Origin of the sequence: Microcoleus sp. T3_D1, assembly GCF_036700405.1 — a bacterium.
Classification (GTDB): Bacteria; Cyanobacteriota; Cyanobacteriia; order Cyanobacteriales; family Microcoleaceae; genus Microcoleus.
In genome coordinates this window covers 1-42,110 of sequence record NZ_JAUBOV010000069.1, presented here as the reverse complement: position 1 = coordinate 42,110, position 42,110 = coordinate 1, and the positions used below count along the sequence as shown (strand labels likewise).

Genomic DNA, 42,110 nt, shown 5'->3' with positions numbered 1-42,110 from the left:
TTCGTTGAATCCCTCTGTCAAATGTCAAGCCAATCTTCTTGACAATGACATCGAAATTAAGATGCGATTACCCTGCCCAGTGCATTACCTTCACCTGAGCGGTATCCGATTATGTGTAGTATTTCCCGACTACGGTTTTGATACTTAATTGCTTTGCGGTACTTACCTTGTGTAGAATAAAGAAGTCCTAAGTTATTCAGAGCAGCACCTTCTCCCTGATAATCGTTGTTTTCCCATGCAATAACCAAACGCTGCAGAAAGCAATTTATGGCTTTATCATAGCCTCCCAGCCGGAAGTGAGAAAGCCCCAGACTGTTCAAAGCAGCACCCACTGTTTGAAAGTCTTTAATTCCTTGAGATTCCTTCAAACACTTATCATAAAAGTCAATCGCTTGTCGATAGTCCCCCTTAGCATAATGTAAATTGCCCAAACCATATAAGAAAGTAGTATTTAATTCTGGACTAGGAGTGTTTAACAGCTTGTTGTACAGTTCAGCTAATTCTGGATAGTATCCCCAGCTAAATAGTTGATTGTGTAATTCTTCATTAAAAAAAATGCGAATCGAGCTGATTGCGATGGCTCGTTTCCAGTCTTCTACTTCGCAAATATGGTGAAATGCTTCCAAATATTTCTGCACCTTCTTTAAATTGTCAGCATCACGAGGTAGTTCTTCCTCATCAGTAAGGAAATTTTCTACAGCTATGTAATGGTCTAGTTGCTCAATTGGTACTTCATCTAAATTAATTTCCAATCGAGAAAGTAGCAATTGACTGGGCGTATTTGAGTTCATTATTTTTGAATTTATTAATAAAATATCTGATTAATTTAAACCTTAATTGTTGATAACTTTAATGCCTCCATACGAAACTGATAAGCTAATTCATCAAGACATTGTATTTGACAAACATCTACTAAATTATTAAGAGCTACAATCTCATCGTAACGAGCGCCAATTTCTCTAAAAATATTTAGTGCTTCCTTCAAGTTTTCCATTGCTTCTGAATATTTTTCTAATGCAATTTGCGTACTACCCAAATTACATAGTGCTCCTCCTTCACCAAAGCGATCGCTAGTATTTCTTGAAATATTTAACCATTTAAGATAGCAACTCATTGCTTTTTGCTTTTTGTTTAATGAAGAATAGGCATTACCTAAACCACCTAATGCTCTACCTTCTGTTAAAGGATCTCCTATCTCTCTGGCAATCTTCAAACATTTTTTGTGAGACTCAATTGATTGACAATAGTCGCCTATAGAACAGTAGGCAATGCCGATATTGCCTAGCGCCATAGCAATAGTTGAGCGATCGCCAATTTGTTGTGCTATTTTCAAACCCTTTTGATGATATTCAATAGCTAATTGGTATTCTTCAAGAGATTGATAAGCATTACCGAGATTACCCAGTGCCATTGCTTCTCCTTCGCAAGTACCAATTTGTTTAGCAATAGTTAAACTCTGTTGATGATACTCAATTGCTTGGTCATATTCACCCAGGGAATCGTAGCTATTGCCCAATCCACCCAATGCTATTTCAACGCCTGCAAGATAGTCAATTTGTCTGGCAATAATTAAGCTTTCCTGGTAGTAATCAATTGCTTGGCGGTAGTTACCTAAAGTGTGATATGCATTACCAAGATTACTCAGTGCCATTGCTTCTCCCTGAATATCACCCATTTCCCTAGCTATAGCTAAATCCTGCTGATGGTATTCAATGGCACTGGTGCAGTTTCCTAATGAGAAGTAGGCATTACCCAAATTGCTTAGTGCTGTTCCTTCACCACCACGATCGTTAAGTTCTCTTGCAATGGTCAAACTCTTTTGATGGTAATCAATTGCTTGTTGATAATCCCCTAATGAATCGTAGACATTGCCTAGATTACCCAAAGTTTTTCTTTCTCCCGCAAGATCGTCGATTTCTCGTGCTATTGATAAACATTGGTGAAAGTAATCAATAGCTTGATGATAGTTACCTAAATCATGATTGACAATGCCTAAGCCATTCAAGCAAATAGCATTCCATCGGGGAGTTAACTTACCTAAAAGTTTGCTGTAAAGTTCAAGTGGTTTACTCGAGTATCCCCAACTTCGTAGTTGATTGTCTAAATCTTCCTGAGTGGATGTATCAAGAGGGAAAGAAATTATTTCACTGGCTTTTTCCCAATCTTCCACTTCACAAAGATGGTGAAATGCTTCCAGATAGTGATTCACCTTTTCTAAATTCTCTACATCAAGCGGTAGTTCATCTTCATCAGTAAGAAAATTTTCTACTGCTATGTAATGGTCAAGTTGCTCAGTTGGTACTTCATCTAAGTTGAAGCCCCAACTAGCATAGAGCAATTTGCCAGGTTCTTTCAAACTATTTGTCATTTTGCTTACTCTCCTGTTTTGAGACTTTGCAATAATTGGTTACGATGTTCGATCGCCACACTACGAATCAAATTGTGCTGTCCTAAAACCCGCTTCTTATTGTGGTTTAACGATGCCTCAACCAAAAAGCGATTATCGAGTTCCTCTATAGCTCTAATTAACCGATCCTTACTACACTCCTGTTGTTCTAAACGCTTCAGCCAATGAACTAAATGCTTTAGCCAATACTCTTCTTTTTCTGGAGCGCGATACACCGAAGCTGCACAAATTAAAATGTAAGCATCCTTCACATCTCTTGCCAAGCGATTAAATGCTTTTTGCAATTTTTGTTTATTTACTTGGTCTCGCACTTGCCGAGTTAGCTTATGTAACTCCCATTCATCTTTTTCTCCCATATTTTTTCCTTGCTCTGCTTCCGCTAAAGCTTTTTCTACTTCTTCTATCTTTTGGCTTGTATTTTCGCGCTCATCATTCCAGTATGCCTGCACATCCCCATTGAACGGCTCACTCAAAATCTCCCCAATAATTACCCGTAACACTAGAGGATGTCCTTTGTAAGCTTTTCCAATTCGCAATAACAGGGGTCTATCGGGTGAATCCTCACTCACATCTAACCCCGTTGTCTCGAATAAGGCAACCTGTTCTGAGTCAGTTAATCCATATAAGATTTGGCGATGCCAAAAATTTCGGTACCGGGAATCTACCAACTTAACTGGCAAATCTTGTGAAGTGATAATTAAACGACTATTACAAGATTCTGCTGACAATAAGTTTAAAAAGAATTTCTCCCACCACTCATCAGCAAAATCACCCCAGCCTTCTGCTTCATTTCCTGTCAGCAGTCTTTCGAGAGAATCAATTAGTACCAACACCTGATTCTCCCGCAGGTATTTTGCCAATCTATACAACAATAGTTCCGGTTTTTTCTCCTCTGGTGAAAGTCTCTCTCCCCACTCCTCCAACCATCTAGCCGCAACACTCGCAAAATCTGTGGCTTTGTCTTCATTATCAAAGTTCGCTCGCCGCAACCTGTTCTTCCAATCTCCATCTAACCAGTCTTGTAACTCCACCGCCAATTTTTCAGCCAAAGCAGTTTTACCAATTCCGGTAAGTCCCAAGATGAGTAACAGGCGAGATGTCCCGCGAAGCTTCTGACCCAGTTCGGCTAAAAGCTGCTCTCGACCTACCCAAGCATCATCATAGGCATAAAAACCTTGTGGCGGGGCCGAATCCACATTATCTTGGCTTGGAGTGTTTAAGTCAGCAATTTCTTGCCAGTCCAGCCCTAACCTGTTACAAAATTCTAAAAAATTATCATAACTAACAGGTTTGCCATTGACGAAGTTGACAACTGTGGAGCGACTGTAAACCCCTACCTCTGTACCTAAGTCTGTCTGGCGTAGCCCATTCCGCTTAAGAGCCTCTTTGACTCTTTGGATCTTGCTTACAGAAACTCTGAGCGATCGCAACATAGCTTACTTCAGTAAAACTACTCATATAACTGTTTCTATACTAACCGTTAGAAATCAGTCAAAAGTCAGTCATCAGGTCGGTCATGCTCAAACATACGCTCAGTCAGCACTTTCGGAAGATGAGAGTGTAAAGCTTTGAAGGACGAGTTAATCAATGTCTCAACCCCAAGTTACCCACACTGACCTATCTGGAACAGTAACTCTACCCGAAGTGCCGCCTATCCGCACAGGTGAACCAACGATCGCGATACCAACCGACATCCAACCAACTATACCGCCGCAGTATTGGGGTACTGAAACTGGACTCATTTTAGCGATCGCTATCTTAATCCGCTCTGTTGCCTCGCTGGTTCAGGTACTAACCCCACTGATGTTACAGCTACGACAAAGGTCAGGTTCTTCTAAGAGGTAATACCCGCCAGCAATAAGCGTAAGTTGCATCCTTCACACAGGGGATGCAACTTTTTGTAAGAAAGAACAGATCGCGATTGTTACTGAAAGCCAGAAAAAGCTTTATATTTTAACCCTTCTATTTCCTAATATTTCCTCTTGTTTCCTAATATCTCCTACTTCTCCCTAATATTTCCTAAATTTTCCTCCAAATTTCACAAATCTTAATTAAATTAAATTAACTATCGCTGCTATTTAATAGATTTTTTGTACTCCGACACCTCTTGAATCCTCCTAATTAGTGCGCTAGTCGCATAGCAAGCCATGTCAATTAGACGTAAGAGGGGGGTAAAAATGAGTAAATCGCCCAAACCGCCCACTTGTCAGAATTTGTGCAAAGGGCAACGACATATATTCGCTTCAGCAGAAGTGGCTGACGGATACCTCTCCTCTGGCTACCGCCAGTATTGGGGCGCTCACTTGCTCTTAAAATTGACCAAATGCCACAAAAACACTACACGCCCACTGAAATATCGCATCCAACCAATACTACGGCCCCTGAACCGAATGCGATCGCCCTGCCTGACCATTGGGTGCAACCGGATTTTAACTTTGGGGATGCAGTGACAGACAATGAAGAATCTTATATCGTCATAGGTTTGGCAATGGACACACACTTGGACATTTGGAAATACCTGTGTCGCCGCCGCGATAACACAGAGCGATTCTTCTGGGAATATCAACTCAGACTTGCTTAAACTCCCAGCACGAAATATTAAGACTTTGTTGAGCGACGGCGATCGCAAACTAAGAGCCGTCCTCAACAACAAAGCACGATTGGCTGTAAATCATACTCAACAATGATGCAATTTACAGGCTTAAAACATCACAGTCAAAAGCTACAAGCAATCCAGACAGCAGTATCCACCCTCGAATCAGCCATCTGGATGATAAAAACTGCTCTAGTAGCTTCTCACTAATGCAACTTGTGACCGAATAAAACATAAACCGAAAGAAACAGGCTCATCTCCAACAGAATTGCTGACAATTGAATCAATGAAAGCAATGGATGAATCACCGCTCAAACCTAATCCCTTGCTGTTCAACTTAGCCTTAATAAACCATTAGTTAGCCCTAGAGAATTGATGTGCTTACAACTGCAACTCTCCCCAAAAACCAACTTTCCAAACCAAACGGAAAAACTGAAGTCGTCCGAGTGCGTCTAACCACCTTTGAAAAGGCAGATTTAGTGAAACGTGCCGCAGAAGCAGGTGAAAAAAGCCTGTCTGACTACTTGCGTAAACGCGCTTTTAGCCTTGACCGCACAGTCCCCGCTATCAATGAAGGAACTTGTGCCCAACTGCGAAAAATGAGCACGCACATTTGCCAAATGACCAGGGGTGTAGAGACAGCAGTAAAAGCAGGACAGTTACCCAAACAAAGCCTAGAAGTTCTGCAAGAATTCAGCAGAATGCTAGGCGAGTATCACCAAGAACTAAGAGGCAAAGTCAGAAAAGAACTTTTGAGCGAAACCCGCGAACCAATACCCCCGCTTGTGGATTACCAATAAAGCGATCGCGCAACTAGCCAATAGTCCTGTTTGACAATCTAAAGCACTGCTTAAAGTTCAATATCGAACCTAACAATCGCATCTAATTTCCTCGTATGAGGTGAGAAAAGATGGCTGCAAAACTCTCAACTAAGCCCAACTCCAAAAGACAATTTTCTGCCCCAAAGCGTACTTGGTCTGTCCTAACAGCCACAGAGCCCAAACACGTCAAAAAACTAGAACACATTCAGGAAACCCTCGATGCTGCCATAGAAACAATCCAAGAAGAAGGCGGCATTGAGGACTGGGAAGAGTTCAAAAATTTCGTTGAATCCTTCAACAAACGACCCGACAGAATCAATGAATCTGGCAATCACAAAGCTAGTGTCAGCATGGATTTAGTTACTGAAGGAAAAGGAGGTGAGGTGTCTGGCTTTGTTTTCTATTTAACTAAAGACCCCAGCCAGAGAACTAGCGGTGTCTATTTAGTTAAAAATTTGAAACAAGCTGACGTTGAAACCAAAGACAATAACAATTACTATACTCCATCCCAAATTATGGACTTAATCGGGCTGGATGCCAGTGATGAATTAGAGGAGGACAGCATTTCCGAAGAATTTGATGAAGAACTAGATGATGAATTGGAGGATGATTTAAGCGATCTAGAAGAAGATGCAGACATTCCCAGCCACAATACGCAAACTCGCAAGTCATCGCAGTCCAAACGCCAGCTAGGAAAGTCAGTAGCTTCTAAAAATGCTACCAGCAGAACGCAAAAAAAGGAGGAAGAAGATAATATTGAAGAACTACTTTCTGATGATGAGGATGCTCCTATCCCCAATGGTGTATTGGGCAAGATAGCTAAAAATCGCAGCGTTCAAAATCCGAATGATAACGGACAAATCAAGCAAAAAGTGGCTGAACAGCCCGAAGCAAAATATCCCTTACTCGACACCCTTGAAACTGTTTTAAAAGAAACCGAACGCCAAGGTGCAAGTGTCGCTTCTATGGGAAGCGAAATTAACGGATTAACCGTAAGTGGCTTAACCGTTCAAACTGCCTCTTTAATGGGTCTACTTGGAGCAAAGAGTATTGGGGAGCTAATTGATTACATTGAACAAGCGAGGGAAAAAGAACAAGCAGAAAAACTCGAAAAAATTCTCGAACAAATTGACTCATTAAACGATCGCGCCGACCGAGTTGCGACTCGTGCTAAACACGCTGATGTCATTTCCGGCATAGAGGCGATAGATACACGCACTGAAAAACTTGCTGAACGGGCTAAGCAGGTATTAGAACCGCTTGCTGCAACTGAACCAGAGGAATTGGAAACGAGCCAGCCTCAGAGAAGCAATCGCGACATTGAAGCCAAGGTCACCGAGGGAATTAAAATCAGCAATCCCGAAACCAAGGCAGCTAAAATTGGCGAAAAGATTGGCGATCTAGAGAGCAAGCTCAACCCAAAATCCCAGAAATCTAGGCCTTTACAGCTCGATAAAGATACCAGCATCAGCGAACAGTTAGACCAAATTCAAGACTATCTAGGCAACCTCTCAAAGAGGTTGGAGCGCCTTGAAAGTATCGTTGACAAACTGGAACATAAAATGACCGTTCAGATGCCTGTTGAGTCAGAATTTAATCCTAATTCACAAGGGCCAGAAACTCGTCAGAAAGTTCAGCCCACCGTTACTGCACCTAACAGTATAGACAAGGAGGAAAGCGAACCAGAGGATCTTCTTAGCAAAATGGTAACTCAAACAAAAGTACAGCAGCAGCGAGAAGCTGTAGCAGATTGCTTGGTCAATTATGCTTTCGCTACGGGGCAGTCTCCCCGATCGGGAATTGCTTTTGATGGTGGCGGCAGCTTGTATGTAACTGGTGAAAATAACGAAGTTAAAGTTGCCGTCAAAGGCAGCGATAATACCGAAATTTTTGCCGGAACCAAGAATGGCGAACGCTGGAAATTTGAGCCGGATCGGGACAAGCTAACTCCAGAAGAAAGAGAAGCCATTTTCAAATTGCCTCAGTCGGAAGAAGAGTACAACAAACTAGCAACTGCCCAGGCTTTAGTTGAAAAGTTTCAGGACACCTTCCCCAAACGCTTTAGCGGGGAAAAAGATCCAGTGTTTCCTTGGAAAGAATCGCGTCGCGAAGACGGCACGACCGGGGCAGTCAAATACGAATTTGAAATACTGGATCTGCCTGACGGGTCAAAACAATTGATAGGAACTGACCCCCGCCAAGGTGACGCACAAGTGTTCGATGCCGTTCTGGTCAAAGGAAAGCCACCAGACGTTCGACAGTGCCACATTGCTGTTGAAGAAATGGAGGCTGTAGTCGGCTCCCCAGAGCCACAAAAAACCCAATCTAGAGAGTCTCACGCATCTAAAGACTACAACTATACCTCGCCAGAACGCAAAGAACAATCGCAAGAAGACAGCAACGAATTGCAAGCTTAAACCACTTTGAGGACAAATCCAATGCAAAACGATTACTTACACAACAACTACCGCTCTCATGGCGATCGCACCAGCGTTGCTAACCAAAGCATTATCCACAAACGCCGCCGCCATTTTAGCAAATTCATGCGTAAATTCAAACTCAATAACGCCGATTTAGCCTTCATTGCAATTTGCCTAATTGCAGCCATTTATCTAACTCTTGTCCAGCCCTTATTTGTCAGCGTATTTAGCTGTGCATCTCTGGTGTTCTTCGGACTATGGCAAATTACCCGCAGCATTCCCATCCTCGAAAAACTGCTGGGCAGCAAAATTCGCTTCTGGCACTTAGCCGTTGCTGTCATCACAGTAACAATGTTCCTGAATAACTTTCAGACCCCAGCCCAAGCCGTTTTTCTAAGCGGTCTCCAAGCATTTATGACCAATCTAGCAACCGAAGCTGGAGCAGCCGGAGGAGGAACAGCCATTGACGAATCAACAATCGCTTTAATTTTCAATGCCATTCGAGGCATATTTCTCTTGCTAGTAGCCGCCGCAGCTTTATTCGCTTACAACCAAGCGCAGCAAGGCAACGATTGGCGGCCAATTGTCACCCAAATTGCCCTCGCCTTCGGCATTGTAATTGCCATAGACGTAGTAACGTTCTTATTCGTCGGCGACGGCAGCGGTACTACAGCCGGCTTGGTTCCCAACCTGCCACCGCTGGGAGTAATTACAACTTTGACCTTTTAGAACTAAAAAAAAGGAGTCACCAATGGCTTTACGAGATCCAGAAAAAGACTTTATCAGAGTCAATAAAATCCTGGGCAAACAAGCAAGTATCGGGTTCATCCCTGCCAATCAAATTCTACCTTGGTGCTTCTTAACCGCCATTGCCTACACCTTAACAATGGGTCTATTTAGCCTGGGATTGGGTTGGTTCTTCACTGTCTCGCTTTGGCTGATTGTAAGCTGGTGGCTCCTCACAGGAAATCAACCCCACCTCTTTACTGACAAATTCCGCAAGCCCCCCGGAGATGAGTGGTGTAGCGGCGACAGCTTCTATATTTCTCCCATCTCTTCCCTGCGCCCTCCTAGCATCCAAGGCAAACCTTACGATTCACAAATCCGCATCAAATTGAAACCCAAAATTGTACCCAATCAATATGGGGGAAGGAGCAAATTTATGCCTTTCCAAAATGAAATCAACCTCTGTTGTTTGGTAGAAATTGAAAAAGATGGCAGACAAGTGTCTGGGATGCTTCTCAATAACGGGACTAGCTACCAACTGGTATTTGGATTCCGCCTCCGAGGACTTCACAACCTACTATTCAGGAACGAAGTATCAGCATTTGCAGCTTCTCTTGAAGAAGGAATGAAAGACATCCCACCCAGTGAAAAAATCACTTTCTGCACCGGTTGTTACAGTAGCGATGCTGCTCGGCAAAAAGAATTAGAACAACTAGCTGACACCGCTGAACTCCAACCCGTATCTGTACTGCTCCGAAATGAACAGCGCCGCCTCCAACAACAAACTAATCAAGGCACTAGACAAGTATGGGAGCAAATTGCTTTCTGTACTTGGACGGCCGATAACGAAGGCGAAACCATCTCCAGAGATTTCATTGGTAAAGCCATTGATGGAGTCAAAAAATTGTGCGATTCCATTGTGGAAACCATTGCAGGCAACACCAGAATTTACAGAGAGCAATTTTACACCAAGCTGCTCCTCAACTCTTTTGAACAAGGATTCCTCCGCTGGGAAATTCTCCTGAACACCAAAATGGGGCTAGAAATTAGTCCTATGAATTCCTCAGAACTTTGGGAGTGGCTGTGGCTGCGATTTAACAGCAGTAAACCACCGCAAATCCCTCAAATTGTTAAACTTGAAGAAACGTCTTCTGGCTATCAACTCAGCGAAATTAAGACAACTGACAAACACATTTGTACAGTTTTAATTGAAGGAACGAATGGCGTATCCTCCTGCCCCGAACACCGCAAGACCAACAACCGCGTCTATCTCACCGGCAAGGGAAAAGAATGCGCTGTTCTGACAATGTATGACGCGCCCGCAGGCTGGATTAATACCCGCCAGCAATTGAAATGGATTTGGGAGGTGATGTCCTCAAGCTACGTCCGCGATACAGAAGCTTGGATAGAAATTAGCGCCGGAAATTCCCTTGTAATTAATGATAACTTAGCCAGACAAGCTAAAGGAGCAAAAGCCGCTAGTAGCAGAGCGATAACTAAAGGGCAAGGGCGGGATATTGGCGCTGAAATTAAACAGGAGGAATCTTTTGATGCCCAGCGCCGGCTTTACCAAGGAGCCGTACCCCTCAATGCAGCCGTTGCCTTTTTAGTGTACCGAAACACAGCGGAAGAATTGAGCCAAGCCTGCAATGTACTCTCTAATAGTTTTGGAACTGCGAAAGTCATCCGCGAACGGAACGTTGCCTGGGATATTTGGCTGCAATGCCTGCCCATTACTTGGAAATGGTTGCTGCATAGCGGTTCATTTTTGAGCGAACGCCGCCTCACCCTCGACACTGAAACTGCTGCTGGAATTCTGCCACTAACAGTTCCCCGCGATTTGGATAAAAAAGGAGTTGAATTTATTACCCATCGAGGCGGAAAGCCAATTTTTATTGACTTGTTCTACAACCAAATTAGCCGCGCTTTAATTACTGGCGAATCTGGTTCAGGCAAGAGCGTTTTGGGGTGGCGTTTTACCGCTGAAGCTCTGGCGAATAATATCCCTGTTGTCGGGATGGACATCAGCAGCGGGGGTAACAGTACCTTCAAAACCGCGATCGAACTTTTGGGCGACCAAGGCGCATATTACGACATCAGCCAAGGGTCTAGCAATTTAGTAGAACCGCCAGACCTTCGCAAGTTCGACAAAGCTGAAAGAGAACGGCGGATGGAATCTTGGAAAGAATTTATCCGCAAAGCTGTGGTGGCGATCGCCATGGGCAAAATTCACAACCCCCACCTAGCCCAGCGAGTAGATTCAATTATCCTACGAATGCTCGATATGTACCTCAGAGACCCAGAAATCATCGCCCGGTACAACAAAGCATTTGAAAAAGGTTGGCAATCTCCCGAATGGCAGCAAATACCAACTCTCCAAGACTTACTAAGGTTTTGCAGCAAAGAAAGGCTCAATCTTAAGTCCTTTGAGGAGTTAGACAGACTAGCCATCAATCAAATCCTCAGCCAAGGAAATGCTTTGCTAACATCCCGCTTAGGAAAAGCCATCGGTCAGCCCAGCACATTTTCCCCTGAACCGGCTGTTAAATTCTTCGCCCTATCGGGACTTTCTAACGAACAAGATGCCTATTTAATGGCAATTAACGCCCATGCTGCTTGCATCCGCAACGCTCTTTCTCACCCCAAAAGCTTATTTATTGGAGACGAATTGAGCGTCCTACTCAAAAAAGATGGTTTTGCATCAGTTGTCGGCGAACTTTGCGCCACTGGCAGAAAAGATGGCATAGCCGTCTTGCTATTAAGCCAAGATTTCGATGCCATCTGCGAATGTTCCGCAGGAGCACAAATTCTGCAAAATATGGTCTACCGAATTACCGGCAGAATCACCAATTCTGGAGTAGCAGCCGCTCACAAATATTTAGGGTACGACCCGCAAATTATCAGTTCCAATGCCACAGAATCTTTTCTACCCAGAGCTGCTGACCTCTACTCCTGCTGGCTAATTGAGAAAGGAGGAAGATTTTGGCGATCGCGATTCTACCCCGGAGAGATGATGTTGGCATCAATTGCTAACAATCAAAATGAAAAAGAAGCCCGAGATCGCATCATGGCTCAATATCCTCCTACCCTCAAAGGGCAGCTTCAAGGGCTAAAGCATTTCACCCAAGAATACATTGCAGCGGTGAAAGAAGGAAAAGGCTTCGACCACATTGGTCAAAATTTAGAAATTGCCACCATAGCTGCCAATCCTCAGCCAAAAGTAGCATCCGACGTTCACAGCAACAAGTCTCAAGTTTTTGCAAAAATCCCCAAATAACTGCCATGAAATATCAACTTCAATTAATGCAGCAACCTGCTACAAAACTAGCAGCAGTTTCCCTGTTAGCCAGTTGGGAATTAATCGTTCAAGTCAGGCCAAGTTTAGCTCAAACAACTCCTCCTTTCGTACCCGGTACACAAGAAGCGACTGTAAAAACTCCAGCCCCAAGCGTTTTCGTACCCGGTACACAAGAAGCGACTGTGAAATCTCCAGCCCAAAACATTTTCCTGCCAAGTACACAAGAAATGACCGTGAAACCTCCAACCCCAACTGCGGGAAGTTTCTTAGCACCCATTCAAGATGTTTTCAAACAAGTCAACGATTTTATCGGCGACATCCAAGGTTTCGTGCAAAACGAGCTATTTGGCTCCTTAAACGAACTCCTTTCCTCCTCTATCGGAGCTATCCAAATTCCCGATCTGAGCCAAGTCAGCAGCCAAATTATTAAAGCTCCAACATCCCAGACAGAAGGAACAAAACTGTCAGATTTACTCGAAACTAAATCGAGCAAATTAGACGGCCAAGGTTCGTATAACATCATGTCTGACTTAGACGCTCAAGCTCAGCGCAGCGCCGCTATCGGCATAGCTGACGGAGCAACCCTCAGCAAAGAAGCTCAAGAAAACAGCTTCCAAGTATTAGAAGCCACTCGACAAGATACCGAACAAAACATCCAATTGGGCGAAGAATCGCAGAGCCTCGATGTTACTCAACAAATTCTCCAAAACCTCTCGCAACAGACCGCATTGAGTGCACAAGTTCAAATGCGAAATTTACAGGAAGCTCAGCAAGCTCGCACAGATCGAGCCATTAATAACGTGCTGCTATCGCAAGCTGCTAAGGAAATATCCGCGCTCAATACGGGAGAGCGCCGAGGCAGCACTGCGTCTGGAAACCAAGCCAGCTATCAGGCGGGAATGTTGATGCTCCCCGGCGGCGGCTACTTGGGAAAACCGAGTGGCAGCAGCACAACCCCGATTTCAACTAACAGATTTGTCGCTCCCAATTAATGCTCCTAGCAGTTAAATTGAATCCGCAATTCTTGGCATAGTTTTTGTACCGAATAACCGCCTTATCAAATACAAAACTGAAGTTTTTTCGAGGAAAAATGAAAGAGTTTCTAGCACAAATTACACCACCGACGAGTGGTGCAGAAGGGTCAGCCTTGGACATCGTTAGCGAGTCAATTAACCTGGCTAAGACTACCTCAGAATCTTGGGACAAAGTTTGGATTAGCACGATTGACCCAATCGCTTCTGGGCTATGGGTCGGTCTAGTATCCCTCGGCATCACCCTAGCAGCCATCAGCATCCTGTTCTTAACTCTAAGCAGCGGGAAAGACATTATCGAAAAGCAGTCATGGTCAGAACTGGCAGCACTGTTCGTCTGGCCGCTCGTCATCATGCTGTTCCTCGGCGCTAACGGCAAATTGCTAGCCAATACCGTCATTTTTACCAGGAGTTTTGCCTACAGACAAGTCCAGAGTGTCCTAGAAGCGCAACTAGGAGAAATGACATTTAGGGACGCGATCGCCAATGTCACTATCAGCAATATCGGCCGCCAACAACTAGAAAATCTCTACGGTGAATGCCGAAATAAAGTCGGACAAGAACTGCTAACCTGCTGGAATTCCAAGCAAGAAGCTGCTCGGAAAATTGTTAGCGAAGCTGAAAGGCAAGCCGCCGGCTCAGCCCCTCTGCAAGCGCTGCGGGCTTTTGGTGAAACCCTCTGGAATAATAGCTTGCTCGGTGCTGCTCAAGATGCCACGACTTTTATAACTGACCCCGGTTCAGTGTTTCGAGAAAAAGCAATACCAATCATCCGATTCATTCTTTATAGCATCCAGTGGGCGTTTGTCAACATCCTTGAAGCAGCCCTTTTACTAACAGCATTCTTTTCGCCGATCGCGATGGGGCTGTCGCTACTTCCCTTGCAGGGCAGGCCCATTTGGGCTTGGGCAACTGGATTTCTGAGCTTATTTGGTGTCCAACTTGGATACAACATCGTTGTCGGGCTAGCAGCCACCGTGCTAGTCAATTCTGGAGCCGAATTAGCCAGCGATGTCGCCTTCCTCTTTTTCATCAGCATTTTCGCACCCGGCTTAGCCCTATTAATCGCCGGCGGCGGCGGAATTGCCCTATACAACGGCATTGCTAGCAATGCTAAACAACTCGTCGATGTTTTGAGCAATGCCATAGGAGCAGCCGCTAATTTGGCGATGAACAAAGGATTTAAGTAATGTCACTAATTACCAAAAGATTTTATGAAGCTACAAAGATTTTCACAAACTGCATTGTTGCCAGAAGCTAAAAATCTACTGGCATTGTGCTTCCTCATCCTAACTGGAGTAAATATCCTCGCCCTAATTCTGCACCTCTTCGTCGCGTACCGAATCAACTCGGTAGCTGCTATGAAGACAACGCAAGTCCAGCTAATCAACGGTCAAACTTACTACGTAGCAGAACGAGATCGGTTTTTTCGGTATCCCTCAGTCATCCAAAATTTTGTCAAAAATTGGGCCGAGTTAACCTTCAACTGGGACAATAAAATACCAGGAACTAACGATACAGATTCAGGGATTAAAGTCAATTCCAAACGAGTTCCTACCAGCACTTATTTTGCTTCGTTACTCCTAGAACCCAATTTTGGCAAAGCTTCTCTCCCTGACATCGCTGAACTCGTCCCCAATAAAGTTTTTACGGGTCAATTGCGAGCAACTGTCATCATTTCTTTTTTATCTGAACCCAGAGAAGTCCGTCCCGGCGAATGGGAAATTGACATGATTGCCACCCGGTTGCTTGTAGATCGCACGTCAGGAATCGATCAAAGAATTCCTTTCAATCGCACTTTCCGAATCAAAGCAGTAGAAATCCAAACCCCGCCGCTAGGTAGCCAAGCCTCAGCTTTTGAACAAAAAGTTTATGAGCTTCGCTCGGCCGGCTTAGAAATCAACAAAATTACCGAATTCAAACCCAAATAATCGGATAAAAATCGAAATAATAGGAGATAAAAACATGATTGAAAAAGAACTTCAAAATGGGCGCGAATTTGATGGCGAACCCGATGAAATTGAAGAAGGTTCCTACAATACGCCACCTAAAAGCACAACTAGCCATCCTTTTAATGGCAACAATTCCTCTAATGAAGCCAATAACTTTTCCCACAGTTTTAATGGCAACAACTCCTCTAATGAAGCCAATAACTTTTCCCACAGTTCTAACAGTTTTCAGGCAGCTAACGCTCCTGATGGCGCTGGCAGCAATGGTAAAAAGACGTTCGGCTTGCGCTCAGTTGAGCCGTTGAGCCGTGAGGAGGAAAGAGAATTAGCTGGACATGACGGAGAAACCGATGAATTATTGACCTCTGAACACAGAATTAAACAGGACAACGAAGGAGCAGAAACTCATCCTGTTTCTGAGAAGCCCGAAGTTCGGACGTTTTCAGTATTAATGGGTACTGGCGCAGTTCTCGGAATCTTGGGATTCTTTTGGTTTGTCTTCTTTGCTCCTAAACCCGTCCGCCAACAGGCAAAAACGACAAACCCTAAACCTGCTCAAGTTTCTGAAGACGAGTCAGGAGAACTAAAAAGCCGACTGGCTTTTCAAGATCAGCAGCGGGCGCTGGAAGTTCAGCCTCCTGAACCTAAAAATCGATCGACCCCTGCTCCCAAACCGATGCCTGCACCAAAACCTGCACCAGCCGCTAGAAGGTCTCAACCCCCGAGGCCGGTTCAAAACTTTAATCCGCCACCAAGGACGGTACAGACCATTCCTCCTCCACAGCCGCCATTACCGCGCCCTGCACAGCAGCCTGCACCGCCCCCGCCTCGCCCTTATCTTACGCCATTACCGCGCCCTGTCCCACCGCCCGCGCCGTTGGCACTTCGACCTGTGCCACCACCAGAAAAAGTAGACCCTTACGAGCGCTGGGCCCAATTAGCTTCTCTGGGGCAAAGCAGAGGTCAAGAAATTAAAGAGCTAAATGGTCAAGGTATTGCTGCCAGTTCCGCAATTTTCCCGATCGCACCGGGGATAACAGCGACAAGTTACCCTGCCGTGCGGTCAGTAATGCCAGTAACGACACCGCCCCCTAGCACAGTAGCAATTGCGCCAACAGCAGCACAGGCAACGCTTCCCAGCACAGTAGCAATTGCGCCTACAGCAGCACAGGCACCGCCCCCTAGTGCAGTAGCAATTGCGCCGGTGCCATTGCCCCAACAGCAGCCGATGCCACCGATTTCTCAAAACCCGCAGCCAGTGCTAGTCAGTTCGCCAAAAAGCCCACAATCGGCTGCACCAATGCAAGAGATACCCGCGATCGCAATTGGAGTTACTGACTCTGCTGCAAACGCCAATAGAATGACCCCTGGAGAAGCTGGAATCCTCAACCGCACAACTGCGGGCGAAAACACTGAAGGCAATACAGCAATGAGAGAGATAGCCATCGGGTCATCTGCTAAAGCCACGGTAATCGTGCCGATGATTTGGGACGAAGCCGGCCAAAGCCCAACAGCCGGAAGGTTTGCCGTCCAATTGACCGAGGACGTGATAGCAACTGACGGGGCGATCGCCTTGCCCTCCGGCACCGTCTTAATCACTCAAGTAGAAAATGTCACGCGCGGAAATCGACTGGTTTCTCAAAGCGTGGTGGCGCTTGTTTACCCCGATTCTGCTGGCCGCATCCAACAAGTACCCATTCCTCCCGGATACTTAATCGTTCGCGGAAGCGATAACCAACCTCTCATTGCCGACAGTTTATTTGACAGAGGTTCTGAAATAGCCAAGGCTGATATTTTAGTGGGAATTCTCGGCAGCTTGGGGCGGGTAGGAGAAATAATTAATCGACCCGCCCAAGAAACTTTCAGCCAGCAGAGCGGCTTTTTTGGAAGTACGGCTGTTAAAACCACAACCTCACCTGAACCTAACATTTTAGCAGCCGCTTTAGAGGGATTCTTTACACCTACTGCCCAACGGCTGCGAGAAAGATCGGATCGCAACGCCCAAGAACTTTTGAAGCGAGGCAACGTGGCGATCGTACCAGAAGGAACTCAAGTTTCAGTATTTGTCAATGCCTTTGTCACAGTGCAAAGATAACGGAGGTAAAATAACCATGAACAAACTCACTCGAAAAATTAGTTTGGCTTTAATTTCTCCTGCATTAATAATTGCCACTGTATTCACTACAGTTAATATTGGGCAAGCTCAAACATCAGCGCTAAAAATTGTCGGAAGAGATGCAGCAATCAATACAACTACCAACCTTCAAGTATGGTCTGGCCGTTCCAGCGTTATTGACTTTAGCCAGACTGGTGAAGTCATTATTTACATCCGGTTAGCAGATCCTTCCAGGGCTGTCTTTAACACTGATGCTGAATTAAAAACTAACCAAGCTAGAACCATATTTGTCCAACCAATTCAACCCTTACAATTCCCTGGCGCTACAACAGCAAACATTACTAACCTGTTCGTTAAAACTCGCTCTCCAGAAGGAATTGAACGCCTTTATACCTTTAATATCGTTCACCAGAATGGGCAACCTACTAATAATGGCATTGCCATCTCTACGGTAGTGTCCGGGCAGGAGCCAAGCGTAACTTTAGCAGACAATCGAACGGCGACGATCGGCGACATCGAACGGGGATTAGACATTGCCATCCTTCGAGGTTACACGCCTCCCAATGACCCCGTTGTCTTCAAAGTTCGAGAGTTAATCGCTCTAGCTCGAAATGGCACAGCTATTGCTAAAGCTGCTGAGAAAAGTAATCTATCAATGTCTGTTGTTATTTCACTAGGGCAGCTAGGGTTGAGCCGCGAACCTTTGTATGAAATTCCCAAAACACCATCTCCTTCGCTCCCCCCTTTAACTCGAACTCCAGGAAATTAAATCCGTTTACTCAACCAAAAATTTCAACTTCGTATCAAGCAATAGTCCGGACAGTTTTTAGCTCAAAGCCTGAAATCCTTGATTTTTTGTTGGTAGTTTTGCTTTGAGATCGGGCTCAAACCCGCATTCTATGGTTGACACTCTAAAACTGTCCGAAGTGTCGATCGAGAACGTTAGCTGTCATCGGTAACCTCTTCATGTGTAGAAACTGGTAATGGTAGCCCTACAGACAACAAAGTGCTTTGCGGTAACTTATTTTCTATCTGCCTTAACATTGCCTCAAGCTCTACTCTTGGACTGGTTTGTAGACCTAGACACTGTGCAATTCCATTGGCATCCGTACTCCAACGCTTATTAAGTTGGATGCGATAGCTTCCAGTTTCTGCTAACAGTTCGTAAGAGTGAAACTGCATGGGATCTCCAAGACGTGCCTCTTGAATATGTTCAAAAGAAAATTCACGTTGCATATAATCAATCAGGCAATCTTGAACTACAAGGACAAGATGCTTGCTGAGATGCTCAAATGTATGAATTTTGTGGTGGAGTTGCATCAAGGTTGTTTTGGCAGTCATCTTCCAGTTCATACCAAACCCTTTTTTCGATGTGGCATCTACATCTCTCACTGTGATGCCTTGCTGTCGGAGAAAGCGCTGCCGTTCAGGCCACACCGTGCCAGTAGTATCAAGGGTTTGCAGTTCAATGCCAGTAAAATCGATGACTTTTCCTGAACGTACAGAAGCGAGGCAGTAGTCAATACTGCCTCCAGGTACGGCAATTTCGGGAATGACTCGAAGTTCGTTACCAGGCTGGTGAAGTGTTAGCAAATGAAGGCAATCAATAAAAATTTGGCTGCGCTCAAGAAGCCGAAATGGACAAATAATAATATTTCGGGCTCCTTTACCATAAGAAACAGTGCAAGTGCCAATGGTAATATCTGGTTCGCTTTTTCGATTCTTAAGACATTTACGAGATAGAAAAGGACAGTGTTGACCAGAAGCAATGTCGCTCCAGTCAAGTGATGGACTCGTAGGATGTCCGTACAATTCGATAACTTTGGTCATAGGAGCAGACTACACCTTTCACGAGCAACAGTGAGATATTCACCTGAGATATCAATTCCAATCGATCTGCGTCCTAGTTGAACTGCAACCTGATTTGTTGTACCTGTGCCTGCAAACGGGTCGAGAACAATACCAGCTTGCGGACAGGTAGCCAGAATGGGAATTTTACATAAGTCTTCAGGATAGGGTGAAAAGTGAAGAGTACGCTTCTGGGTATCCTCTGGCAAGATATCCCAAACGTCACTGGGTTTACTGCCATTTGGGTGATATTTAAGAAAATAAAAACCGCGTTCAGCAAGTTCGCGCGCTCGCCCAGAAACTTTTGCTGAGTCAGAGTGTGTTGTTCGTTGCTGACCGCGAATAATCATACGAAAGTCAGATAATTTACCGGCGCGTACTTCTTCCAAGACGAACTCAAGAGCTTTCAGAGCATTTATACGTTCTGAATCGCTAAGTGCTGTGGACAATTCAATTTGTCGGCGGTAGCGCACACCAGAAACGCCCGTTGCAGAGACTACAGAACCATTGACAACTTTGGCTTGTCCTGGTTTTGAACGAATTGCATCAACATCATAAAAATATCTATCTGCTTTGACAAAATGAAAAACGTGTTCGTAAATATTTCGGAGTTTGTCTTTTGCATTGTCAGGGTTCCCTTTTACTTTATTCCAAATCACACTATTGCGGAGAGTCCAATTCTGTTGATCTATCATTGCAAGTGCAACTCGCCAAGGGAGACCTACCATTGATTTCTGCTGGTAAGCATCTCCAATATTTAGCCAAAAAGAACCTGTTGGCTTAATAATGCGCTTTACTTCACCAAATATTTCCAGCAATTTATTAACGTACTCTTGCCACTTATCTTCAAGCCCTATTCCCCCATTAATGTAAACTCTATGCCCCCAATAAGGCGGAGATGTTATTACACAATCAATGCAATTAGGAGGGAACTGTTTTAAAAGTGTATAAGTGTCACCTTGTAAAAACAAAGGCTCACGTTCCAATGAAATGAGGTAGTCTTTGACCCTACCCATGCTTGGAGGAAGTTCGTTCTCCTCACTCATTGAAATATCGGATAGCTTCATTATTTTAACCCAAGCCGTACTTGGCCTCGATCTAACTGCAACTGCTGACTAATTCGGGTATTGTTAGCTCCCGAATCGGCTGCCAATACCAGTTGAGCGCGTCTGACCAATCCGTAGGGGTTGGTCGAGGAGCGCGCGATTTTTTGGAGTAGCCTCCGTTCGTTGTCTGAGAGGATGACGCTTCTCGCGTAAAGATGGGGCATTATTACCATTGATATTGCTGAGATTCGATAACCTGATTCAATCCAGTTTACACCTACACAGGTTCCTTCTGTTCTAGCTGGTAAGTTATTTCTGCCTTGCTAGAGTAGAAACTTGGTTATTTTACTCTAAGTTTGACCTCAGTTCTTACTTTCCTATCTCAAATTTATCGGTCATTTTTTAGGAACTATTTCATTGAAGCTATAGCTATAGATAGGGGTTCAGCCACTTGTAAGTCTTCAATCAGATTATCAACCCACCCCTGATAAGAGATGTATGGCACCTTAAAAACAGGTCTTAACTCTTCCCAATCCTCCACTTGAAAAAGATAGGGCGCTAACTGTTCTAAGTAGGAACGACCGAACTGAAATTCCATGTTGAGATTCCGAATCTTCGACAGTAATTTCTCTGAAATGGAAAGTTTTTCAAAGATATCTAATTCTGAAATACCCTTAACTGCCATGCTGTCTATTAACAAGACATAAAGCCTTTTGCGGGATGTTATATCCGGTAATAAATCAGCTTTAATACGCTGTAAAAATAAGTCGCGCTTCTGAATTTGTTCGGCAGTTAGCGTGGCATTGAAATATTGAATAAATGGATATTTTTCTCTTGTTAAGATACTTTCCGATACTTCTGCTGTCGTGCTTTTTTTTTACGAGCGATCGCCTCATAGGGATCTTCATCCCCTTCCGCATATTGCATCAACTCTGTCATAGACCAACCGATCGCATAGGCAAACTGGACTAACTTTTGCAATCTGGGATCGGCTTTGCCCTCGCTCCAGTTCACCAGCGTGTTGAATGAAACTCCTGTAATCCTTCCTAGTTCCCTAGAACTACCAACGCGCTCATCCTCCACCAACGCCTCTATTAACTGACCGAGACGTTTCTGGATTCCACTATCGAGCGCTAAATTTTCCTCTACTTTCGTTGACATTCCTGTTTTCTAATAGCTAAGGAGTTGCCGCAGGCATAATTGTATCGCCTGTATTATACCAGAATAACTCGTTTTACAGTCAATAGTATGATTCGCCTAACTTAATCTAAGCTCCAATCGCTAGCCTTAGACGGGATAATGATAGCCACTAATACTTTGACCCAAAACGTAACAATTCTTTACTTGATCAAAGTTATACTCGGCTATATGCTAGTTAAATGATAAATACTTTTATCAGACCCTCTAAAAATTTTGCCTCACCCTAATCCTAGTCGGAATCGCAAGTGAGGCTATTCTACCAGTGGAAGAGATACAGTTGTACAGAAAAACAACCTTAGAATCCCCATTCTGATTTTTTTCTGAACTGGACTCTTCCCAGACATTAAACACCGACGGCTGTTTGACAGCGATAGCCACCGGACCTACTGAAGTTGTCATCTGACTTAGAGTTAACTGCCAGATCGGGCAGACTCTTGACTGTACTTCCATCGGCCGGACTTAACCGACTCTTGATGGCGGTACATCACATCTATCGGCCGAATTGTTGGAGCCGACTCTTGATGATGGTACATCTCTGGCCGACTTGTTAGAGCCAGCTTTTGATGGTGGTACATCTCTGGCCGACTTGTTGAAGCTGCCTTGATGGTTTTTCCATATTAAACCATTAGAAGCACTGAATCAATAGGTATGTCTTAGAATTTCTAGTATTTAAGACATTTGCAGCTCCAACATTCGGCTTCCTCTACCCTTTGGAATAGGAGCCAAAATGCACTACAACGACCTAAGCACCCGCCTGTACCAGGGCTTGTCGCGGATTCCTCAAGACTGGCAACTCTGCCTGCTCGACGGCAGGAAAGTCCCTCAAGGCACGGGCTGGCAGCAAAAGCCACTGACTCCCGCCCAAATGAAAGAAGCCGTAACCAACGGCTGGACGGTAGACAAAGCCGATGGCACTCAATACCGCTGCTACCCCAAAGGCTACGGACTGATCACCGGTACGCCAATTGCCGCCAACGGCGCTGCTTACGTAGTCATTAGGGCAATCAAAGACTGGCAAAAGCAAAAGAACTCAGAAACCGCGAAGACGGAGGAGAGTTGATAGCGATCGCTGACATTTACCCCCAGCCCTGCCACCGCCGCTACTGGGTGAGCGATCGCAACGGCCCCACAGAAGAGCGATTTACTTCGTAATGCGAGAAAACTTTGTAATTAGCAAACCCATCAACCTGACAAGCACGATGGACCGACCATAACAGGTGGAGACAGATCACCCCCATGTCTGGCAAGAAAATCTGCGATAATCAAAACCTTGAGGTTAATATAGACTCTAATAACCTTAGCAACAGCTCCTACGCGGAGCCAAAGCAATCGCAACGGTCACATAAGTCATCTACAGAACCCCGGCTATGCCAAAGAAAATTCTACGAAGAATGCCCCAGTAGTGCAATCACAGATACAATCTATACGGCTGGAGTCACTGGTATGGATTTCTGGGAAATAAGCGAAACCAGTTTGAATGGTCGCAAAGATTTTTCCAAAGGTCGAGTTGAATTGCAAATCCGCGATCGTTTCGACCTAACAGACTTTGCTGAAATTGCCTATCAAGCCAAGGAAATTATCGCCCAGAACTTCGGAGAAGAAACCCTCAAACTGCACTATGCACTGGCAATGATTGCCTTCCGCAAGCCCGAAGTCGGGAGAGAGCAAATTACAGTATCAGCATCTAAACTCCTAGCTGACTTTGGTGAGAATAACAAAAAGAAACACTACATCCCAAAAGCCGAACGAGACGCCAATAGCCAGCCAGCCCGATACCTTTCTAAAGAAGAAAAACTAAGAGCCTTAGCCTATCATGGATATCTGCTAAAACGATTAGAAGTTTCCGTTAAAGCTTGGCGGATACGCAATAAAATATTTACTATTGAACACTCCAATCTCTGGGAGATTTTTCAAATTACCGAGGTGTTTCATCAAGAAAAAAACACCTTGATCGATATTGAAATCACTTATCGCCCTGGCAAATGGTTTGACAAATTTGCAGGTCACGAATACTTGCGGGAATTTGGCTACATTACCAGCGAGGCGCTAAAACTAGATTATTACCAGGAAAAAATGGCTCTCAGACTGGCTTATTTTGCCCTATTTGCCCTGCAACAGCACAAAAGCGGTCGGTATCAAATAGAAACACTGCTGACGCGAATCGGGTATAAGAACGACATAGAGACAGCCAAGAGAAACGGAGTTACTGCCTCGAATTTAAAGCGCAGCTTTGATCGAGGGCTGACAACACTGGGAAATTTTGAATACCCCTACCTCTTTGACTACGAGTCCGATGTCCCTGACTGGGCGCATCCAAACAGCAAAGTTAAAAAGCCTAATCACTGGTTTGAAACCTGGCTACAGCTTAACGGGACTTTACGCCAGCCAGAAGCTCTACCCAAACACCCACCACAACCAGAACCAAAACCAGAGCAACCGCAACCGCCCAAAAGACCCGCCCACAAGCAGAAGTCAGCTCAGCCAGCAGCCAACCTAACCGAACCCATAGCTTTTGGTCAGTGGGTGAGAGAAGCTCGGAAAGCTCTGGGAGAAAGCCTGAGAACAATGGCAAAAGAGCTGGGGATTTCAGCATCCCAGCTATCTCAGATTGAAAACGGCTGCTATCCACATACCATCAAGCCCAGCCTGAAAACCAAGATAATTCGTCACCTTGGCTTAAATGAGTAACTAGCCAACCAAAAGGCATCTTGCATCCAGCGGAAAGACTCCCAATTCAGGGGGTCTTTTTAGCTTTTTGAGCAGCAGAGTGTTTAAACCGCTAAACACCTAAAAAATTGGCAAATTTGCTTGAATCTCTTATCTGACAATGGTTTCAGCGCCTAAACACTTTGGGGGTATTCGGAAAAGTTTAGGGGGTATTCGGAAAAGTTTAGGGGGTATTCGGAAAAGTTGTAAATTTGAAACCTTTGTCCTGTATAGCTTTCAGCGCCTAAAAATCTCCTGAGTAGTTTGAGTAGTTTAACGGAGTGTCACTAACCACAGCAGCCCAGTCAGACAGGCTAAGGATTGATTTCAAATTCTGCCCGATATAAAACGTGACGAGAGAAATTTATCTGAGGTGCTGGAAGCATTGCCGTCAAACCAAACGCACGGGAATTGCCCGCAGCCTTGCTGACACCAGAGAAACACCCCTACCCCTACGAAAAGCCCCCTCAACCCCGCCTAACCGCTTCCGGCTGCCCTTCCATTTGACCAACACCGGGGGTGTCCAATGACATCACCCATCTCCCCCCTGTCCGAATGGCTGGCTTCAGGCGTAGACCCCGACCTCATCGCCCTCAACGTCCAAACCCTCTCAGGCGACACCCCCTACCCGTACCTCCTGTACGAAATCAACGCCGCCTCCGGCAGAGTCCACCCCGACGCACAATGGCGGTGGGCCAGAAAACACTACAGCCACATCGAGCACGGTGGTTGGTGGTGTTCGGGCCTTGACCCCCTCAACAACTGGCAGCCCATGTATTGGGGCTGCTTCAAACCCCACCAGCCCCGAAATACCTTTGACCCCAAAGGCAAAATCAAACCCGTCAAATACGAACACCCCCCCAAAACCCCCACCAGAGCCTTCTTCCTGCAAGTTCCAGACCACATCTGGGCAAAAGTCGCAGCCCGCTACGGTGTCCCCATCAACCCTAAAAACCCAGAGGACTTGGAGCGGGGGAGCAGGGGAGCAGGGGAGCAGGGGAGAGGGGGAGAGGGGGAGAGGAAAGACGAAAATCTCTCCTCTGCCCCTAGCCCGTGCAGCCCCTCTGCGACCCCTACCTCATCCCCGAACCAGCCTCAGTTCTGGCAATGGGTGTGGGACAACAACATCCCCGTCATCATCGTCGAAGGCGTAAAAAAAGCCGGATGCCTACTCACACTGGGCTACGCCGCCATCGCCCTCCCCGGTGTCACCGGCGGTGTCAGAACCAAAACCCCTCAAGGGGAGAAATGCGACCCCTACCTCATCCCTGAACTGCAACACTTCGCCACAGAGGAACGTGAAATCTACATCTGCTTTGACCGCGACAGCAAACGCCAAACCATCCAAAACGTCAACCGGGAAATTGGCAAACTCGGTCGCCTGTTCACAGCCGCTAATTGCCCCGTCAAAGTCATCAACCTGCCAGGGCCAGAAAAAGGCGTTGACGATTTCGTGGTATCGAAGGGCGAAGATGCCTTCAGCGCCCTCAAAAATGAAGCACAAGGCTTCCAATTTTGGCAGGATAGGGAATCATGGCTTTTAACCTATCCCGCGTCTTTAAGGCTAAATTCTCGCTATTTGGGAAAACTCCCCTATCCAGAGTCCGGGTTAGCCTGCATCAAAGCGCCCAAAGGCACTGGCAAAACCCAAGCCTTGACTAACTTAGTCTCACAAGCCCTTGACACAGGCGATCGCCGCGTGCTGATAATTACCCATAGGATTCAACTAGGCAGGGCTATCTGTGCCAGCTTAGGAATCAACTACATCGACGAAACCAGAGACTCAGCCGAGGGTAAACTATTCGGATACGGCTTGTGCATAGACAGCCTCCACCCCCTATCTCAAGCTAAATTCAATCCTGAAGACTGGTTCGGTGCGATCGTCATCATCGATGAGTGCGAACAAGTCATTTGGCACGCCTTAAACAGCTCAACTTGCCGCGAAAACCGAGTCGCCATCTTGCAAACTCTGCAAGAACTTATCCACAACGTTTTGACAAGTGGCGGCTTAGTTGTTGCCCAAGATGCCGACTTATCGGATTACAGCATTGACTACTTAATAGCGATAGCAGGCATCCCTATTTCGCCTTGGGTTGTTATCAACGAGTGGCTGCCCAAACGAGGGCGAGACGTGACTTTATTTGCCACTTCTAACCCGGCATCACTGTATGTTCAAATGGAGAAAATTCTCTCTCAAGAAGTCACTTGTTGTGACCTGGAAAGCCGTGCTGAATGTTGCCCTATAAGCCGTGCTGAATGTGGTGCTAAAAACCCTGGTGAATGTGCTCCTGAAAACCCGGCTAAATGTGACTCTAAAAGCTGTGTTAAATGTGACTCTAAAAGCTGTGTTAAATGTGACTCTAAAAGCTGTGTTGAATATTGTCTGAAAAATCTGGCTGAATCAGACTCTAAAAGCTGTGCAAAATATGGTTTTGAAAACTCTGCAAAATATTGCCATATAAACGCTACTGAAGGTAGCTCTATAAACCCTAGTAAATATCACCCTGTAGAGTTACATCGCCCGCGCATTATGGTTGTAGAAGATTCACAAAAAGTCACGGGAAAATGGTCTTGTCGCAACCTAGAAACACAACTGCAAAAACGCTTTCCTCATCAGCGAATTCTCAGGATTGATAGCGAATCAGTATCAGATCCCAATCATCCCGCTTACGGTTGCATTGACCAACTCAATACACTCATACAAAACTATGACATCATCATCGCCAGCCCGACAATTGGCACTGGTGTCAGCATCGATATCCGAGGTTACTTTACAGCAGTTTTTGGCATCTTTCAAGGGGCAGTAGCCGTCAATGATGCTTTACAAGCCCTAGCCCGTGTTAGGGATGAAAATGTACCTTGGTTTGTTTGGACTAAACAATTTGGTCTGGGCAAAATTGGCAATGGCAGCGCTAGTTATCGAGCAATAATCAAATCTCAGCAGAAAGTCATTAAAACCAATATCAAACTGTTGCATGACGCTGATTTTGACATAGATTTCGCCCACGACCCGATTCACTTGCGGACTTGGGCTTTAATGGCAGCTAGAATCAACGTTGGAATGTGGAACTACAGAGAGGCTATTTGGGAGGGATTGAAGGCTGAAGGGCATCGGATAACATTGTGTCGAGAGACTCAATTACATCGGGAGATTAAAGTTATACAAATGCAACAATTGGCGGCTCACAATTGCCAAGACTGGGATTTATGGGAACAGCTAACTAAGCAAGCGCAAGAATTAGAAGAGGAGTTAGACAACTTAGAAACTGTAGCTAATTGTCTTAGCGATGAGGCAAAAGTAATCAGGGAAGAGAATAAGGTAGCTGAGGCTTCAGGGGTGGCCAATGCTGAAAACATTACTCTGTCTGAATACCTGAAATTGAAGGACAAGCGGGCTAAGACGAAGGCAGAACTAGACAAGCAGCGTAAATATCAACTGTGGGATACTTATGGAGTGCCTATTACGCCCGAACTAAAACTCAGAGATGATGATGGCTGGTTGCCAAAAATTAGCCTGCATTATTATCTAAGTTATGACCCTGAATTTGTCAGATTGCGAGATAAAAATCACTTGGCTGGACATCAGGAAAGGGGTAAAGGTAAGGTTTGTCCCCAAGATTTGCGCTTATTTACAGCTAGGGTGGAAGCACTTAATAAATTGGGAGTGATGGAGTTCTTAAACCCGGACAAAGAGTTTCGAGGGACTGACGCGCTTGTGATAGCTTTTGCTGAGCGGGTTAAGCTATGTTCTGTTGATGTGAAAGACTTTTTGGGCATCAGCGTCAATCCCAAGGCTAAGCCGATGGAAGTGGTGCAGTATATTTTAAGGGGTAAGCTGGGCTTTACTTTGCGACGGGTTCGCCAAGAAAGGTCTGAGGAACGAGATGCTTTAGGTAGGCCCAAACGCATTAGAGTTTACCAGTTTGAGTTTCCCCAGGATGGCAGGGAGGCGATTTTTGAGGTTTGGCAGCAGCGGGATAAAGAGGCAGTGTCGGCGGAAGGTGCACGAGAGTGTTTAGAAGGGGTTTCTAGTGGCACAGGGTCGGATAATAATATAGGGATATCTGAGGTTGTGCCGCCTCTTGGTTTTCCTCAACAAAATAATGAGGTGGGAACTGTCGGCACAGGGTCGGATAATAATATAGGGATGTCAGAGGGTGTGTTTTCTCAGGATTTGCCTCAACAAAATAATGAGGTGGGAACTGCTGGCACAGGGTCGGATAATAATATAAAGATATCAGAGGGTGTGTCGCCTCTGGATGAGGAATGGGCTCACACTACTCAAGTGTTTGGAGTGGAAGCTGCACCCGCAGAGACGTTAACAACAGAAGGGATGGGAGTTGCAGCTTCATATCAGGCGATAGAACCCGAAAATCACGCTATTCCCACTGATGAGGCAAAAGTACCCCAAATGGCACCGTCTGAGCTGAAAGTTGGCTCGGTGGTGAGGTTCTGCGGTGAAGTTCAGAAATATGTCGTTAGAGCTGTTTCTGGGGCTCAGGTAATGGTGAAATCCCTGTTTTCGGGGCAATTCGTCAACACTTACGCACACCGCTTAGAGCTTGCAGAAGGGGGGACAGGATGAGTTATTTATGGCGATCGCGATTGATGCTCAGTATTTATTCAGGAGTTGCCTGCTGCTCAACATACTTTTTAAGTTGCTCATTCGGTAATTGTCACTTCACCCATAACGAAAGCAGTAGCCACTTTATCCTTCCAGCAAGCTACTGCTTTTGTATACGTAAGTTATGCGCTTGCTCCCTCTATAGCAGCGGTACGAAGTTCTAAGCATTGCAGGCATTATTAGTGCAATTTTATGGTTCCATCTAGCGTGCCAAGTTATGGGTGAAATGACAGTAATGTCGGATTAATTTTTGATTAACTTTTATCTCCGCGCCTACCGTCGCGGAGTGGAAGACAGCTGAACTAACAATTCCCGCACCCGGCCTACAAACAAAGCGAGCTACTGAAACCACTTTCCGCAGAGAGTGCTAATTGTGGCGACTGAACGCTCACCCGCCACTGTCCCCTTCGCATTGGCGCCCGTCACGCGCGAGGCGATCGCAAAGAAAGAAAACACAACTTTTCGCTTTCCTGAAACCGCTTAGATCCTCGTACAGCAGGTCGGAGCCTTTGAATTAATTATCAGAGGAGGTGTATTTCTCCTCAGTTAATCATCCAAAAGGCTGAAGTTAATTATCCGTTTTTTCAGCCCGTGTAGCCATGCTGCACCATGTTGTCAACTGTTGCAATCTAAAAAAGGTTAGCAATGCTTACCGCGAAAATTTTGATTGGGAGTTTTCTGTTAATATGACTATCCAAACTATCAACGATGTACTATTTCCCCCTTTCCTTTTTACCACTCTCTTTTGCTTAGCCTCAGTATTCCTGCACAAACCTGAAGCAGCCCAAGAAGAACTCACAGACAATCGAACCCAAGTAAATGTGTCAACAGTCGCAACACCATCCGATGGTATTGGCAGTGCCGTAAATGGAGCAACAATTGAAATTGAGAAACCAGCCAGATCCCATCACACTCGCCATCAGACCACAGGCAAAAAAACACCAAACAAACCAGCAAAACCAATTGATTTTGCCGCACATTCAGGCGCAAGCACAACCTCAGTTCCTGCCGTTAATACTTCAATAATTTCACTTAGGCAAGCTCGCAAAATTGCTAGCGCCATCAAAGCTGCTGCGCCAGAACTGGGGTTCAAGCAAAAAGTTAACGGCTCTGATTCCTCTATTGAATGGTTGCAGGCTCAAATCAAAAATCGGCTGGAAAATTCTCCCCTAATTGTGATGCCTATCATCCTCAAGCTTGCTCCCAAAGCGGTGATTGCAAATACTCTAGCATCTGCTACTTCCGAACTAGGTGAAAGTGCGCGTTCAGTGTCCTAACAGCGAACGAAAAGTTTCTCAACCAACCAGCGTACTCGTTTACCCTCCGAAACTTATAACAATGCCCAAGCCTTCGTAAGGCTTGGGCAGTTCTTTTGACCTGAATAAGCGATTTTCCAATAAAATCCTAATTTTTTATTAAAGGGGAACAAAACTAGCAAAACAACTTGCAAAGTGAATCAAAAAATAGTATAATCAAATTATTACAAGCGCCACTTCTATTTGAGCGTACTGTTATGGCGGCACTTAAACCTGTTACCTTCCTAGACCTCATAGATGCGATCGCCACCTTGCCAATTATCAATTTGCCTGAGAATTTAAGTCAGTTGAGTAGCAATAAAAGCCAATCTAACTGCAATAAAGGACGCGGGCGGAGGCATCCTCGGCGCAGCGCCCCGCAAGTTGCCCATCAAGCGATAAAAGCTTTTCGGCAGACTTGACGAAAGGACTCTTTCGTCCAATAATAAGGGAGCTTTCATTTTGGAGGGCTGCGCCGTGAAGGTTCAAGGCAACGGGCGTGCTAAGATTTTGACGCCCGCCGAAATATCTAGGCTGTTCGACCGGGGTTTTGTTACAGCAAGGGATAGGCTTTTGTTTGCTGTGACCTTTTATTGTGCCTGTCGTATTTCAGAGGCGTTAGCTTTAACAACTCAGGACATTGTTGGCGGTGTGGTGACGCTGCGGAAAGCGACAACTAAGGGCAAGTCAGCAACGCGAACGCTGCCGCTACATCCTATGTTGGCTAAGTTTTTATTGGCTTACAATCCAGATGCGGGTTTTTTGTTTCCGGGGCGAGAGGGTACGAAGCCTTTGACACGCTCTCAGGCAGACTTGATTTTTAAAGAAGCTTGCAAACGGGTAAGAATTAAGGGAGCTTCCACACATTCGATGAGGCGGACAGCACTCACGAATTTGAGCAATGCTGGGGTGCCACTGCGGGTAATTATGGAGATATCAGGTCACAAAAATTTGTCGAGCCTCCAGCGCTATTTAGAAGTGCAGCCGGAACAGCTTGTCAAGGCACTCGGGATTCTGAAGTGAAGCTATCGCGACTTTGGTTCGCCAGATTGTTTCAACAGTTGAAGGGCTCTCCCGTAAGTCTTCTTTGAATTCAGGCGATATTTGGACGCAAGGCTCGCGATGGCTACCCATTTCTTCCCGGATGTATTTTAGCTAAAACAAAGGCAACTGCTATCCGCGACAATCCTGACTGGTTTGAGCCGCCTGCTCAAGAGTGAGGTGTGAATAAGCTTTCCTGACTCTTGAGCTGTAATTGACGTAATCCCCATAACTCCATAAAAACTATCTTACGGAACCAGTCAAAGGGCAGATAGATATATACTTACTGCTGCAAATGCTAGGAAATGCCCAAATCATTAAAAATGACTCCACCAATCAACAAGCCGAAGGTACTTATCAGTGCGACACCAGCAGTAAATACACCGGAATCCTGATTGTCATTACACCCACAAACTGCCAAATATTTACCCCTTAAAAGTTAGATATTTAGGGTAATTTTGGTTGGTAGCGACTACTTACTATATCACTAAAAAAAAGCTCAAATAATTAAGCTATTTTCGGGCGAAAAGCCCTTGTAAAAATCTAGGGATATTCATTGATAGTCAGAAGATTGAACTGACAAATTTATCAGTACAAGACAGGTTTGGCCTTGTCAAAGAGCGGCAGCCCTGTCACGCGCGCGTGAAGAAGGCTCTCAAACACCTTCCATTTGGTTGACGACGTTAGCGCAGCCGGAGAAGAGGATCGCTCGATCTGATTTTTTTCAACCGCTCACGACAATAAATCTTGTTTCTGATCGATCGCGAGCACCTAGGATGACGTAAATACGTCGTTAGCACAGCCGGAGAAGAGGCTCGCACTCAGCCAGCGGGCTGGTCAAAGAGCGGCTATCGCCGCTATTGGGAGTGACCTGCTCATTTAAGTTTCATCCATTCTTAACAATAGCGAACGCATTCACCTAGGAAAGCCTTCATCACGGGCGATCGCCCTCAAAAAAGCCAGTTAGCTGTTAAGAATTAGGATTGACTTCTATTTCAGTTAACTGGCTCCCTTTCAATTAACCACACAAAATTCAAAGAGGGAGGCTATCTCGCCATGAACGGACACAACTTGAATTTACTGCCAGTACCACTACCGCCCATGCTGCCAGAAATGGTGGGTATCGTTGCTGATTCCCGATACTTCGCCATGTTTTATATGGGCAGCAAAGCTACTTGGACTGATGGTAGAGGGTTAGGGACTTTCAGTTACTATGCCGTGTACGAGCCACTTACTGAACATCCCGCTCTCGCCCTCGATCTGGAACCATACCACCTCGGTTCCGATGATGAATTTCCCACCCATGCAATTGTGTGCGATCGCTTGGAAGGAAAGATGTACGTCGGAGATTACCCAGAAGTAGAGAAATTTCTCAATATCCAGCACCCGCCGCTGCCCACTCTGTCACCAGAAGAAGTTGAACAGCAACGGCAAAGGATTGAGGAAGAACTGGCAAACTTTGACATTTCCACTTTCCAGAAGTTGGGGATGTTTGAGTTGTTGGCAGGGCACAATCAACAACAAAAACAGGAGCTAGTGGAATTGGGGCATTGGCTTGACCAACAAGTAACTGAAGATTTGCTCCGGCGATATCTCGAAGCTGCTAATAAAGGTAATTGGACAGCGATTTCTGTACTGCCAAGATTTTTGCAACGCATCCCTAAAAAATTTTGACAACAGAATTATTACCATTAAGCGAACGCAATCTTTCCTTGTAACTATGAGAGAGATTGGTATTAGTGCCAATTCCTAGCAACACTAATTAATGGCCAAAAACTCTGCCTATTTCCGTAACAAAAATAAAACACAGAATCAAGTAGTAGCCATTGGAGAAAGAGCGCTTGTACAATGCGTTAAAAGCTGGTGTCCTCCCAGTTTTGAATCAAGATTTCCAGGGGGAATCATCCCTTTCTGGATTCCTATACTTCCTGAGCGACCGCACTCTGATGCAGAAATTCTCAAGTTTGAACCGCTCCACTATCACTTTGACTTTCGCTTTTGGCATGACCGACTTATCAACTTATTCTTCACAGATGGGCAAACTGCTGAAGATTGGCAAGCACGAGTTCAATTAGCTTGTGAAGTTATCGAAATAAAACAAGTGGTGCGCTTGTGCTACCGCAATATACCAATTCTTTCAGCAGACTACAACTTCTTGCCACGCTTGGAGGAAGCTTACTCGAATTGCTCCTTGCTGCCTGGTAATATTTGCCCCCACAAAGGTTATAAACTTTTGCCAAATACCAAGCACCCTAATTTAGGAACCTGCCCGGGTCACGGCTTAGCATTTAACTTCAAAACAGGGCAATTATGCCGGAGAAAGGAATTTACACAGCTTGATTTCAGTTGATTGATTTAGGGGAATATCGCGCTGCAATTTCTTTATCAAGAAATTTGCCTGAAAACCTGTCAAAAAAAGTCAGGTGCAATCGATTCACAGCTATGAACTTATGTCAATCTTAAAAGGAAGTCGAGATTTGATTTCGGCGCTGTTGCTAAGAGATTTGAAGGGGATGCCACCTTCAATCGAATTGCCTGCTAATTTTGCCAAAATTCACAGGCCGCGCTTTGAGTGCGGGGAGATGGTGCGCTGGACGGGTGTTGGCGAAGAAGCTGATTGGGGGATAGTTATTGGCAAATTTTACAACTGCGAACCGCGCCGGTACTGTTGGATGTGGTGCTACATAATTTGGCTGGCTGCTAATTCCAAGAGCGCAGCTTGGTGTCAGTTTGATACGGCGTGGGAGGAAGATTTGGAGGGGTTTGAGGATGAAAAAGCCGCAGACTTTGACAGATAGAGAGCGCAATTTAATTGCAGCTTACAGCCAATGCCAATTGGGAATGACGCCGAAGCAGTTTTATGGCAAGTGGGCGGTGAGTTACGAGGAAATCGCTTTTATTTGTTCCCGTTCTAATTCTACAGTGCGGGGTTGGTTTAAAAAGGGAAAAAATCGAAGATTTCCTACTCCTGTCGATTTGCGTCATCTGGCAGTAATGGACTTTCTGCTGGAACATTTTGAGGAAATTCCAGAGGCACTGGCAACCTTGCTATGTCGGCTTGCTGAAGATAATAGCGTGCATTAGTAGTGGCGCGTCTGCTTGAAATTAGGGCATTGAACAATTGCCCGTGTTTTCTCAAATTGATAAACTTCAAAGCGTTTCACGGAGGCCCAGCACCCGTTATGGATCAAAGAAACTCTTTCTCCCCCTCTCCCCTTCTCCCCTTCTTCCCTGCGAGTTTCTGAGGAGATTTCTAATGCCTCATTTCCAAATAGACGCGCCACTATTGTTTGTGATTTTATACACATCAAGCCTTTTCAGCATCAAAAGATAATTTGAGCTGGTTTCAGCACAAATATAGTCAATTGTCAATATCACCGTGACCTGTCTTTGACAATATTGTTTCAATTAAGGTAATGGCAGGTAATCAAACACAAACACAATTTGTTACTGTTATCAGGAGGTTAAAATGACCTATTTTGAGAAGTTGCACCCGTGGTGCTTAATTCGCTTACTTCCTAATTGCCAGCGTATTGTTGTGGCGCGATTCCGCAAGAGAAACGATGCAGATGAGCATCTGCGGGTTTTGCAACGGTTGGTTAAACATCGCACATTTGTGATTATTTTTGATAGTCAAGAACAGCCAGTTTTGCCTCAAGATTGATGGGCCAAGCTTATTTTGAAGTCGAATTAGTCAAAGTACCTGCATTAGATTAATAACTCCGCTTCTCCACAATTTCTCCTAGTTATCAATCCAACTGATAACTGGGAGAGTTTTTGATGGGTGCATAAGTCCTAACTATGGAAAATTTGAGTAGCAGTCAAATCAACAGAACAAATTATACAAGACTTACGCCCCAAGTGTTTAAATACACTATTGGTAGCGGTAAGGTGCTTATGGCTCACCCTACATATAGAGGTTATGCGTAAGTCCTGTTAGAGTTATTATTATCGTCTCCATCAATTATAGGACTTACGCATTGTAACGGTGTAACAAGGCTTTGCGATTACTTCGCGACCCTCGTAATGACAGAAATACGTTGTTCTTGCGTAAGTCCTGAATTAATTATTGTGTAAATTTCAGCTACCGCTGATTAGTGTTTGAAAGATAGTAGAAGAAACCAACCCTATGATTCAAACACTGGTAAAACCGAATTTTCAATTAACTTCTCAACAAAACAACGCCCTCCAACTCCTCGAACAATTTGTAGCAAGTTCTAAACGGGTATTCGGGCTATTTGGATATGCAGGTACGGGAAAATCAACCCTTGTCAACCTGGTAGCAGAACAATTAGTCAGCGCCGGAAAGAGAGTCGCTTTCACCGCTCCCACCAATAAAGCTGTAGGCGTATTGCGACGGATGGCTGCTGAAAAAGGACTGAGAGGAGTAGACTTTATGACCATCCACCAGCTATTGGGGTTAGCTCCAGTCAAACAGGGGCAAAATAAAATCCTCAAACAAGTTTCTCCTTCTTTCCTTCACCTGTACGACACCATTTTTCTCGATGAGTGCAGTATGGTTACAGCAGAACTGTGGAATATTATTCAAGAAAGAATTGCTAGCGCTTTACTCATCGGCAGCAATCGGCAGCTTATTGTCATGGGCGACCCCGCACAATTGCCTCCTGTTAATAAGGGCGAAATAGAAGAGAAAAAATCTCAATCCTTCAGCGTGCCTGAAAAAGCCGTTTTAACAGAGGTCGTCCGGCAAGGTGCGGGCAGCCCCCTGCTAGAATTCGTAACAGCTTGCCGCACGGCTGTCAAGAGCAAAGAGGCGTTCAAACCCTTCTCCAAATTCAGCTTTGATAAAAAAAACGGAGCCTTCTTAGTCAGAGAAAAAACGCTGCTGAAATACGCCTTAAAAAAGTTCTCTTCTACTTTCCCTCAAGACCCTGATTGCTTTCGCATCCTCTGCTACACTAACGAGCGCGTCGCCTACTGGAATAGCAAAATCAGAGCCAAAATCTACGGAAAAAATGCTCCCAGATTTATTATTGGAGAGAGGTTGATTGCTAAAGCTCCCGTTATTGCTCCCGACGGCAAAACCGTCATCCTGCCCACATCAGCAGAAGTGGAAATTGCCGAATTTCAAGAGGATAGGTACTCTGGCTATAAAGCCTGGAATCTCCAGGTTAAAACCGATGCAGGCGACCAACGCCAAGTTTACATCCTCCACGAAAGTGACGCTTGCCGATTCCAACAGGACAATGCTAGGTTGCTGCAAAATGCTAAAAGCAATCCGAGCTTATGGAAGGCATGGTACGACCATTGTGAAATCTTTGCAGATATGAGAAATTGTTGGGCAATTACTGTACATAATTCTCAAGGCTCTACTTTCACGGAGGTGGGAATTGATAGCAGTGATATCGGCAGGAAAGTCGCTACTAAATTGCTGTACCTCGCTCGGGTTTGTCCCAGTCAAAAAACTCAATTTCTCAAAGAGTACCGCGACAGCATTCGAGCGCACAATCAGCTTATGTACGTGAGTTGTAGCCGTGCGAAGCACCGGGTTTTTGTTACTAAGTGAACCCATTTTATATAGGGTGCGTCAGATTGAACGGTAAGGGGTTGAAATTTCTGGTTGATTATCTGACTCACCCTACTTTTTTTACTATGGCGGGAGACATTTGCAATATTTAGAGATTGCATTTGAATTCAGATTTTATCTAAAAATAGTCTCAATCTGGACTGCTAGCTGTACGGCTTTTGGCCACCCAACGTTCAAGTAAGATTCTAGTATTTGAATAAAGTCCGATTGCAGCTCATTTCCCTCTAATAAAATCTTTTTGTGGTCGGCTAAAATTCTACTAAGTATTTCAATAGTACGATCTGCTGCCAACCGTTCGTTGACAAGTCCTGCCGATGCGCTAGCTAATGTTGCTTTTCTGATCCAATAAAGGCTACGCTGAAGATCCAGGTCTATAAAATGCTCCAATCCCTCGATTAATTTAAACACGATACCTGGGTGAGGTATGGCAAGCAAGGCTTCAAGAATAGGCTCTACAGTCTGCCACCATGCGCTTATTTTTGCTTCTTTATCATCTGTTTGAGCGCTAGTCCATTGTTTAGCGTGTCCTTCGGCTGAAAAGTCAAATTCAGTTGCCACATCATAAAAAAAGTCAGAAACCTTTTTAACCCAGGGCGCTGGCTCGTTTGAGCCATCAGAAGGTGCTCTATTTGTTACCTCTGCATAGTAGACTCGAAGTGCTTGGTTAGCTGCCTCTAACAGTTGCAAAAGGAAATCCTGAACTCGTTGGTGTTGTTCGACTGGAATAGGAGGTTCTTTTGGCGATCGCGGCAGAAGTTCGTGAACTGCATTCCGTTCAGCACCCTTTAATTCGTCAGCGTTGTCTGTAATAGAGTCAAGAGCATTTCTGAGAGCTTCACTTGCCCATGTTTCTCCTTCAAAAAACCACAAAGCAGTTAACAATGCACCGCAATGACTCCGAAGCTCCGCTGAATTACACAAGCGAGCAGCCGTTAGAAGTTTGTTAAAAAATTGTTCAGCACGAGCAGCATCACTGTTGCGGAGCCACCCATACCAAGATGGATGTAGAGTCTTACGGAGTACACCAATAGTTCCTGCACGGTTGGGAAGCTCGTTTAACCAACGATCCAAGGTTTCCCAGACGAATTCTGGCCACTTGTTGAGAAATTGCCAAATTTGTTCGCCCAGACAGGAACGTACTTGCGGATCTGGGTCATCCGCGAGACGGCGGAGTAAGTCTTTCCATTCAATCGGAAGCGAGTCTGTTTTAATCGCAAGGCATAAAAATCCCTCTACGGCAAATATAGGTGGTTTTTGCCAGACAGATGGATCGCGATCAAAGTCTTCTAAACTCTGTGGAGATGGAGGGGCTGAAGGGGTCTCTATAATTATTTTTAATTGTTCAAAAAGATCTGATTCTGCTTGGTTGTTTAAGGGAGTTGACTCGCAAGCACGTTGATATAAATTTTTCGCCTCTTCTAGTTCTTGCAAAAATACATTAGGATTACCAAATAAGTCAACTGGTAGCTGCTCGTTTGGGGTATATTCTGGATTACCGAATGAGTCAACTGGTAGCTGCTCAACACGAGTATATTCAAGCTGATAGGTAGGTCTACTATATAAATTTTCATTCCCCAGATATTTGCTTAAAAATTCTTGGGTTTCTGAACTCCGCTTTTCTTCGGGGATGCTACTCAAAATCCGAGCTATTTTTGCTAATAAATAGTTATTGGCGTTTTCTGTTTGGCAATCAAGCGCTCTCTTTAATAGCAGCGATTCAATTTGGGAAAATTTTTCATCAGTTAATTCGGAAGCAAAAGCTTCGAGACAATTTTGGGCTAATTCTTGAGTTTCTAAACTCAGAAGTATTTCTGGGTTTAGTAATAGCGTCCAAATCCGCTGGGCGTAAAAGTCAGGAGCAGAAATAGCAGCAATTAACAACCTCCTCCAAACTGCTGCTAGAGCATTTTCAGCAATAACAACATCCAAAATAGGCTGCCATTTTTCATCGGGTTGGTCGGTTTTTGGTAACTCTGTCAGATATTTTGACCAACAACGTAACATTTTTACTTCATCATCTACCAACAAGCTGTTTTCTGCATCCCAAATATGGCTCCCATCGGTTTGCAAGCGTCCCTCATGACCCTTCAGAGTAATTGTCTCAATTAGCAGGTTATTTTCTTTCGGTTGCATTTTCTTGTATCTCAACTTGCTCATTATATTGTTAGCTATCTTCATCCATTAAAATTTGCTCTTCTAACCTTTTACGAGCTTTTGCTACAAGAGGGTGTTTAGCAAGCTGAAGATCCTCCTTTTCTTTTCGATTGTAAAAATGTTTGATAATTCGGATGAGCGCACGGGTTGCCTCTGTTGGGTGGTTGGACAAAAATTGAGGGAATTTTTCAGTAAGGATATGACGGGCTAAGTCATAGTCTTGTTGGCGAGTGCTTGTTAATGAAAAAATCTGACTAGGAGTCATAGCAGTTGAAGACTGGCTAGTTTCATTATAACCAAAAACAGCATCATATACCTCGCGTGCTAAAACCGGATCTGCTTTCCAAATATCTTCGATGTGGCTCACTATCTCATAAATTTGAATATAGCCCGCCCGTTGAAGCTCATCATAACTAATAATTTTACGAATTATATTAGATGAGGCAGAAATATCGGAAGAGATAGTTCGACATATGCACTCTATAGGAAGTCTAAAAAAAGAGCTGGGTGGAACACCTTGACTCCAATAAAATTGTAAGAGAGCACTAGCTGCTTGATTGAGCAGTAGTTTAGCCGGTTCGGACAGAGTTTCTAAAGCATTAGATGCAGAAAATAAAATTGGTTGATTAACGTTGATTAATTGGGAATTACCTGTTTGGATAAGATCGCGAGCCAACTCAATCCACCAGTCACCTGATGTTGATTTAAAGAGTCTAGGTAAAGAGGAATATTGGGCAGCAGTAATAACGCCCTGTATTATCTGCTTCCAGTGCTTGTTATCCGGATCATTCCGAATAGTACCATCTAGTAAGGGTTGCAAATCATCACGGCTGATAGCCTCTTCAGCTATTACTAAATATCCAGGTAGTTTTTGAAGAACTGAAACTGAATTGCGTTCCAAATCGAGTAGCGTCTCCCAAAAATAATCTCTTCCTTGGTTCCAAGTATAACGATGAAATAGCACGAGGCTTGGTCGCAGAAATAAGCCCCAAGTATCAGATCGAGTGAGTTCATTAGCTAAATTTTCGTGTCGCGAGCGCACAAAAAGTCGTTCGGCCAGATAATCGAAAAGAAGGTGATGATTAAATTCAATACGTTTTGATTCAGGTAAACGACCAGGTAGTGAATGAGGGTGACGAATAAACTCTGTACTAAAGAGATCTCCATTTAGGTCCGTTGTCCATTTTTGCTTTGGAACAACTTGTAGAGTTTGTTGACTTACCATTTGCTCAATGAGAAGTTCTAAAGCTTCCGTTATTTCCTCGCGACGATCGTGTGATTCAACTCGTTGAATCCAATAACGCTCGAATAGTTCTGCTTGAGTAGAAATCCCAGAAAGTTGAACTGCTGATTCACCTTCTGCAATCAGTTTACATAAAAGATCGAGGCTAAACAAATTGCGGATAACTTCGCGAAGCTGAGGAATTTGATCTAAAACGGTTTGAATCTCTGGAAAATAACTGATTACTTCGCTTAACTCATTGTCATCTAAATCGGCAATAAAAAAATGATTTACTTTATTTAAATCTTTATGGCGGAACTCTAAGGATAGAGTTTCTTGCAGAGCAGGGAATTTTTCTCGTAGAGTACCGGAATGTTGCAGGTCAAAGTAACGAATAGAGGCAATTACTTTTATACCCCTGTGAAGAGCTAGTGAAAATAATTTTTGGTATGCGTTCATAGCACGAGTGTCACGCAAACCATCAAGCCCATCTACGATTAGAGTAGCTCCTGCGCCTGACGCTGCCTCAGCGAACAATCCCATCCAAGAATGTTGTAACTTTAGAGGAGTTTGTATTTCTGGTGCAGAATGATATGGCAAAGAGTCTGCCGCCCAATACCAAACTCGTTCGCCAGAATCTCGGAGTTGATTGGCTAGAGTTAGCAAACAGCCTGTCTTACCTGTTCCCGCTCCTCCTACAACTAAAAATGATTGTGTCTTTGCTGCTTCAAGCATTACCTCAACTACTGGTCGAGTAATTGGAAGTTGTTTTCCACCAATAATCAGTTTTGCTCTCCCCTGGCTTTCTTGATATTCTAATTCTGTAGCCGAATATTCCTGTAAGCGCTCGAAATCAAGACGATAATCGTGACTGTCTTGTAGAGTGACTCCTTCACCTTGTAACCTTTGTCGCAGTGCTAATCTGTCTTGTGAACCTCGTTCAGCCTGCAAATCATCAGCTAATGTCTTAAGGGACTGTATCACTTGAAGTATTTGAGCGGAGTTAGTTAATAAACCATACTGAAGTGCATCCACAACTCCAAAATAATCTGATTCGTTCTCTCCCAGACGAAGTTGCTTGATATAAGTATGTCGTAAGAGGACTTCTTTGCTATTAACTAAGTTTTGAAGCTCAGGATTGTTTTTTTTAGCATCCTCTGAATGTAAAGTTTGTAGTAAATTATCTAAGTCCTTAATATTTTCTTCATCCGTGTTATAAGCTGCATCGATTAAGGGACTTCCAGTGGGCAGTTGGCGATATCTTTTTAGAAATTTGCTTAATTTCTCTAGATTGCCATTAGTGTTTTCATAAAAGAGAACAAAACGTCGTTCTACTCCTGTAACCGGTGTTTTTTCCAATTCTTTATAGAATTGAATTAAAACAGATGCCCATTCACTGTTAGTCTTCGTAGACAAGCTCATGCTGGTTTTACATTGTCCATAAATTTTACCGTTACCAGTAAGTTCAACACGGAGATCGTCGATACTATCTTTTGTTTCACAGTAAATTCGCTCTGCTATTGAGGTAGCAGGAAGGTCAAATTCTTGTCCAATAACTGGAGTTTGAAGAAGGATACGAGCACAGTACCAGGCACTAACTCGGGCTTGGAAGCGTGCTCCGAGAGACATTGCTGACCCACCAGCAGTTGATTTTTTACTGGTCATTGGCTATTTCCTCCTTTTGCGGGGTTTTTCTTCGAGAACATTGCTTAAAAAATAGATATCTAAGGCATTGCCTAATAAATCAGTGGGGGGTTGATAGTTGGGGTCATTTGCCAATAATTCTGGATTAGGCGATCGCCGGCTCGATGTTACAGGTGGCGAAGCGAATATGCCCAGCATTTGGTATTTACCAAATAATTGATAAGTCTAACACAAAACAGGGTAAAATAGATTCACCGCTTAAAGTTACGGGGTTATCTAAACATTCTACTTCTGAGTTAGGATGAGAAATATAGGCTTGGCGATTTTTCCTATCAATCAACCATTAAGTAGGTAGGCGGGAAAAAACCAATCTATGTAACAAAATATTAAGTTACCTAATTGGAGTTAAACTTAAGACGTT

34 protein-coding genes are annotated in these 42,110 nt (G+C 44.6%); 23 read left to right on the top strand and 11 right to left on the bottom strand.

The features are described 5' to 3' along the window. Positions 1–56: 56 nt before the first annotated feature. From QT992_RS25075 to QT992_RS25065, 3 genes are read right to left on the bottom strand one after another with little or no spacing between them, the layout of a single operon-like run. Positions 57–791 carry a tetratricopeptide repeat protein gene (locus QT992_RS25075; protein WP_333378003.1) on the bottom strand — a complete coding sequence of 245 codons (735 nt, stop codon included), beginning with the start codon at positions 789–791 and terminating at the stop codon, positions 57–59. A 35-nt stretch (positions 792–826) separates the two neighbouring features. Then, positions 827–2,368, bottom strand: a complete 1,542-nt coding sequence (locus tag QT992_RS25070) for a tetratricopeptide repeat protein (RefSeq protein WP_333378000.1) — start codon at positions 2,366–2,368, stop codon at positions 827–829. A 5-nt stretch (positions 2,369–2,373) separates the two neighbouring features. After that, the gene (locus QT992_RS25065) at positions 2,374–3,840 is read right to left on the bottom strand and encodes a helix-turn-helix transcriptional regulator (protein ID WP_333377997.1); all 1,467 of its coding nucleotides are present in this window, start codon (positions 3,838–3,840) and stop codon (positions 2,374–2,376) included. A 154-nt stretch (positions 3,841–3,994) separates the two neighbouring features. Here QT992_RS25065 and QT992_RS25060 point away from each other — a divergent pair, with 154 nt between their 5' ends. From QT992_RS25060 to QT992_RS25010, 11 genes are all read left to right on the top strand, one after another. After that, on the top strand, positions 3,995–4,252 hold the full coding sequence (locus QT992_RS25060) for a hypothetical protein (RefSeq protein ID WP_333377994.1): 258 nt from the start codon (positions 3,995–3,997) through the stop codon (positions 4,250–4,252). A gap of 478 nt (positions 4,253–4,730) precedes the next feature. Continuing rightward, the gene (locus QT992_RS25055; protein WP_333377991.1) at positions 4,731–4,988 is read left to right on the top strand and encodes a hypothetical protein; all 258 of its coding nucleotides are present in this window, start codon (positions 4,731–4,733) and stop codon (positions 4,986–4,988) included. A gap of 389 nt (positions 4,989–5,377) precedes the next feature. Continuing rightward, positions 5,378–5,800: a plasmid mobilization protein gene (locus QT992_RS25050; RefSeq protein ID WP_333377988.1), complete on the top strand. Its 423-nt coding sequence runs from the start codon at positions 5,378–5,380 to the stop codon at positions 5,798–5,800. Positions 5,801–5,910: 110 nt separating this feature from the next. After that, complete coding sequence (locus tag QT992_RS25045; protein WP_333377986.1) at positions 5,911–8,238, top strand: hypothetical protein; 2,328 nt, start codon at positions 5,911–5,913, stop codon at positions 8,236–8,238. A 21-nt stretch (positions 8,239–8,259) separates the two neighbouring features. Then, a complete protein-coding gene (locus QT992_RS25040; RefSeq protein WP_333377983.1) occupies positions 8,260–8,970 on the top strand; it encodes a hypothetical protein in 711 nt (236 codons plus the stop codon). A gap of 22 nt (positions 8,971–8,992) precedes the next feature. Beyond that, positions 8,993–12,244: a hypothetical protein gene (locus tag QT992_RS25035; protein WP_333377980.1), complete on the top strand. Its 3,252-nt coding sequence runs from the start codon at positions 8,993–8,995 to the stop codon at positions 12,242–12,244. 5 nt (positions 12,245–12,249) lie between these two features. Next, a complete protein-coding gene (locus QT992_RS25030) occupies positions 12,250–13,257 on the top strand; it encodes a hypothetical protein (RefSeq protein ID WP_333377977.1) in 1,008 nt (335 codons plus the stop codon). Positions 13,258–13,355: 98 nt separating this feature from the next. Continuing rightward, entirely contained in the window at positions 13,356–14,486 is a 1,131-nt protein-coding gene (locus tag QT992_RS25025; protein WP_333377974.1) for a hypothetical protein, read from the top strand. A gap of 24 nt (positions 14,487–14,510) precedes the next feature. After that, entirely contained in the window at positions 14,511–15,227 is a 717-nt protein-coding gene (locus QT992_RS25020; RefSeq protein ID WP_325314634.1) for a hypothetical protein, read from the top strand. A gap of 34 nt (positions 15,228–15,261) precedes the next feature. Beyond that, positions 15,262–17,340, top strand: coding sequence for a TrbI/VirB10 family protein (locus tag QT992_RS25015; RefSeq protein ID WP_333377971.1), 2,079 nt, complete (start codon positions 15,262–15,264; stop codon positions 17,338–17,340). Between the two features lie 16 nt (positions 17,341–17,356). Continuing rightward, positions 17,357–18,130 (top strand): hypothetical protein, encoded by a 774-nt coding sequence (locus tag QT992_RS25010; RefSeq protein ID WP_333377968.1) that lies wholly within the window; start codon positions 17,357–17,359, stop codon positions 18,128–18,130. Positions 18,131–18,303: 173 nt separating this feature from the next. Here QT992_RS25010 and QT992_RS25005 read toward each other — a convergent pair whose 3' ends face one another. From QT992_RS25005 to QT992_RS24985, 5 genes are all read right to left on the bottom strand, one after another. Beyond that, positions 18,304–19,191, bottom strand: coding sequence for a hypothetical protein (locus QT992_RS25005; protein WP_333377965.1), 888 nt, complete (start codon positions 19,189–19,191; stop codon positions 18,304–18,306). Further along, complete coding sequence (locus QT992_RS25000; RefSeq protein WP_333377961.1) at positions 19,188–20,276, bottom strand: site-specific DNA-methyltransferase; 1,089 nt, start codon at positions 20,274–20,276, stop codon at positions 19,188–19,190. Before QT992_RS25000 ends, QT992_RS25005 begins: the two co-directional genes overlap by 4 nt. After that, entirely contained in the window at positions 20,276–20,488 is a 213-nt protein-coding gene (locus tag QT992_RS24995; RefSeq protein ID WP_333377958.1) for a hypothetical protein, read from the bottom strand. Before QT992_RS24995 ends, QT992_RS25000 begins: the two co-directional genes overlap by 1 nt. A 176-nt stretch (positions 20,489–20,664) precedes the next feature. Next, on the bottom strand, positions 20,665–20,940 hold the full coding sequence (locus tag QT992_RS24990; RefSeq protein ID WP_333046224.1) for a lipase: 276 nt from the start codon (positions 20,938–20,940) through the stop codon (positions 20,665–20,667). 152 nt (positions 20,941–21,092) lie between these two features. Then, complete coding sequence (locus tag QT992_RS24985; protein WP_333046225.1) at positions 21,093–21,416, bottom strand: transcriptional regulator; 324 nt, start codon at positions 21,414–21,416, stop codon at positions 21,093–21,095. A gap of 766 nt (positions 21,417–22,182) precedes the next feature. On the opposite strand from QT992_RS24985, the gene QT992_RS24980 reads away from it, so the two are divergent. The 12 genes from QT992_RS24980 (at position 22,183) to QT992_RS24925 (ending at position 36,648) form a co-directional block, all read left to right on the top strand. Then, a complete protein-coding gene (locus QT992_RS24980; RefSeq protein WP_333377954.1) occupies positions 22,183–22,515 on the top strand; it encodes a DNA primase in 333 nt (110 codons plus the stop codon). Between the two features lie 383 nt (positions 22,516–22,898). Then, complete coding sequence (locus QT992_RS24975) at positions 22,899–24,143, top strand: helix-turn-helix transcriptional regulator (RefSeq protein ID WP_333377951.1); 1,245 nt, start codon at positions 22,899–22,901, stop codon at positions 24,141–24,143. A gap of 544 nt (positions 24,144–24,687) precedes the next feature. After that, a complete protein-coding gene (locus QT992_RS24970) occupies positions 24,688–28,746 on the top strand; it encodes a plasmid replication protein, CyRepA1 family (RefSeq protein ID WP_333377949.1) in 4,059 nt (1,352 codons plus the stop codon). Between the two features lie 725 nt (positions 28,747–29,471). Further along, the gene (locus QT992_RS24965; protein WP_333150574.1) at positions 29,472–30,062 is read left to right on the top strand and encodes a hypothetical protein; all 591 of its coding nucleotides are present in this window, start codon (positions 29,472–29,474) and stop codon (positions 30,060–30,062) included. A gap of 236 nt (positions 30,063–30,298) precedes the next feature. Beyond that, the gene (locus tag QT992_RS24960; protein ID WP_333162547.1) at positions 30,299–30,502 is read left to right on the top strand and encodes a hypothetical protein; all 204 of its coding nucleotides are present in this window, start codon (positions 30,299–30,301) and stop codon (positions 30,500–30,502) included. A 55-nt stretch (positions 30,503–30,557) separates the two neighbouring features. After that, positions 30,558–31,103, top strand: coding sequence for a tyrosine-type recombinase/integrase (locus tag QT992_RS24955; RefSeq protein ID WP_015211723.1), 546 nt, complete (start codon positions 30,558–30,560; stop codon positions 31,101–31,103). 1,074 nt (positions 31,104–32,177) lie between these two features. Next, a complete protein-coding gene (locus QT992_RS24950) occupies positions 32,178–32,795 on the top strand; it encodes a hypothetical protein (protein ID WP_333377947.1) in 618 nt (205 codons plus the stop codon). Positions 32,796–32,886: 91 nt separating this feature from the next. After that, on the top strand, positions 32,887–33,471 hold the full coding sequence (locus QT992_RS24945) for a hypothetical protein (protein ID WP_333377944.1): 585 nt from the start codon (positions 32,887–32,889) through the stop codon (positions 33,469–33,471). A gap of 100 nt (positions 33,472–33,571) precedes the next feature. After that, positions 33,572–33,919, top strand: a complete 348-nt coding sequence (locus QT992_RS24940) for a hypothetical protein (protein ID WP_333204742.1) — start codon at positions 33,572–33,574, stop codon at positions 33,917–33,919. Beyond that, a complete protein-coding gene (locus tag QT992_RS24935; protein ID WP_333291571.1) occupies positions 33,891–34,205 on the top strand; it encodes a helix-turn-helix domain-containing protein in 315 nt (104 codons plus the stop codon). The genes QT992_RS24940 and QT992_RS24935 overlap by 29 nt, the downstream gene beginning before the upstream one ends. A gap of 385 nt (positions 34,206–34,590) precedes the next feature. Continuing rightward, the gene (locus QT992_RS24930) at positions 34,591–34,785 is read left to right on the top strand and encodes a hypothetical protein (protein ID WP_015211718.1); all 195 of its coding nucleotides are present in this window, start codon (positions 34,591–34,593) and stop codon (positions 34,783–34,785) included. Between the two features lie 465 nt (positions 34,786–35,250). Continuing rightward, on the top strand, positions 35,251–36,648 hold the full coding sequence (locus QT992_RS24925) for an AAA family ATPase (protein WP_333377939.1): 1,398 nt from the start codon (positions 35,251–35,253) through the stop codon (positions 36,646–36,648). Positions 36,649–36,783: 135 nt separating this feature from the next. On the opposite strand, the gene QT992_RS24920 is transcribed toward QT992_RS24925, so the two are convergent. Genes QT992_RS24920 through QT992_RS24910 form a run of 3 tightly spaced genes read right to left on the bottom strand, consistent with a single transcriptional unit; the run spans position 36,784 to position 41,887 of the window. Further along, a complete protein-coding gene (locus QT992_RS24920) occupies positions 36,784–38,802 on the bottom strand; it encodes a hypothetical protein (protein WP_333377937.1) in 2,019 nt (672 codons plus the stop codon). A gap of 31 nt (positions 38,803–38,833) precedes the next feature. After that, positions 38,834–41,710 carry a hypothetical protein gene (locus QT992_RS24915; protein WP_333377934.1) on the bottom strand — a complete coding sequence of 959 codons (2,877 nt, stop codon included), beginning with the start codon at positions 41,708–41,710 and terminating at the stop codon, positions 38,834–38,836. Positions 41,711–41,713: 3 nt separating this feature from the next. Next, positions 41,714–41,887, bottom strand: coding sequence for a hypothetical protein (locus QT992_RS24910; protein WP_325314618.1), 174 nt, complete (start codon positions 41,885–41,887; stop codon positions 41,714–41,716). Between the last annotated feature and the right edge of the window lie 223 nt (positions 41,888–42,110).

Excerpts from the sequence above, each read along its gene's own strand:
- QT992_RS25015 (WP_333377971.1), top strand. The coding sequence starts at position 15,262 with ATGATTGAAAAAGAACTTCAAAATGGGCGCGAATTTGATGGCGAACCC.
- QT992_RS25035 (WP_333377980.1), top strand. The coding sequence starts at position 8,993 with ATGGCTTTACGAGATCCAGAAAAAGACTTTATCAGAGTCAATAAAATC.
- QT992_RS24950 (WP_333377947.1), top strand. The coding sequence starts at position 32,178 with ATGAACGGACACAACTTGAATTTACTGCCAGTACCACTACCGCCCATG.
- QT992_RS24970 (WP_333377949.1), top strand. The coding sequence starts at position 24,688 with ATGACATCACCCATCTCCCCCCTGTCCGAATGGCTGGCTTCAGGCGTA.
- QT992_RS25010 (WP_333377968.1), top strand. The coding sequence starts at position 17,357 with ATGAACAAACTCACTCGAAAAATTAGTTTGGCTTTAATTTCTCCTGCA.
- QT992_RS25055 (WP_333377991.1), top strand. The coding sequence starts at position 4,731 with ATGCCACAAAAACACTACACGCCCACTGAAATATCGCATCCAACCAAT.
- QT992_RS25075 (WP_333378003.1), bottom strand. The coding sequence starts at position 791 with ATGAACTCAAATACGCCCAGTCAATTGCTACTTTCTCGATTGGAAATT.
- QT992_RS25030 (WP_333377977.1), top strand. The coding sequence starts at position 12,250 with ATGAAATATCAACTTCAATTAATGCAGCAACCTGCTACAAAACTAGCA.
- QT992_RS24940 (WP_333204742.1), top strand. The coding sequence starts at position 33,572 with ATGTCAATCTTAAAAGGAAGTCGAGATTTGATTTCGGCGCTGTTGCTA.
- QT992_RS24920 (WP_333377937.1), bottom strand. The coding sequence starts at position 38,802 with ATGCAACCGAAAGAAAATAACCTGCTAATTGAGACAATTACTCTGAAG.
- QT992_RS25040 (WP_333377983.1), top strand. The coding sequence starts at position 8,260 with ATGCAAAACGATTACTTACACAACAACTACCGCTCTCATGGCGATCGC.
- QT992_RS24915 (WP_333377934.1), bottom strand. The coding sequence starts at position 41,710 with ATGACCAGTAAAAAATCAACTGCTGGTGGGTCAGCAATGTCTCTCGGA.
- QT992_RS25065 (WP_333377997.1), bottom strand. The coding sequence starts at position 3,840 with ATGTTGCGATCGCTCAGAGTTTCTGTAAGCAAGATCCAAAGAGTCAAA.
- QT992_RS25005 (WP_333377965.1), bottom strand. The coding sequence starts at position 19,191 with ATGACCAAAGTTATCGAATTGTACGGACATCCTACGAGTCCATCACTT.
- QT992_RS25025 (WP_333377974.1), top strand. The coding sequence starts at position 13,356 with ATGAAAGAGTTTCTAGCACAAATTACACCACCGACGAGTGGTGCAGAA.
- QT992_RS24945 (WP_333377944.1), top strand. The coding sequence starts at position 32,887 with ATGGCCAAAAACTCTGCCTATTTCCGTAACAAAAATAAAACACAGAAT.
- QT992_RS24910 (WP_325314618.1), bottom strand. The coding sequence starts at position 41,887 with ATGCTGGGCATATTCGCTTCGCCACCTGTAACATCGAGCCGGCGATCG.
- QT992_RS25060 (WP_333377994.1), top strand. The coding sequence starts at position 3,995 with ATGTCTCAACCCCAAGTTACCCACACTGACCTATCTGGAACAGTAACT.
- QT992_RS24995 (WP_333377958.1), bottom strand. The coding sequence starts at position 20,488 with ATGGTAATAATGCCCCATCTTTACGCGAGAAGCGTCATCCTCTCAGAC.
- QT992_RS24930 (WP_015211718.1), top strand. The coding sequence starts at position 34,591 with ATGACCTATTTTGAGAAGTTGCACCCGTGGTGCTTAATTCGCTTACTT.
- QT992_RS24965 (WP_333150574.1), top strand. The coding sequence starts at position 29,472 with ATGACTATCCAAACTATCAACGATGTACTATTTCCCCCTTTCCTTTTT.
- QT992_RS24980 (WP_333377954.1), top strand. The coding sequence starts at position 22,183 with ATGCACTACAACGACCTAAGCACCCGCCTGTACCAGGGCTTGTCGCGG.
- QT992_RS25045 (WP_333377986.1), top strand. The coding sequence starts at position 5,911 with ATGGCTGCAAAACTCTCAACTAAGCCCAACTCCAAAAGACAATTTTCT.
- QT992_RS25070 (WP_333378000.1), bottom strand. The coding sequence starts at position 2,368 with ATGACAAATAGTTTGAAAGAACCTGGCAAATTGCTCTATGCTAGTTGG.
- QT992_RS24975 (WP_333377951.1), top strand. The coding sequence starts at position 22,899 with ATGGATTTCTGGGAAATAAGCGAAACCAGTTTGAATGGTCGCAAAGAT.
- QT992_RS24960 (WP_333162547.1), top strand. The coding sequence starts at position 30,299 with ATGGCGGCACTTAAACCTGTTACCTTCCTAGACCTCATAGATGCGATC.
- QT992_RS24985 (WP_333046225.1), bottom strand. The coding sequence starts at position 21,416 with ATGTCAACGAAAGTAGAGGAAAATTTAGCGCTCGATAGTGGAATCCAG.
- QT992_RS24990 (WP_333046224.1), bottom strand. The coding sequence starts at position 20,940 with ATGGCAGTTAAGGGTATTTCAGAATTAGATATCTTTGAAAAACTTTCC.
- QT992_RS24925 (WP_333377939.1), top strand. The coding sequence starts at position 35,251 with ATGATTCAAACACTGGTAAAACCGAATTTTCAATTAACTTCTCAACAA.
- QT992_RS24935 (WP_333291571.1), top strand. The coding sequence starts at position 33,891 with ATGAAAAAGCCGCAGACTTTGACAGATAGAGAGCGCAATTTAATTGCA.
- QT992_RS25000 (WP_333377961.1), bottom strand. The coding sequence starts at position 20,276 with ATGAAGCTATCCGATATTTCAATGAGTGAGGAGAACGAACTTCCTCCA.
- QT992_RS25020 (WP_325314634.1), top strand. The coding sequence starts at position 14,511 with ATGAAGCTACAAAGATTTTCACAAACTGCATTGTTGCCAGAAGCTAAA.